The 54782-nt window shown below is 62.1% G+C and carries 53 protein-coding genes, 6 tRNA genes and 1 pseudogene (2 of these 60 only partly in view); 36 read left to right on the top strand and 24 right to left on the bottom strand.

The annotated features are described in order from the left end of the window. Positions 1-996: the 3' portion of an aldo/keto reductase gene (locus tag AACH87_RS14195; protein WP_338795111.1), read on the top strand. Its footprint begins 66 nt before the window's first position; only the last 996 of its 1062 coding nucleotides appear in the window; its start codon lies beyond the left edge, outside the window; the stop codon is at positions 994-996. Between the two features lie 100 nt (positions 997-1096). On the opposite strand, the gene AACH87_RS14190 is transcribed toward AACH87_RS14195, so the two are convergent. Together AACH87_RS14190 and AACH87_RS14185 are read right to left on the bottom strand one after the other, a co-directional pair. Continuing rightward, positions 1097-2515 (bottom strand): M20 family metallopeptidase, encoded by a 1419-nt coding sequence (locus AACH87_RS14190; RefSeq protein WP_338795109.1) that lies wholly within the window; start codon positions 2513-2515, stop codon positions 1097-1099. Positions 2516-2555: 40 nt separating this feature from the next. Continuing rightward, entirely contained in the window at positions 2556-3551 is a 996-nt protein-coding gene (locus AACH87_RS14185; protein WP_338795108.1) for a tripartite tricarboxylate transporter substrate binding protein, read from the bottom strand. 178 nt (positions 3552-3729) lie between these two features. Between AACH87_RS14185 and AACH87_RS14180 the strand changes: the two genes are divergently transcribed. From AACH87_RS14180 to plsY, 3 genes are all read left to right on the top strand, one after another. Continuing rightward, positions 3730-4668, top strand: coding sequence for a LysR family transcriptional regulator (locus AACH87_RS14180; RefSeq protein ID WP_338795106.1), 939 nt, complete (start codon positions 3730-3732; stop codon positions 4666-4668). A 98-nt stretch (positions 4669-4766) separates the two neighbouring features. Further along, positions 4767-5258: an aminoacyl-tRNA deacylase gene (locus tag AACH87_RS14175; RefSeq protein ID WP_338795105.1), complete on the top strand. Its 492-nt coding sequence runs from the start codon at positions 4767-4769 to the stop codon at positions 5256-5258. 67 nt (positions 5259-5325) lie between these two features. Next, positions 5326-5961 carry a glycerol-3-phosphate 1-O-acyltransferase PlsY gene (plsY, locus tag AACH87_RS14170; protein ID WP_338795104.1) on the top strand — a complete coding sequence of 212 codons (636 nt, stop codon included), beginning with the start codon at positions 5326-5328 and terminating at the stop codon, positions 5959-5961. 136 nt (positions 5962-6097) lie between these two features. Here plsY and AACH87_RS14165 read toward each other — a convergent pair whose 3' ends face one another. From AACH87_RS14165 to AACH87_RS14155, 3 genes are read right to left on the bottom strand one after another with little or no spacing between them, the layout of a single operon-like run. Beyond that, on the bottom strand, positions 6098-7129 hold the full coding sequence (locus AACH87_RS14165; RefSeq protein WP_338795103.1) for an HD domain-containing phosphohydrolase: 1032 nt from the start codon (positions 7127-7129) through the stop codon (positions 6098-6100). 7 nt (positions 7130-7136) lie between these two features. After that, entirely contained in the window at positions 7137-7784 is a 648-nt protein-coding gene (locus AACH87_RS14160) for a TIGR02281 family clan AA aspartic protease (protein ID WP_338795102.1), read from the bottom strand. Positions 7785-7820: 36 nt separating this feature from the next. Next, positions 7821-8306, bottom strand: coding sequence for a YajQ family cyclic di-GMP-binding protein (locus tag AACH87_RS14155; protein ID WP_338795101.1), 486 nt, complete (start codon positions 8304-8306; stop codon positions 7821-7823). Positions 8307-8374: 68 nt separating this feature from the next. Here AACH87_RS14155 and murB point away from each other — a divergent pair, with 68 nt between their 5' ends. Then, complete coding sequence (murB, locus tag AACH87_RS14150) at positions 8375-9448, top strand: UDP-N-acetylmuramate dehydrogenase (protein ID WP_338798964.1); 1074 nt, start codon at positions 8375-8377, stop codon at positions 9446-9448. Positions 9449-9476: 28 nt separating this feature from the next. On the opposite strand, the gene AACH87_RS14145 is transcribed toward murB, so the two are convergent. The 6 genes from AACH87_RS14145 to AACH87_RS14120 form a co-directional block, all read right to left on the bottom strand. Beyond that, entirely contained in the window at positions 9477-11831 is a 2355-nt protein-coding gene (locus tag AACH87_RS14145) for an ATP-binding protein (protein WP_338795100.1), read from the bottom strand. An 8-nt stretch (positions 11832-11839) separates the two neighbouring features. Continuing rightward, positions 11840-12355: a molybdopterin-dependent oxidoreductase gene (locus AACH87_RS14140; RefSeq protein WP_338795099.1), complete on the bottom strand. Its 516-nt coding sequence runs from the start codon at positions 12353-12355 to the stop codon at positions 11840-11842. Between the two features lie 119 nt (positions 12356-12474). Further along, complete coding sequence (gene argG, locus AACH87_RS14135; RefSeq protein ID WP_338795098.1) at positions 12475-13812, bottom strand: argininosuccinate synthase; 1338 nt, start codon at positions 13810-13812, stop codon at positions 12475-12477. 27 nt (positions 13813-13839) lie between these two features. Then, positions 13840-14157, bottom strand: coding sequence for a pyrimidine/purine nucleoside phosphorylase (locus AACH87_RS14130; protein ID WP_338795097.1), 318 nt, complete (start codon positions 14155-14157; stop codon positions 13840-13842). A 152-nt stretch (positions 14158-14309) separates the two neighbouring features. After that, the gene (locus tag AACH87_RS14125; RefSeq protein ID WP_338795096.1) at positions 14310-14942 is read right to left on the bottom strand and encodes a glycine zipper 2TM domain-containing protein; all 633 of its coding nucleotides are present in this window, start codon (positions 14940-14942) and stop codon (positions 14310-14312) included. A gap of 192 nt (positions 14943-15134) precedes the next feature. Beyond that, positions 15135-15506 carry an arsenate reductase gene (locus tag AACH87_RS14120; RefSeq protein ID WP_338795095.1) on the bottom strand — a complete coding sequence of 124 codons (372 nt, stop codon included), beginning with the start codon at positions 15504-15506 and terminating at the stop codon, positions 15135-15137. Between the two features lie 46 nt (positions 15507-15552). Here AACH87_RS14120 and folC point away from each other — a divergent pair, with 46 nt between their 5' ends. The 11 genes from folC to AACH87_RS14065 all read left to right on the top strand — a co-directional run bounded on the left by folC (position 15553) and on the right by AACH87_RS14065 (position 22032). Further along, the gene (folC, locus tag AACH87_RS14115; RefSeq protein WP_338795094.1) at positions 15553-16878 is read left to right on the top strand and encodes a bifunctional tetrahydrofolate synthase/dihydrofolate synthase; all 1326 of its coding nucleotides are present in this window, start codon (positions 15553-15555) and stop codon (positions 16876-16878) included. 24 nt (positions 16879-16902) lie between these two features. Then, entirely contained in the window at positions 16903-17703 is an 801-nt protein-coding gene (locus tag AACH87_RS14110; RefSeq protein ID WP_338795093.1) for an SPOR domain-containing protein, read from the top strand. Positions 17704-17727: 24 nt separating this feature from the next. Continuing rightward, on the top strand, positions 17728-18222 hold the full coding sequence (locus tag AACH87_RS14105) for a CvpA family protein (RefSeq protein WP_338795092.1): 495 nt from the start codon (positions 17728-17730) through the stop codon (positions 18220-18222). Positions 18223-18294: 72 nt separating this feature from the next. Then, positions 18295-19800, top strand: a complete 1506-nt coding sequence (purF, locus tag AACH87_RS14100; RefSeq protein ID WP_338795090.1) for an amidophosphoribosyltransferase — start codon at positions 18295-18297, stop codon at positions 19798-19800. Between the two features lie 98 nt (positions 19801-19898). Beyond that, positions 19899-21311: a glutamate--tRNA ligase gene (gene gltX, locus AACH87_RS14095; protein ID WP_338795089.1), complete on the top strand. Its 1413-nt coding sequence runs from the start codon at positions 19899-19901 to the stop codon at positions 21309-21311. 60 nt (positions 21312-21371) lie between these two features. Then, a tRNA-Ala gene (locus AACH87_RS14090) sits at positions 21372-21447 on the top strand. Between the two features lie 28 nt (positions 21448-21475). After that, positions 21476-21551: transfer RNA gene (locus tag AACH87_RS14085), tRNA-Glu, on the top strand. 50 nt (positions 21552-21601) lie between these two features. Then, positions 21602-21678 (top strand) — tRNA-Asp (locus AACH87_RS14080). Positions 21679-21725: 47 nt separating this feature from the next. Then, positions 21726-21801: transfer RNA gene (locus AACH87_RS14075), tRNA-Ala, on the top strand. A 28-nt stretch (positions 21802-21829) separates the two neighbouring features. Continuing rightward, positions 21830-21905: transfer RNA gene (locus AACH87_RS14070), tRNA-Glu, on the top strand. Positions 21906-21955: 50 nt separating this feature from the next. Then, positions 21956-22032: transfer RNA gene (locus tag AACH87_RS14065), tRNA-Asp, on the top strand. A gap of 275 nt (positions 22033-22307) precedes the next feature. On the opposite strand, the gene AACH87_RS14060 is transcribed toward AACH87_RS14065, so the two are convergent. The 5 genes from AACH87_RS14060 to AACH87_RS14040 all read right to left on the bottom strand — a co-directional run bounded on the left by AACH87_RS14060 (position 22308) and on the right by AACH87_RS14040 (position 26949). Then, positions 22308-23066, bottom strand: coding sequence for a 3-hydroxyacyl-CoA dehydrogenase (locus AACH87_RS14060; RefSeq protein WP_338795088.1), 759 nt, complete (start codon positions 23064-23066; stop codon positions 22308-22310). Positions 23067-23189: 123 nt separating this feature from the next. Further along, positions 23190-24242, bottom strand: coding sequence for an extracellular solute-binding protein (locus AACH87_RS14055; protein ID WP_338795087.1), 1053 nt, complete (start codon positions 24240-24242; stop codon positions 23190-23192). A gap of 138 nt (positions 24243-24380) precedes the next feature. Continuing rightward, positions 24381-24800 (bottom strand): RNA-binding S4 domain-containing protein, encoded by a 420-nt coding sequence (locus AACH87_RS14050; protein ID WP_338795086.1) that lies wholly within the window; start codon positions 24798-24800, stop codon positions 24381-24383. After that, complete coding sequence (locus AACH87_RS14045) at positions 24797-26254, bottom strand: sensor histidine kinase N-terminal domain-containing protein (RefSeq protein WP_338795085.1); 1458 nt, start codon at positions 26252-26254, stop codon at positions 24797-24799. Before AACH87_RS14045 ends, AACH87_RS14050 begins: the two co-directional genes overlap by 4 nt. Further along, positions 26251-26949: a response regulator transcription factor gene (locus AACH87_RS14040; RefSeq protein ID WP_338795084.1), complete on the bottom strand. Its 699-nt coding sequence runs from the start codon at positions 26947-26949 to the stop codon at positions 26251-26253. Before AACH87_RS14040 ends, AACH87_RS14045 begins: the two co-directional genes overlap by 4 nt. A 178-nt stretch (positions 26950-27127) precedes the next feature. On the opposite strand from AACH87_RS14040, the gene AACH87_RS14035 reads away from it, so the two are divergent. The 12 genes from AACH87_RS14035 to AACH87_RS13980 all read left to right on the top strand — a co-directional run bounded on the left by AACH87_RS14035 (position 27128) and on the right by AACH87_RS13980 (position 41412). Beyond that, positions 27128-28084, top strand: coding sequence for a tripartite tricarboxylate transporter substrate-binding protein (locus tag AACH87_RS14035; RefSeq protein WP_338795082.1), 957 nt, complete (start codon positions 27128-27130; stop codon positions 28082-28084). A gap of 139 nt (positions 28085-28223) precedes the next feature. Further along, a complete protein-coding gene (locus AACH87_RS14030) occupies positions 28224-28739 on the top strand; it encodes a tripartite tricarboxylate transporter TctB family protein (RefSeq protein WP_338795081.1) in 516 nt (171 codons plus the stop codon). Between the two features lie 12 nt (positions 28740-28751). Beyond that, a complete protein-coding gene (locus tag AACH87_RS14025) occupies positions 28752-30269 on the top strand; it encodes a tripartite tricarboxylate transporter permease (protein WP_338795080.1) in 1518 nt (505 codons plus the stop codon). A gap of 269 nt (positions 30270-30538) precedes the next feature. Beyond that, positions 30539-31294 (top strand): DUF2325 domain-containing protein, encoded by a 756-nt coding sequence (locus AACH87_RS14020; protein ID WP_338795079.1) that lies wholly within the window; start codon positions 30539-30541, stop codon positions 31292-31294. A 165-nt stretch (positions 31295-31459) separates the two neighbouring features. Further along, positions 31460-32992, top strand: coding sequence for a sigma 54-interacting transcriptional regulator (locus AACH87_RS14015; protein WP_338795078.1), 1533 nt, complete (start codon positions 31460-31462; stop codon positions 32990-32992). 186 nt (positions 32993-33178) lie between these two features. Further along, positions 33179-34381 (top strand): substrate-binding domain-containing protein, encoded by a 1203-nt coding sequence (locus AACH87_RS14010; RefSeq protein WP_338795077.1) that lies wholly within the window; start codon positions 33179-33181, stop codon positions 34379-34381. Between the two features lie 159 nt (positions 34382-34540). Continuing rightward, complete coding sequence (locus AACH87_RS14005) at positions 34541-35329, top strand: ABC transporter ATP-binding protein (protein WP_142081206.1); 789 nt, start codon at positions 34541-34543, stop codon at positions 35327-35329. Then, on the top strand, positions 35326-36057 hold the full coding sequence (locus tag AACH87_RS14000; RefSeq protein WP_338795076.1) for an ABC transporter ATP-binding protein: 732 nt from the start codon (positions 35326-35328) through the stop codon (positions 36055-36057). The genes AACH87_RS14005 and AACH87_RS14000 overlap by 4 nt, the downstream gene beginning before the upstream one ends. Before the next feature lie 103 nt (positions 36058-36160). Further along, the gene (locus AACH87_RS13995) at positions 36161-37144 is read left to right on the top strand and encodes a branched-chain amino acid ABC transporter permease (RefSeq protein WP_066788205.1); all 984 of its coding nucleotides are present in this window, start codon (positions 36161-36163) and stop codon (positions 37142-37144) included. A 12-nt stretch (positions 37145-37156) separates the two neighbouring features. Next, a complete protein-coding gene (locus tag AACH87_RS13990) occupies positions 37157-38230 on the top strand; it encodes a branched-chain amino acid ABC transporter permease (protein WP_338795074.1) in 1074 nt (357 codons plus the stop codon). Between the two features lie 85 nt (positions 38231-38315). Then, positions 38316-40451, top strand: coding sequence for a D-(-)-3-hydroxybutyrate oligomer hydrolase (locus AACH87_RS13985; RefSeq protein ID WP_338795073.1), 2136 nt, complete (start codon positions 38316-38318; stop codon positions 40449-40451). A gap of 73 nt (positions 40452-40524) precedes the next feature. Then, positions 40525-41412, top strand: coding sequence for an alpha/beta hydrolase (locus tag AACH87_RS13980; protein ID WP_338795072.1), 888 nt, complete (start codon positions 40525-40527; stop codon positions 41410-41412). Here AACH87_RS13980 and AACH87_RS13975 read toward each other — a convergent pair. The 7 genes from AACH87_RS13975 to AACH87_RS13945 form a co-directional block, all read right to left on the bottom strand. Beyond that, entirely contained in the window at positions 41409-41660 is a 252-nt protein-coding gene (locus AACH87_RS13975; protein ID WP_338795070.1) for a DUF2789 family protein, read from the bottom strand. The genes AACH87_RS13980 and AACH87_RS13975 overlap by 4 nt on opposite strands. Positions 41661-41770: 110 nt before the next feature. Continuing rightward, positions 41771-43417 (bottom strand): MFS transporter, encoded by a 1647-nt coding sequence (locus AACH87_RS13970; protein WP_338795069.1) that lies wholly within the window; start codon positions 43415-43417, stop codon positions 41771-41773. After that, the gene (locus AACH87_RS13965; protein WP_338798963.1) at positions 43404-43808 is read right to left on the bottom strand and encodes a DoxX family protein; all 405 of its coding nucleotides are present in this window, start codon (positions 43806-43808) and stop codon (positions 43404-43406) included. Before AACH87_RS13965 ends, AACH87_RS13970 begins: the two co-directional genes overlap by 14 nt. A 149-nt stretch (positions 43809-43957) precedes the next feature. Then, positions 43958-45856 (bottom strand): amidohydrolase, encoded by a 1899-nt coding sequence (locus AACH87_RS13960; protein ID WP_338798962.1) that lies wholly within the window; start codon positions 45854-45856, stop codon positions 43958-43960. A 180-nt stretch (positions 45857-46036) separates the two neighbouring features. Continuing rightward, positions 46037-46309, bottom strand: coding sequence for a DUF1427 family protein (locus tag AACH87_RS13955; protein WP_338795067.1), 273 nt, complete (start codon positions 46307-46309; stop codon positions 46037-46039). Between the two features lie 14 nt (positions 46310-46323). Beyond that, positions 46324-46977 carry a hydrolase gene (locus AACH87_RS13950; RefSeq protein ID WP_338795066.1) on the bottom strand — a complete coding sequence of 218 codons (654 nt, stop codon included), beginning with the start codon at positions 46975-46977 and terminating at the stop codon, positions 46324-46326. A 386-nt stretch (positions 46978-47363) separates the two neighbouring features. Beyond that, the gene (locus AACH87_RS13945) at positions 47364-48089 is read right to left on the bottom strand and encodes a pirin family protein (protein WP_338795065.1); all 726 of its coding nucleotides are present in this window, start codon (positions 48087-48089) and stop codon (positions 47364-47366) included. Between the two features lie 182 nt (positions 48090-48271). On the opposite strand from AACH87_RS13945, the gene AACH87_RS13940 reads away from it, so the two are divergent. Then, positions 48272-49186, top strand: coding sequence for a LysR family transcriptional regulator (locus AACH87_RS13940; protein WP_338795064.1), 915 nt, complete (start codon positions 48272-48274; stop codon positions 49184-49186). A gap of 18 nt (positions 49187-49204) precedes the next feature. Here the strand turns inward: AACH87_RS13940 and AACH87_RS13935 are convergent, their stop codons facing one another. Beyond that, positions 49205-49447, bottom strand: coding sequence for a glutaredoxin (locus AACH87_RS13935; protein WP_338795063.1), 243 nt, complete (start codon positions 49445-49447; stop codon positions 49205-49207). Between the two features lie 125 nt (positions 49448-49572). Here AACH87_RS13935 and AACH87_RS13930 point away from each other — a divergent pair, with 125 nt between their 5' ends. From AACH87_RS13930 to AACH87_RS13900, 7 genes and pseudogenes are all read left to right on the top strand, one after another. Continuing rightward, positions 49573-50139, top strand: coding sequence for a lipocalin family protein (locus AACH87_RS13930; protein WP_338795062.1), 567 nt, complete (start codon positions 49573-49575; stop codon positions 50137-50139). Further along, positions 50136-51170: an FAD-dependent oxidoreductase gene (locus AACH87_RS13925; protein WP_338795061.1), complete on the top strand. Its 1035-nt coding sequence runs from the start codon at positions 50136-50138 to the stop codon at positions 51168-51170. The genes AACH87_RS13930 and AACH87_RS13925 overlap by 4 nt, the downstream gene beginning before the upstream one ends. A 53-nt stretch (positions 51171-51223) precedes the next feature. Further along, entirely contained in the window at positions 51224-52795 is a 1572-nt protein-coding gene (locus AACH87_RS13920) for an FAD-binding domain-containing protein (protein WP_338795059.1), read from the top strand. After that, positions 52792-52872, top strand: a pseudogene (locus AACH87_RS13915) (hypothetical protein); the annotation flags it as partial. The gene AACH87_RS13920 and the pseudogene AACH87_RS13915, both read left to right, overlap by 4 nt. Next, entirely contained in the window at positions 52853-52972 is a 120-nt protein-coding gene (locus AACH87_RS13910) for a DUF2256 domain-containing protein (protein ID WP_338798961.1), read from the top strand. The pseudogene AACH87_RS13915 and the gene AACH87_RS13910, both read left to right, overlap by 20 nt. After that, on the top strand, positions 52969-54285 hold the full coding sequence (locus tag AACH87_RS13905; RefSeq protein WP_338795058.1) for a DASH family cryptochrome: 1317 nt from the start codon (positions 52969-52971) through the stop codon (positions 54283-54285). Before AACH87_RS13910 ends, AACH87_RS13905 begins: the two co-directional genes overlap by 4 nt. Continuing rightward, positions 54282-54782 carry the 5' end (the start) of a cryptochrome/photolyase family protein gene (locus AACH87_RS13900; protein ID WP_338795056.1) on the top strand. The gene runs 1062 nt beyond the window's last position, so only the first 501 of its 1563 coding nucleotides appear in the window; it begins with the start codon at positions 54282-54284; its stop codon lies beyond the right edge, outside the window. The genes AACH87_RS13905 and AACH87_RS13900 overlap by 4 nt, the downstream gene beginning before the upstream one ends.

The following is a 54782-nucleotide window of genomic DNA, read 5'->3' as shown; positions in this document are numbered from 1 at the left end:
TTTGGCGAGCAGGTCAGCGAGGCAGATTCCCACGCCATCCTCAGCCACTCGCTGGCGCGCGGCGTCAACTTCATCGACACGGCCGAGATGTATTCGGTGCCCGCACGGGCCGAGACTTTTGGCGCCACGGAAACCATCATCGGCAACTGGTTTGCAAAGAACCCCGGTGCCCGCCAGAAGCTGGTGCTGGCCACCAAGGTGGCGGGCCCTTCGCGCGGCATGCCCTGGGTGCGCGAAGGCAAGGGCATGACATCGGCGGACATCATCGCCTCGTGCGAAGGCAGCCTGCGCCGCCTGCAGACCGATGTGATCGACCTCTACCAGATCCACTGGCCTGAGCGCCATGTGCCCGCTTTTGGCACGCTGTACTACGACCCTTCCAAGGAAACCTCGCAAACGCCCATCCACGAGCAGCTGGAAACACTGGCCAAGCTGGTGAAGGCGGGCAAGGTGCGTTACATCGGCCTCTCGAACGAGACACCTTATGGCGTGCACGAATTTGTGCGCCTGGCCGAGCAACACGGCCTGCCGCGGGTGGCCACGGTGCAGAACCCGTACTGCCTCATCAACCGCACCTGGGAAAACGCGATGGACGAGACCTGCCATCGCCTGAATGTGTCACTGCTGGCCTATTCGCCCCTGGGCTTTGGCCTGCTCACGGGCAAGTACGACGAGCACGCACCCACCGACGCCGGTGCCCCCCAGGGCGCACGCATTGCCCGCTACGAATCGGTGCGCAAGCAGCGCTGGGGCCGCCCCGAGGCGCTGGCCGCCGCCCGCCGCTACAACCAGCTCGCGCGTGACAACGGTCTGACGCCCACGCAGATGGCGCTGGCGTTCTGCTACACCAAGTGGCAGGTGGCCAGCACCATCATCGGCGTCACATCGCTGGCGCAGCTGGACGAAGACCTGAACGCCTGGGGTACCACGCTGTCGCCCGAGGTGCTGCAAGCCATCGACGCGATCCGTTGGGACGTGCGCGACCCTGCACTGTGAAGCCCCCCTGAGTCGCTTCGCGCCATCCCCCCAGGGGGACGCCCCCAGCGCGGCGGGGCGGCCCTTGCGCGGGGGCATTGGCTGGGCCGCCGCGCCACTTTCAGGCGCTGGTCGTGCTCAGTGCGCCTTCTTTCCACGGCACGCCTGCGGGCTCGCCCAAATCCCAGAACAGCCCGGCCATCACGGCCAGCCCTTCGCGGGCGACGGAGCCCAGCAAATGCTCGTTGGGCGCATGCTGCGCACAGGCGGGGTAGGAGTGCGGAATCCACAGCGTGGGCAGGCCCAGCTGGTCGGCAAAGATGTCGTTGGGCAGCGAGCCCGCCAGGTTGGGCAGCAGCGTGGCGCTTTGGCCTGCGCTGCGTTCCATGCTGGCCAGCGTCCAGTCCACCCAGGGGTTGCCCAGATCCAGCCGCGTGGCGCCACACATCATGCCCATGGAGATGTCCACCTGCTCAAAGCCGTGGGCATCCAGGTGCTGGCGCAGCGTGGCCTGCACGTTCTTCCAGTCGGTTCCCACCACAAACCGCAGCTGGCAGTGCGCCACCGCTTGCGAGGGGATGGCATTGATGGGCCGCTGTGCATTGCCCGAGCCCAGGGCCAGCACTTCCAGCGTGTTCCAGCCCACCAGTTGCTCTGCGGGTGTGAGGCCCGGCTCGCCCCAGCCGGGGGTGAGGGCGGGGTCGTCCGCGCCGGTGCCGATGGCGACATCCTTGAGTGCGGTGCGCAGTTTGTCAGGCACGCTGGCGGGCAGCAGGCCGGGCACCAGCACGCGCCCATGCGCATCCACCATGCTGGCCAGCGCATGGCTGAGCACCGTGGCCGGGTTGGCCAGCACGCCGCCCCAGTTGCCTGAGTGGTAGGCCTTGTCGCGGCTGCGCACAGTGAGCGAGAAGTTGATGGCACCGCGCGAACCCAGGAACAGGGTAGGGCGCTCCACATTGATGCGTGGGCCGTCGCTGGCCACAAACAGATCGGCCCGCAAGGCTTCTGCATGGTCGGCGCAGACCTGGGCCAGGCCGGGGGAGCCGGCTTCTTCGCCCATCTCCAGCAGCAGCGTGACGTTGTAGCCCAGCTTGCCGCCGCGCGCGGCAATGGCGTGGGCCAGTGCGGTGAACACCACCGTGTGCTGCCCCTTGTTGTCGGCTGTGCCACGGCCATACCAGCGGTCGCCTTCCTGCGTCAGCACCCAGGGCGACAGACCTTCGCGCCAGCCGTTTTCCTGACCGTTGACCACGTCACCGTGGCCGTAGCTCAGCACGGTGGGCAGCGCGGGGTCTTCTACCCGGCGCGCCAGCAGCAGCGGGCCGCCCTGGGGCGAGGGGTTGTCGATGATGGTGCAGTCAAAACCCAGGGGCTGCAGCGTGGGCACCATTTCCTGGGTGAGGTACTCGCGCAGCGCAGGCGGCACGGTGCCGGTGTCGCTTTCGGTGCGCCAGGCCACGCGGCGGGCCAGGTCCTGGGCGAAGCGGCCCTGGTCAAAGTGCTGGTGTACGGCGGCAATCAGTTGGTCGCGGCTCATGGTGGTCTCGGAGGGATTGGACGTTGATAGGAACGGTGGCTCACTCCACCACGATCTGTGCGCGGTGGGCCAGGGCGCGGTAGCGGCCGATTTCGTCCTCCATGGCTGCTGCCATGGGTTTGGGGCCGATGAAGACGGGCTCCATGCCCTGGTTGCGCACCTGTTCCTGCATGCCGCTGTCGCGCATGACGGCATCCACTTCTTTTTGCAGCTTCGCCAGGATGGTGGCGTGTGTGCGCGCGGGGGCGGAAATGGCATACCAGCCGTCAAACGCCGCTTCGGGGAGCTTGAGCTCCTGCATGGTGGGCACTGTGGGCAGGGCTTTGGACCGGTCATTGCCCGCGATGGCCAAAGCGCGCAGCTTGCCTGCCTTGACGTGGGGCGCGGCGCTGGCCACGGTATCGATCGCCAGCTGGATTTCTCCGCCGATCAAGCCCATCATGGCCTGTGCGCTGCCGCGGTACGGCACATCCTGCAGGCGCACTCCGGTGGCCTGCTCCAGCAAGGCACCCACCAGATGGGGCGCAGAGCCCGAGCCGAAGGTGGCGTAGTTGATGGACTTGGGCTGCGCCTTGGCGGCAGCCAGCAGTGCGCCCAGGTCTTTGTAGGGGGAGCTGGCATTGACCACCAGCACCAGCGGCGCTTTGGCCACGATGGCAATGGGGGCCAGGTCCTTGAGCGGATCGTAAGGCAGCTTGGGCCGCAGGGCTGCATTGACGGTGTAGCTGGTGGAGCCGGAGACCAGCAGCGTGTAGCCGTCAGGCTCGGCCTTGACCACGCTGTCGGTGCCGATGATGGTGGAGGCCCCGGGTTTGTTGTCTACCAGCACGGGTTTGCCCAGGCGGGTGGCCAGCTTCTGCGCCAGGGCGCGGGCCACGGCATCCGTGCCGCCGCCGGGCGGGAAGGGCACGACCAGCTTGATCGCGCGCTGGGGCCAGTCTGCTTCGGCGCTGGTGTGTTGCTGGGCTTGCGCACCGCAGGCAAGCAGCGCAGTGAGCGTGGCGGCCACAAGGGCCAGGGCGCGGATAGGTTTCATGGTGGCTCCTGACAAGGGGTGTTCCCGCCGCAAAAGGGGCTGCAGCCCCGGTGCTTGCTGGGATGGGGTTCAACTCGGATTCGATTGGAGCCTGAAAACACGCAAGATGAGCGCCCGTTATGCGTTCTCATTCATAGAGAATAAGCAATCTTCCGTTGCTAAAAAGGCATGACTTTTCATGGGAACGCATTTTTCCCTCTTCAGCTTGCCGCTGCGTTACTTTCTGGAGGTGGCTCGCACCGGCTCTGTGAACCAGGCGGCCATGCGTCTGCATGTCGTGGCCTCTGCAGTGAGCCGCCAGCTTGCCAAGCTGGAGGACTCGGTAGGTGTTGCGCTGTTTGAGCGACAGCCGCGCGGCATGGCGTTGACGGCCGCAGGCAGCCGCCTGCTGGCGCACCTGAGCGCGCAGGAGGCACAGGCCCTGGGTTTGGTGCAGCAGTTGCAGGACTTGGCTGCCCAGCAGGCGCAGCAAGTGCGGGTGGCTTGCACAGAGGGGTTTGCCGCAAGCTTTCTGCCCCGCGTCATGTCGGCCTTTCGGCACGATCACCCCAGCGTGCAATTGCAGTTGCAGGTGGCAGAACCCCAGGATGTGTCTGCATTGCTGTTGCGTGGGGATGCGGATCTGGCTCTCAAGTACAGCGTGGCACCCGAGAAAGGGGTGCAGGTGCTGCATTCGGCGGTGGCCCCGGTGCATGCCGTGGTGGCGGCCCAGCATCCGCTGGCTGTGCAAAAGATGGTGCGTGTGGCGGATGTGGTGGCCTATCCGCTGTTGCTGGGGGGCTCCAGCACCACAGGGCGGCAGCTGTTTGACCTGAGTTGTGCGGTGCAGGGCTTGCGCTACGTGCCCGCCATGGAGAGCAATTTTTCGTCTGCGCTGCTGCCCCTGCTGGGAGAGCGTGACGTGGTGCTGGCCAGCTACCTCACTGCGGCGGAGGGGGTGGAGAGCGGACGTTTGAAAGCGTTGCCTTTTGAAGAAGCCCAACTGCAGCAGCGCCGTATCCAGGTGCTGGCGTTGGAAGGGCGCCAGCCCTCTGCCTTGGTGCAGCAATTTGCCCAGGCGCTGGTGAGCGCTATCGAACAGTACGGCAAACGCAAGGTGGTGCGCCGCAGGCGTTGATGGGATGGCAGAGGTTGATGGCTCAGGAGACGCCTGAGTCTCTGGCTACCATTGGCGCCCCGATCCAGTCGCCTTAACGCAGTCACACTTCCATCACCATGGCCAAGAAAGATCACGTTTCTGAAACGCCTGCCACCCAGATGCTCCGAAAGCACAAGGTAGATTTCACCGAGCACCCCTACGAATACCTTGAACACGGCGGTGCCCAACATAGCGCTGCTGTGCTGGGCCTGGAACCTTTTATGGTGGTCAAGACCTTGATCATGCAGGATCAGGATGCCAAGCCGCTGGTCGTGCTCATGCACGGCAATCGCAAGGTGTCTACCAAGAATCTGGCGCGCCAGATCGGGGCGAAATCGGTGGAGCCCTGTGCGCCGGAAGTCGCCAATCGCCACAGCGGCTACCTCGTGGGCGGGACTTCTCCGTTTGCCACACGCCGGAGCATGCCGGTTTACATCGAGCAGACCATTCTTGAACTGCCCCGCATTGCCATCAACGGAGGGCGACGCGGCTTTCTGGTCCAGATCGATCCCCAGGTGTGTGTGGCCCTGCTGGGTGCCCAACCTGTGCAGTGTGCGCTGGCAGAATAGAGCGCTTTGCCTGCTCCCGCCATCGCGCTGGCAGCAGGCCCTGCCAAAGAATGAGTGAGGAGTTGCCTTGACTGCCGTGTACCCCCTGATCGCCACCGTGGTGGCTTACCTGCTGGGCTCTTTGTCGTTTGCCGTGATCGTCACGCGCGTCATGGGCCTGAGTGACCCACGCACCTACGGCAGCAAGAACCCCGGTGCCACCAATGTGCTGCGCTCGGGCAGCAAGGCGGCCGCCATCGTCACCTTGCTGCTCGACGCCCTCAAGGGCTGGCTGCCGGTGGTGCTGGTGCGCTGGTTTGGCAAACCCTATGGTCTGGAAGAGGGCACAGTGGCCTTGGTGGGCTTGGCCGCTTTTCTGGGGCATCTGTGGCCTGTGTTTTTTCGCTTTCAGGGGGGTAAAGGCGTTGCCACTGCCTTGGGTGTATTGCTGGGTGTGAGTGGGTGGCTGGGGCTGATCACTGCGGTGACTTGGCTGCTGGTGGCTGTGTTTTTTCGCTACTCGTCTCTTGCCTCTTTGGTGGCTGCCGCGCTCGCCCCGGTCTTTTATCTGCTTGCAGATGGCCCCCTGTGGTATGCCGAGCAGAGTATTGCTGTCTCCATAGCCGTGATGGCGTTGCTGCTGTGGTGGCGGCACCGAGAGAACATCCAGCGCTTGCTGGAGGGCAAGGAGTCCAAGCTAGGCCAATCCAAGAACAAGAAGTGATGCCTGAAGGCCCGGTGAATGCCGGGCCTTCGTGCTTTTGGGCACTACGACTTGGCTCTGCCTGGGCGTACTGCCCGTGATGGCTTGGATGGCTGTGGTGAAGCCGCTCTCCGTGGCTCGCTTGCGTGAACCGTGCTTACTGCAGGCCCAGTGTGGCGGGGGTGGTCACCAGGCTGTGGATTTCGGTGTTGTGCTGGGCCGCCGCATACAGGCCGATGCGCACCATGATCTGGTGGTTCAGCTCCACCTTCACGGCAGAGCGCGCAAGCGCCGACTGGATGCGGGGTTTGCCCAGTGCCGTAGCGTGCAGGCTGGGCTGTGGCTTGTGGTTGCCTGTGCGGTCCAGCAGGCTGGCCACCAGCGGCATATTGGGCTTGTCGCTGCGGCGCAGAACAATGCCCGTCTCGCCGTTATCGAGTTTGACAAAGGTGCCGGGTGGGCACAGACCAATGGCGCGCACCAGCGTGTAACTCACCTCGTCGGTTTGTTCCACCTCCTGCCCCACGATGGCCCTCACGGAGTCGGTGGCACTGCGACCTGCGCGGGATTTGCGCGGACTGATCATGGCCGCGTAGCGATCTATGGTGCCGAGAATGCGGGTCAGTCGGTCAACCGGCGGTTGGCTGGCCAGCGGAACCTTGTCAGACACGTTGTCGTGGTGCTGACCCACCAGATCAAGCCATAGTGCATCAGATACAAACACCCTCTCCAGCAGGGCCTGGCTGTCCAGCGGATGGCTCTGGATGGCTTCCTTCTGCTGGGCGTTGGGCTTGTCGCGCTGCTCGGCCAGTTCGTTCTGCAGTGCTGTCATGCCAATGTTCATGGTCAGTGCTGCACGCACCAGGCTGTCGCGCTCATGGCGGGGCAGTTGAAATTCGCGGGCCATGATGTTGCACAGGGTCGCGCAGACCAGCGCGTGTGATGCGCTGTAACCCACGGTGGACGTGGCGGCAAGCTGGAACATCAAGTACAGAGCGGCATCAATGTCGTGCGCGACCAGATCCTGCAGCCAGCTGTCCAGTTGGCGAACCTTGGCCGAGAAGTCCTGAACCAGCAGGGGCTTGGACAGCAGCAAGGAGAGGGCTGATTCCAGATCGGCCCACAGGCTCAGCAAGTCTTCGTACTCACTGTCTTGCTGGTTTCTGCCCAGGTGCAAAGGGGTAGACATCGCAGAATCAGTTGCGCTTTTCCAGCACCATCTGGTCGTTGGCGCGCGTCATCTGAAACCCACTCAGAAAACTGTTGCCCAGCAAGACGAAGGGCATGGGTTCGGACGTGACCACGGCCTCTACGCCAGAGACCTGAATGTCTCCAATGGTCAGTGAGTCGAGCCGGATGCGCCATGCCTGCCCGACACCGTTGGCAGTGTTCATGCGAACGGGCTGGCCCTTGGTGTAGTCCAGACCCATGCGTTCTGCGTCGGTCCGGCCAATTGCTACAAAAGATGCCCCGGTGTCCACCATGTACACCATGCGCTTGCCGTTGATGAGCCCGTTGTTGACGAAATGGCCCTGCCGGTCGGCCATCAGCACCACCCGCCTGCTGCCGCCTCCCGATCCCACGCTGACGGGAGACTCTCCCAGCCGGATGGTCTGGCGTGCGCCATCGATTTCAATCGTTGCATCGTCTTTGCCGACTGCGATGACTTTGACACCTGCATGGGATTCACCTGCAGCCACCCCTTTGGGTGGCGTGCCGTTGACAACCAGAAGTGCCTTGCTGCCGAGTACACCGCTGAGCGCAACCGAAGGCCCCGCCGCATGAACGGTCGAGGCAAACACCGCCAGGGCGCCGGCCAAGGCGGTTTGTACAAAGGTCTTCATCGTGTGATGCAACTGATTTTGGTGACAGCTGCCAGATCAGTCGCGGAAGTTGTCGAATGACAGCGGCACGTCGGTAATGTCCTTGCGAATCAAGGCCATGGTCGCCTGGAGGTCGTCGCGTTTGGCTCCGGTGACGCGCACAGATTCGCCCTGAATGGCCGCCTGGACCTTGAGCTTGCTGTCCTTGACCAGCTTCTGAATCTTCTTGGCCAGTTCGCTCTCGATGCCGTTGCGCACCTTGATGACTTGCTTGACCTTATCGCCGCCCATTTTCTGCACGTCGCCCTTGTCCAGAAAACGCACATCGACATTGCGTTTTGTGAGCTTGTTTCTCAGGACGTCTTCAATCTGGGTCAGTTGGAACTCGGCATCGCCAATCAGGGTAATTTCCTTGTCCTTGATTTCAATGCTGGCCGATGTGCCCTTGAAATCGAAACGGGTAGAGATTTCCTTGACGGTGTTTTCCACGGCGTTCTTGACTTCTACGAGGTTGGCTTCACAAACGGTATCAAAAGAGGGCATAGCGAACTTTCTCAGGCTGTACGGTGAGGGCACGCAGCGCTTCACAGGCCGGTGCGACAATCTGGGCAATGGTAGTCGAGAAAAACGTCCCTTTACAGCCTTGGAATACCTTTGGAATCGCCGCCCGGGCGACGTCGCTGGTGCGTATCCATTCGGTGTCTGATTTGTTGCGTCTGCGGGAGCAGCCCGGGGTTTCGGGTGCGCCTTTTTTTGTGCTGGGCGGGGGCAGCAATATTGTGCTCACGGGAGATGTGAAGCCTTTGGTGCTCAAGATGGAAATCAAGGGGTTTCGGCTGGTGGAGGAAACGCCCAAGGCCTGGATTGTGGAGGCGGGGGCTGGAGAGCTCTGGCATGACTGCGTGGCTTGGACCTTGCGCCACGGATTTCCGGGGCTTGAGAATCTGGCGCTGATTCCCGGGACTGTGGGTGCCTCCCCCGTACAGAATATCGGCGCGTATGGCGTTGAGCTGCAGGACCGGTTTGATTCTCTGGATGCCGTGGACATGCAGACAGGGCAGACGTTTACTTTGAACGCCGGGCAGTGCGGCTTTGGATACCGGGACTCTGTGTTCAAGCACGGCGGGCCCTCGGTGTCTGTGGATGCAGGGGACTCCCGGAACATGGGCCTGGCAGGCCGTGCGGTGATTACCCACGTACGGTTTCGGCTGCCGCGGCCCTGGAAACCCGTGTTGGGTTATCTGGATTTGGCTCGCCGCCAGGAGGAGTCGGGTATCGCCGAGCCGGACGCCCTGCAGATATTTGATTGGGTGTGTGACATCCGTCGATCCAAGCTCCCTGATCCTGCTGTGGTGGGGAATGCTGGGAGCTTCTTCAAAAACCCGACGGTTTCCGAAGATCAGTGCCGGGACATCATTGCCCGTGAACCCCGTATCGTTCACTACCCCATGCCCGATGGCTCGGTGAAGCTGGCTGCCGGGTGGTTGATTGATGCGTGTGGCTGGAGAGGGAAGACCATCGGCAAGGCTGGTGTCTATGAGAAACAGGCCCTTGTGCTCGTCAACCGCGGCACGCCCGCTGACAGCGTGACCGGTGGCGAGGTCATGACGCTGGCAAAGGCAATTCAGACCAGCGTGTATGAGCGTTTTGGTATTCGCCTTGAGCCTGAGCCGGTGGTGGTTTAAGCGGGCCGGAAGCGCTCGCTGGCGCAGATCATTGAGGGCGGCTGGTTTCATCTGCTGAGAGCCGGTGCCTCTCTGCGATGGCTTCCACATCGGTCAGCCCCATGCGGACGCACAGCGCATGCGTCATCTCCCAAGACTGCAGCAGCCGGTCTCTGATCTCGTCGCGCGAACCTTCAGAATATTCCTGTTTCTCCAGCTGGAAGGCGAGGGCTGCGAGCCTGTGAAAACCCAGGTTGGCGGATGCGCCTTTGAATCCGTGCGCAGTGGCTCGCACCTCCTCCTGGTCAGCCCCCTTCAAGGCGGCCAGCATAGCGTCCAGACTGCCCGATTCATCGGTGAAATAACTTTGCAGCAGTGATCGATAGCCCTGCACGGTGACACCGACACACACCTCGCCCACCATGGGCATGTCGATGTGCGCAGCAACGTCTCCCGACTTGAAACGCCGGCGGGGCGTGCGCTTTGAAGGGGGCTGGCTGGGAGGCGCAGCGCTGGTGGGTGGGGGCGTGATGGCCGGGGTAGGTGGCGCTTCGGTTTTGTTGGGCGCTGGTTTGCTGAACAGGTCGCTCAGCAATGACTGGATGATGTCCACACTCACGGGTTTGCTCACAAACGCGTTCATGCCCGCCTGCGTGGCGCGCTCCTTTGTCTCTGCAAAAACGTCGGCTGTGAGTGCCACGATGGGAAGATCGATGAATTGCGGCCAGCGGCGAAGTTGCCGGGTAGCCTCAAACCCGTCCATCAGGGGCATGTGCAGATCCATGAGCACCAGGTCGGGGCGTTTCTTGTGGATCTCGGTACAGGCTTGTTCTCCTGTTTCGGCAAAACGAGGTGAGTGCCCCATGCTGCTGAGCAGGGCCCCCATGTACTTGCGGTTGACCATTTGGTCATCCGCCACCAAGATGTCCAGCCCGGCAGGTTCTGCGGTGCGAGAGCTGCTTTGCCGTTCGGTCGTCACAGGTGAAGAGGGCGGAGAAGCGATGGGAAGTGGCAGGGTGACCGTGAATGTGCTGCCCACCCCTTCGGTACTTTCAGCTTCGATATCGCCGCCCATGCGTCTTGCAAGATTGCGCGAGATCTCAAGGCCCAGCCCTGTCCCTCCGAAACGCCGGGAGGTGCTGGCATCTCCTTGTGAGAAGCGCTCAAAAAGTCGGTTGAGCGTGGTGGCATCCATCCCTATGCCCTGGTCTGTGACCTGAATTTGCAGGGGGTAGACGGACTCTGCAGGGGTATCGATGCCCACAGCTTTACCAATATGCACCGTGATGGCCCCGCGGTCACTGAACTTGATGGCGTTCGTGATCAGGTTCAGTGCAATTTGCTTGAGGCGGGTGCCGTCGGTTTCCACCCACGGGGGCACATCGCTATCCATCACCAGTGAGAAATCCAGCCCTTTTTGCACGGCCAGCGGTCGCATCAGCTTTTCAATGCTTTCGACAAGAGGCTGAAGCGGCGTAGGAATGGGGTGGATGCTCATCTTGCCTGCTTCCATTGCAGACACGTCGAGAATGTCGTTGAGTAGAGAAAGCAGGTGATCTGCGGAGTTGCGTGCTGTCTGCACGTATTCACGCTGCCCTGCATCCAGCGCTGTTCTGTCCAGCAGGGTCAGCATGCCAAGCACTCCGTTGAAAGGGGTGCGCAGTTCGTGGCTCATGTTGGCAAGAAACTGACTTTTGCCTCGGTTGGCTTCTTCTGCAGCCTCGTTCGCCGCTTGCAGGCGCTCGGTCAGTCGTTGCAGAGAGAGCCGCTCCTGCTCTTGGCGGTGTTGGCGCCATGCCAGGGCTCCTGCAGCCAGCAAAAGCATGACGAGCAAAGCGATGATGAGCATCACCACCTGCCTGCTTTGGGCGAGCATGGTTGACTCCTGCTCTTCCAGCAGGCCGGCGATATGGCTGTTGGCAGCCATGGTCAGATCCTGCACACCGGTGCCCAGGGCGCGGAAGGAGTTCAACAATTGCTGAAGCTCCTCGCGTTGAGGCGCGGGGGAACGCTGCAGTACGCGATCCACCTCAGCTACCAGAACTTCCAGCTTCGGCATGATTTCAGCGTACTCTGGCCGCTCCTGCAAAGCCGTGGTGCTGGGCGTGTCGTGCATCAGCTGAAAGCGGCTTGCGAAGATATCGCTTCGAAGCTTCAGCTCGTCCATAGGTACCGAGCCAGGATGGTGAGCGGTTAACTCCAGGGCGTGCCTTAACCGGGTGAACTCCCGCTCTAACTGGAAGGTCAGCGCCGTAATCGAGTCACTACGCAAGTCTCCGCTTTTGCGAATGGATTGTTGCTGGGTGAGCTGAAGCACCAGCAAAACCGCCATGGCAGCGGCCATGAGGATGGTTCCCAGTGCCAACCACAGCAGATATCGCTGGCTCGTACGGCGGTCAGGCATGGGCGGGTTCAATCGATTTTCAGAGACTTGAGTTGCCAGGCTGAGCGACCGTAGTACTTGGAAGACTTCAGTTCTGGCTTGGAGTCAAAAGGGTAGATGATGAACAGAGGCCCCTTGGTTCGCACAGAAATGGGCATGTCATCAATGCGATGGGCAATGATGACATCGAACAACTGTGCATCTTCCGCGGGGATGGTGGTCTTGTAATCGTTGAGTGCGTAGGCTGTCAGGGTTTTGCCTTCGGCTTTGACTGCATTCAAAACGTCACGCAACAGAGGACCTGTGAACTTGGTGGGGTTCTTGTCCCAGGGCGTTTTGGTCGTGAATGTTTGCTGCGGCAGCTTCTGAAGCATGTCCAAGTCGAAGACGGCTGTGGCGTCCCGGTTGACTTCCTTGATTTTTCCCGAAATGGTGAGGATGACATCACCACTGGCAGGAGGGAGCGCGAAGGCGAAGGCTGTGAAACACAGACAGGCACTTGCAATGCAGATGCGACGTACCAAGGAACGGGAGAAAAGAGTCATGGCCAAGCTCCAGAAGTGTGGAAGATGAACTTTTATTGGATTTTATGTTAAAAATGATTTAAATGATTATTTTGGGTAAAAAAAAGCCGCCAGAGGGATGGCGGCTTTGTTGAGGCTGTTTACTTTTGACCAGAGGTCATTGTCAGCAGATCGTTTTGTGAGCCAGGGAGCAGTAGCCCAGCGCGTGAGTAAACGCCCAGCTTGCCACGGGTATCCGAAATGTCCAGATTCCGCATGGTCAGTTGGCCGATACGGTCCAGGGGTGTGAACGGAGCGTCTTCCACTTTTTCCATGGACAAGCGCTCAGGCGCGTAGGTCAGGTTCGGGCTTTCTGTGTTGAGCAGCGAATAATCGTTGCCGCGCCGCAGTTCCAGCGTGACAGTGCCGGTGATGGCGCGCGCCACCCAGCGCTGCGCTGTTTCGCGCAACATGATGGCCTGCGGATCGAACCACCGGCCTTGATACAGCAGACGGCCCAGCTTCAGACCGTTCATGCGGTACTGCTCGATGGTGTCTTCGTTGTGAATGCCCGTGACCAGACGCTCGTAAGCGATGTGCAGCAAAGCCAAGCCGGGGGCTTCGTAAATGCCGCGGCTTTTGGCCTCGATGATACGGTTTTCAATCTGGTCACTCATGCCCAGACCATGGCGTCCACCGATGCGATTGGCTTCCAGGATCAACTCGACAGGGTCGTTGAATTCTTTGCCGTTCAGTGCAACGGGTTGACCCTCATTGAAGGTGACAGAGACTTCTTCAGCCTTGACCTCGACTTCCGGCTTCCAGAAAGCAACGCCCATGATGGGGTTGACGATGCGAATGCCGCTGTTCAGGAATTCCAGGTCTTTGGCTTCGTGCGTTGCCCCCAGCATGTTGCTGTCTGTGCTGTAGGCCTTTTCTGCACTCATCTTGTATCCGAAGCCGGCTTTGGTCATGAATGCAGACATTTCGGCACGGCCACCGAGTTCATCAATGAACAGCTGGTCGAGCCACGGCTTGTAGATTTTGAGTGATGGGTTTGTCAGCAGACCATAGCGATAGAACCGCTCAATATCATTGCCCTTGAAGGTGGAACCATCGCCCCAGATGTTGACATCATCTTCCTTCATGGCTGCCACCAGCATCGTGCCGGTAACGGCACGGCCCAGCGGAGTGGTGTTGAAGTAGGTCAAACCACCGGTGCTGATATGAAACGCACCTGCTTGCAATGCGGCAATGCCCTCGTGCGCCAGTTGCGTGCGGCAATCGACGAGGCGGGCTTTCTCGGCGCCGTATTCCATTGCCTTGCGTGGGATCGCATCGTAGTCAGGCTCGTCTGGCTGTCCCAGGTTGGCTGTGTAAGCGTAGGGAACGGCGCCCTTGAGTTTCATCCAGTGCAGGGCCGCGCTGGTATCGAGGCCGCCCGAAAATGCGATACCGACTTTTTGCCCTGTCGGCAGGTTTTGGAGGATCGTAGCCATTTGATTAGATGTTTGACGGTTGCAGGATCAGCCAAAGTGGCAGATGTAGTGATAGGCCTCGGTCACCCGGATATCAAATTTGGAATTGCCGGGAACAGAAAACTTTTCCCCAGCGATTGACTTCACCCACACGTCAGTTCCTTCCAAACGGTACTCGCAGGAACCTGCCACGCACTCCATGATCTCTGGGGCGCCAGTGTTGAAAGTCAACGTGGCGGGCAAAACCACCCCCACCGACTTTTTGGTGCCATCAGCCAGCGTGATGCCGTGGCTGACGCATTTCCCATCAAAGTACACATTGGCTTGGGTGTTGACGGTCACGCCGTCGATGGATTGGGTGGTCATGGTCGTTTGCAAAAGAAGATCAGATTTCGATTCTAGGGCAGCTTGCGAGAGTGTCCGGGGCGCGGTGCCGCGGAAACACTGGCATGGAGGAAGCGGGTGAACGAAAAAAGAGCCCCGAAGGGCTCTTGTTGAGGAGTGTGATCTGCCAAACGTTAACGCCAGTAGGGGTTGCCGTGGTGGTAATAAGGCCGGGGGCCATATTCAATGACCGTTACGGGTGGTGTCACATAAGTGGGATAAGTGGTGGTAACTACCCCAGGTTGCACATAGGTTGTGCCAGAGCCGTAACTGCTAAACCCATTGGGCTGTGTGGAGTAGCTTTGGCCAGATTGGGGCTGTACGCTGACGGGAATCCACGCACCTGGGTCTGTCTGCGTGCGAGTGGTGTACTGGCGCCCGGCGTATTCATAAACCACGTTGTAGCCTACGGTGCGGTTCTCGTAGTAGGTCTCTGTGGTGCAGCGTTGCACATTCTGATATTGCGGCTGGCTTCCCTCGATCTGGTTGCCCAGCAGCGCGCCTCCTATCACGCCAATTGCAGTGGCCGCTGCTCTGCCGTTACCTTTGCCGATAGCATTACCCGCAGCGCCCCCGGCAATGGCGCCCATCACAGCGCCTGCTCCTGAGTTGCGTGAGCCGCTGTATACGGTTTCGTTTCCGCAGACCTGTTGGGGGATGCCTACTTGCTGAACGATCGGTGTTGCCGACAGAACCCGCCCCTGTTCCTGGGCAAAAGCGGTGACTGCGCAGAAAGTCAGCAGCGTAGTGATTGCGATCTTCTTCATGGAGATACTCCTGTTTCTACAGGCACTTAACGCGCCAGGGTCTGAAAAAGTTTAGTCTCAGACCCCTGGTTCGATTCATCTCGTGTGTGAAGGTTCGTAAAAGTTAGTGCACTTTTGCACAAAAACGGTGGAGGCAGCCCTGTTTCTTCAATTTCAGGGCAGCGGTCTCTTCCAGTAGAGAACTTTCGCGATTCACTTCAATTGCTTTTCCCAATCGTCAGCATCGAAACCCACTGTGATTGCACTGCCTCGGATGGTCTTCCATTCCACTACCGGACGTTTGATCAGGCTGGGGTGCTCTTTCAGGAGTTCGATTGCGGACAGGAGTGACGCCGCTTTTTCCTGCTCAACGGGGGCGAGACCGCGCCAAGTGGTGCCTTTGCGGTTGAGTACTTTGTCGATTCCACAGGCCTCACACCACTGAAGAATGTGGTCCGCTTCAACTCCTTGCTTTTTGAAGTCGTGGAATGTGTATGGGATGTCGCGTGCTTCCAGCCAATTCCGTGCCTTGCGCACCGTGTCGCAATTCGGAATGCCAAAGAGTGTGATGTGAGGTTGTTGCATGGGCCGGATCATGCCTTGACTGCTCCTCGGCGACAATCGACAGGCTATGCACACTACCCCCCACACTTTGGAAGGCTGGCTCCGTCACTGCGAGCAGTTGCACCCTGTCGGTATTGAAATGGGCTTGGACCGTGTCCAGGAAGTGGCCCGCCGCATGTCATTGAAATTTACCTGTCCTGTGATCACCGTGGCGGGCACGAACGGTAAAGGTTCAACTTGCGCCATGCTTGAAGCAGTGGCGTTGCAGGCGGGGTACCGTCCAGGCGTTTACACGTCTCCCCATCTGGTGCATTTTCAGGAGCGATGCCGAATTCACGGAGACATCGTCGCTGCCGATGATCTGATTCCTCACTTTGAAGCCGTGGAGCAAGCGCGAACACAAGGTGGGGAAGAAGTCTCTCTGACCTATTTTGAATTCACGACCCTTGCCATTTTGCGATTGATGAGCCACTCACTGCTCGATGTTGCAATTCTGGAAGTTGGCTTGGGTGGCCGTTTGGATGCCACCAATGTTATTGATGCCGACTGCGCTGTCATTACTAGCATCGACATTGACCATGTGGAATTTTTGGGGCCAGATCGTGAGTCAATCGGGCGAGAGAAGGCTGGCATCATGCGCACCGGCCGTCCTGCCATCGTGAGCGATCCGATGGTTCCCCAAAGTGTGGTTGACCATGCCAGAGAAATTGGCGCGGATCTATGGCGTGTGGGGCATGACTTTAATGTCTCCGGAGATAAGCAGCAGTGGGCTTGGGCTGGCAGAGGTCGCAGGTATGCAGGCTTGGCTTACCCCGCGTTGCGCGGTGCGAACCAGCTTGTGAACGCTGCAGGCGTGCTTGCAGCTCTCGAAGCCTTGCGCGATCGTTTGCCTGTTACTGCGCAAGCGGTGCGCAACGGTATGGCAATGGTGGATTTACCCGGTCGTTTTCAGATCGTTCCTGGTCAGCCAACGCTTGTGCTGGACGTGGCACACAACCCCCATTCCGTTGCCGCGCTGTCGGCCAACCTTGATGCGATGGGATATTTCCCCTGCACCCATGCAGTTTTCGGAGCGATGGGAGACAAGGACTTAAGCACGATGCTGGCCAAGATCGGGCCGTTGATTGATCGCTGGTACTTCACCAGTTTGCCCACAACCAGAGCTTTGAGTGGCGGGGAATTGCAGCAGAAGTGGAATGCGATCCAGATGGTTTCCGGAGTGCGCAGGGATGTTTCCTCCACGGTGCATGCAGAGCCTTTGTTGGCGCTGCAAGCCGCATTTGATGCGGCAGACCCGGCTGATAGAATCGTGGTCTTTGGCTCGTTCTACACAGTAGGCGGTGTGCTGGTCAACGGCATTCCTCGCCTGAAGGCCAAGCATTTGGGCGCATAAACGTTCCCACGAGTCTTTCTCCCCATGGCATTTTTCAAGTTTCGGTGGCCGGGTCAAACCAATACAGCTGATGCCCCGGCCAAGCGCTCGCGTGCTCCTCAGGCGGAGAGTATTGAGGTGATGCGCCGTCGCGCCCGCCACCGCTTGATGGGTGCTGCGGTGCTTGTGCTGTTGGGGGTTGTGGGTTTTCCCATCCTGTTTGACACCCAGCCTCGTCCTATCCCGGTCGACGTACCGATTGAAATTCCTGACCGCAACAAGGTTGCACCACTTGTCGTGCCTGAGCGTCAGTCTGAGGCGGAATCGCCTAAGCCTCAGGGGAGCAGCACAAATGGGGGAGGCCGTTCTCCGGGTGAGCGGGTTGCTGCCAATGCCGCATTAGGCGATGGCGAGGAGTTGGTGCCTTCCTCGGGTAACAGTTCTCGTCCGACCCCGCGGACAGCGACGGCCCAGCCCACAGCCGCTCAGCACAAGCCTGACGCAAAGCCTGCTGCCTCGAGCAGCACGACTCAACCAAAACCAGCAAAGCCTGACGAGTCTCCGCGTACAAAACCGGCTTCTGAGCCTCGTCCTGCGACTGCTGATCGTGCGGACGAAGAGCGCTTCATTGTGCAGGTGGGGGCATTTGCGGATGCAGAAAAAGCCAAAGAAGTGCGAGCCAAGTTGGAGCGTGCTGGGCTGAAAACATATACGCAGGTGGTGGATTCCAAGGACGGGAAGAGAACCCGGGTGCGGGTGGGGCCGTATCCAACACGTGCTGACGCAGACAAGGCCGCAGCCAGAATCAAGACGCTTGAGCTGTCCGCTTCTGTCTTGACTCTCTAGGACTGCGTCCCAACTTGATTTGCTGTGCAAGCTTTTGACTGGTTTCTGCTGGTGGTCCTGGGACTTTCGTCGCTGCTTGGGGCCTGGAGAGGCCTGATTTTTGAACTGATTTCGGTGCTTAGCTGGGTTGCTGCGTTTTTTGCTGCGCAGTGGTTTGCCAGCGACGCAGGTCGGCATCTGCCATGGGTGGGAGACGACTCTGCCTTGAGCTATGCGGCGGGCTTCGCGGTGGTATTTATCGCAGTGGTCTTTCTGTGCGGTTTGGTGGCCCGTATTTGCCAGAAGATGCTGGAAGCTATGGGTTTGAGACCAGCGGATCGAGCGCTAGGGGGAATGTTTGGCTTGCTGCGTGGGGTGGTATTGCTACTCGCACTGGCCGTGCTCGTAGGGCTGACGCCTTTGCACCAAGAGATGTGGTGGAGATCTTCTGCACTTGCTCCATTCCTGGTGCGCGGACTGGATGTGTTGAAGCCTATCTTGCCTGAGGAGTTTGGGCGCCTTCTTCCTCTTTGGGAATAAGCAGCTGTGTATTACGCAGCGCCATTCTGAATTGCTAATTGCGGCGGAGCCGCTATCGAACGGGACGAAACTATGTGTGGAATCGTGGGTGTTGTCAGTACTGCACCGGTCAATCAGCTAATTTATGACGCATTGCTGTTGCTGCAGCACCGTGGGCAAGATGCTGCAGGAATCGTGACCCAGCAAGGCCGGAAATTTTTCATGCACAAGGCAAAGGGCATGGTGCGTGATGTGTTTCGCACCCGAAACATGCGAGCGCTGCCTGGCAACGTGGGACTCGGTCAGGTCCGCTACCCCACGGCCGGAAACGCCTACAGCGAGGAGGAAGCGCAACCTTTCTACGTCAATGCTCCCTTCGGGATCGTCCTGGTCCATAACGGAAACCTCACCAACGCTCAGGCGTTGCGAACAGAGTTGTTCCAGATGGATCACCGCCACACGAACACGGAAAGCGATTCTGAGGTGCTGCTGAACGTGTTCGCTCACGAGTTGGAGCGCGCGACCAGAGGTGTACCGCTGCAGCCAGAGGATGTTTTTACCGCTGTGCGTGCAGTCCACAAGCGCATCAAGGGCTCATATGCCGTGATTGCGTTGATTGCGGGTCACGGCCTCTTGGCATTCCGCGATCCCCATGGCATTCGACCCCTGGCGATGGGGCGAAGCCAGGACGGAACGGTGATGGTGGGCAGTGAATCCGTGGCATTGGAGGGAACGTCCCACGTTTTTGAGCGGAATATTGAACCTGGTGAAGCGGTGTTCATTACATTGGACGGTACGGTTCACTCCCGCCAATGTGCTGATGCTCCCCAGCTCAACCCTTGCATCTTCGAATTTGTTTACCTTGCGCGCCCCGATTCGGTTCTCGACGGGATCTCGGTGTATCAAGCACGTCTGAATCTGGGTGAAGCCCTTGCCAAGCGGGTCGTGTCTACGGTACCGCCAAGCGAGATTGACGTCATCATTCCCATCCCAGAATCCAGCCGTCCCAGCGCAACTCAACTGGCCCATTTGCTCGGTATCCCCTACCGTGAAGGCTTCGTCAAAAACCGTTATGTGGGCCGGACGTTCATCATGCCAGGGCAAGGGGTGCGCAAGAAATCTGTTCGCCAGAAGCTCAATGTGATTGGCAGCGAATTCAAGGGGCGTAATGTTCTGCTGGTAGACGACTCTATCGTTCGCGGCACAACGTCTCGGGAGATCGTACAGATGGCGCGCGATGCAGGTGCGCGTAAGGTATATCTTGCAAGCGCAGCTCCTCCGGTTCGTTACCCCAACGTGTATGGCATTGACATGCCTACGAGCAAAGAGCTTGTTGCGCACGGCCGGACTGTAGAAGAGGTGCGGCAAGCCATCGGCTGTGATGCGTTGATCTACCAAGATGTAGATGCGATGAAGCGTGCAGTTGGTGCCCTGAATGGCGGCATCACCGGGTTTGACGCGTCTTGTTTTGACGGTGTTTATGTCACAGGCGACGTGACTGCAGAGGATATCGTGCGATTGAACGAAGGTCGTGTGGGAGTCGAGGAGCAGGAGGAGGACACTTCTCGTCTGGCTCTGCCCAACGCGCAGGAAGCCTGATTCATCGTTTTCTTTCCTTTGCTGGATGGGTGTATTTGTTTCGCCTGTCCTCCGTTTTTTGATCTTTTTCCCCGGCCTTGGGTCTCGGGGCTGTGCTCATGACAGAAACTACAACTACGCGAATTCGCACGCGTTTCGCTCCATCGCCTACAGGGTTTATTCATCTGGGCAATATCCGTTCCGCGCTGTACCCATGGGCGTTCGCAAGAGCCACTGGGGGAGATTTCATCCTTCGCATTGAGGACACTGATGTCGAGCGCTCCAGTCAAGCTGCTGTGGATGTCATCCTCGAGGGAATGCGCTGGCTCGGAATGAATCCGGACGAGGGTCCCTTCTACCAGATGCAACGCATGGATCGCTACAAGGAAGTGCTTGCGCAAATGCTCGAGCGTGGCCTGGTGTATCCCTGCTACATGAGCGTGGAAGAGCTGGATGCCTTGCGCGAGCGGCAGATGGCAGCCAAGGAGAAGCCCCGTTATGACGGAACCTGGCGTCCCGAAGAGGGCAAGGTATTGCCGCAGGTGCCCGAAGGGGTAAAGCCTGTGCTGCGGTTCCGCAACCCGAAAGACGGAGTTGTTGTCTGGGAAGACAAGGTCAAGGGGCGGATTGAAATCCGTAACGATGAGCTGGATGATCTGGTGATCGCGCGTCCTGATGGGACACCCACCTATAACTTCTGCGTGGTGGTTGATGACATCGACATGCGCATCACCCATGTGATCCGTGGGGACGATCACGTAAACAACACACCTCGTCAGATCAACATCTTCCGTGCACTCGGGTTCGAACCCCCTGTTTATGCCCACTTGCCCACCGTGTTGAACGAGCAGGGTGAAAAGATGAGCAAGCGCAACGGCGCCAAGCCTGTGACTCAATATCGGGACGAGGGCTATTTGCCGGAAGCCATGATCAACTATCTGGCCCGTTTGGGCTGGAGTCATGGCGACGATGAAATCTTCAGTCGCGAACAATTTCTGCAATGGTTCAATCTGGACCACTTAGGGCGCAGCGCTGCACAGTTTGACGAAGCCAAACTGAAATGGGTGAACGCTCAACACATCAAGGCAACGGCGGATGATGTGCTTGCGGGGCTGGTTGCTGACCTCCTGGTTCTTCGTGGTGTAGACCGCGCCGAATTCAGCGATAGCCGATTGCCGAAAATCTGCGCTCTTTTCAAGGATCGCTGCGATACGACGGTTGCTTTGGCAAACTGGGCCAACGTTTTCTACGCTGATGTCCAGCCTCACGAGGAGGAGCGTGCTCAGCACCTCACCCCCGCTATTTTTCCGGCCATCGACTCCCTGGTGGAGAAGCTGTCCACATGCGACTGGGACAAAGCATCCATCAGTGCTGCCTTCAAAGCAGTACTTGCAGAACACGGTCTCAAGATGCCGCAATTGGCGATGCCTGTGCGTGTTCTCACAGTAGGGACAGCACATACACCTTCTGTAGATGCCGTGCTGGAACTTGTTGGACGTGAAAAAGTTCTGAATCGTTTGCGGAGTCGCTAAAAATCTGTATATAATTCAAGGCTGTGATGACAACGACACTGAAAAATGTTGAAGTCAATTGGGGGTATAGCTCAGCTGGGAGAGCGCTTGCATGGCATGCAAGAGGTCAGCAGTTCGATCCTGCTTACCTCCACCAATAAGCAGAACGGAAGTTCTTAGGTTTTGACCCTATCGTCTAGAGGCCTAGGACATCACCCTTTCACGGTGAGTACCGGGGTTCGAATCCCCGTAGGGTCGCCAAGTTGTAGCGCTTGGCTTGTGTCACAGATGCAAGTGAAAGCTATCTACCAGGAGTGGTAGTTCAGTTGGTTAGAATACCGGCCTGTCACGCCGGGGGTCGCGGGTTCGAGTCCCGTCCACTCCGCCAAATCCAGGGCCTAATTTTTTAGGCTCGTTTCAGGAATGAAACGCTGTGGGGGTATAGCTCAGCTGGGAGAGCGCTTGCATGGCATGCAAGAGGTCAGCAGTTCGATCCTGCTTACCTCCACCAATAAGCAGAACGGAAGTTCTTAGGTTTTGACCCTATCGTCTAGAGGCCTAGGACATCACCCTTTCACGGTGAGTACCGGGGTTCGAATCCCCGTAGGGTCGCCAAGTTGTAGCGCTTGGCTTGTGTCACAGATGCAAGCGAAAGCTATCTACCAGGAGTGGTAGTTCAGTTGGTTAGAATACCGGCCTGTCACGCCGGGGGTCGCGGGTTCGAGTCCCGTCCACTCCGCCAAACTAAAAAGCCGCAGTAGTTTTACTACTGCGGCTTTTTTCTTTTTGCATTTTTTAATCGTCAGATGGGTGGACAAATGCCGTTGGCCTTCTCTGTGTAAAGGGATGCGAAAGTGCGCTCTCGGTGGCGATGGCTCGGCAATTCTGCTGTTTTGTGAACGGCCCACGCCTTGTGCTCGCAGCTTCCTTAGATTGTTTGCGTCAAACACCAGTTCAGACTTGGGTGGCTGCTGTACGCAAGAGGGGACACAACCCCTCTGCCAGATCGACCCAGTATCAGCGTGGAGCCAAGCGGATGGCGCCATCCAGGCGAATGACTTCACCGTTCAGCATGTCATTTTCAAAAATGTGCAGAGCAAGCTTTGCATAGTCTTCAGGAGTGCCCAGTCGGCTAGGGAAGGGCACCCCGGCAGCCAAAGCGTCCTGCACTTCCTTAGGCATTCCAAACAGCATGGGGGTGCCAAAAATGCCGGGGGCAATGGTCATGTTGCGGATGCCGTTGCGCGCGAGGTCTCGCGCTATCGGGAGTGTCATCCCCACGATTCCTCCCTTGGAGGCAGAATAAGCCGCTTGTCCGATCTGGCCATCGTATGCAGCGACACTGGCAGTGGAGATCAGGACACCGCGCTCCCCAGTCACTTCTGGAGTGTTCTTGGACATAGCCTCTGCAGCCAGGCGGATCATGTTGAAGCTGCCGATCAGATTCACACTGATGGTCTTTTGGAACAGGGCCAGAGCGTGCGCGCCATTCTTGCCTACTGTTTTCTCCGCAGGCGCAATGCCTGCGCAATTGACCAAGCCCATCAGCTTGCCCATGGAGACTGCTTTGTCGACAGCAGCCTGTGCATCGGCTTCATTGCTCACATCGCACCGGACAAACGCTCCACCAATATCCTTTGCTACGGCTTCACCTTTTTCTGCTTGCATATCGGCGATCACTACCGTGCCGCCCCGCAGTGCCAGCATGCGCGCAGTTCCCTCGCCCAGGCCTGATGCTCCGCCAGTCACGATGAAAACCTTGCCTTGTATTTCCATGGTCAGTCTCCTCTGAAGTTACGTTAACGTAAACGTCAATTATCTTGTACGGCCAGGCATGCTCGAACGGTTGGCGCATAAAAAAACCCGGCAGAGCCGGGTTTTAAGCAGCAAGAGGAGGACTTACTGGAAGCCTACCCTGTCCAGCATTTGCTGAACTTTGGTGGCATTAGCGCCCACGGCGCTGATCGGAATGGTTTCGCTCTTGAAAGGCGCCCCACCTGTCATGGCCTTGAGTGCAGGGTTTTCCAAGGTGACGCCCTTGACCGCAGGCCATTCGTTGTTGCCATTGGCAAAATAGTTCTGGGCTTCAGGGCTGGCCAAGTATTCCAGGAACTTGATAGCGTTGGCCTTGTTCTTGGAATACTTTGCGACGGCACCGCCAGCAATGTTCAGATGTGTGCCCCAGGAAGCCTGGTTAGGGAACACCACACCGACCTTGTTGACGACTGCTACGTCTTCAGGGTTGTTGGAGCGCATCATGCGGGCCAGATAGTAGCTATTGGTCACGCCGATTTCGCACTCGCCTGAGGCTACAGCCTTGATCTGATCGGTATCCCCGCCTTTGGGAGGACGGGCCAGGTTGGCGACCATGCCCTTGAGCCACTCTTCTGCCTTCTGCTCGCCCAGGTGCTCAGTCACTGCGCCGAACAGGCTCAGGTTGTAGGGATGGGAGCCAGAACGAATGCACAGCTTGCCCTTGTTCCTCGGATCGCCCAGCTTCTCATAAGTGTCTACGTCAGACTTCTGAACGCGCACCTTGTTGTACACGATGATCCGCGCGCGGGTGGACAGACCAAACCACGAAATGCCTCCGTCGGCTGCTGGATTACTGCGCAGGTTTGCAGGGATGGCATCGTTCAGCACCTTGGACTGGATGGGCTGGAACAAGCCATCCACCTCGCCCTTGTAGAGACGGGCTGCATCCACCAGCAGGATGACGTCGGCTGGAGAGGCAGTGCCTTCGGCTTTCAGGCGGGCCAGAATACCTGCATCGTCGGCGTCCACACGGTTGATTTTGATGCCGGTGGCTTTGGTGAAGCCTGTGTACAGGGCTTCATCGGTGGAGTAGTGGCGGGCAGAGTACAGGTTTACCACTTGCTCTTGAGCGAGCGCTGCACCCGCTGTGGCGGCCAGTGCGCAGGCTGTCAGCAGGGCTTTCACGGTCTTCGACATGGAATGCGTCTTTCGGGGTTGTAACCGCCTGATGATAAAACAAACGCGAATTATTCTTAATAAAACCGTTAGCCGCAGAGGAATACGTGTATTCGGCGATCCAGGCGAGGGGCGACAGTCAGAGGCACTCGGCCCTCGTCATTCATCTATGGATGCGCTCCAGCGCGTACCCCAGTCCTGAGCGCGCTCGATGTGACGGCGATCCCGCTTGGTCGGCCGTCCTTCCTGCAGGGACGCTGCCGGCTCTGGTGCAAGGCGTCGTAACTCGGCCGCGCGTTCTCTGGCCGCAATGCTCTCTGCTGTTTCCTCGTAGAGCAGTTGGGCGACGGGCGCTGGCCCGCGAGCACCGCTCAGCGCCCTGACAAGCACTGTGCGTGCTATGGCGCCCTGGCGCAATGCAACGGTGTCGCCACAGCGCAATTCGCGAGCGGGTTTTGCAGGAGAGCCGTTGACGGTCACCCGACCCTTGCCGATCTCTTCGGTGGCGAGGCTGCGGGTCTTGTAGAAACGGGCGCACCAGAGCCATTTGTCCAAGCGCATCGATTCGGTCAGATTCATGGCGCGTATTGTGCCGGGTCCCCTTGGTTGACAGCTTGTTGTGGTGAAGCAAGCGGCAGCCGCACAATGGCGTCCAGCCCCAGCACACGACCGCCTTGCTCCCGGTTACTCAGCGTGATGCTTCCGCCCAGGGCCTGCACGATTTCCTGGCAGATGGCCAGGCCCAGTCCACTTCCACTGCGCACATCTCCTGCGGAGAAGGGCTGAAAAAGCCTGGTCGCCAGCTCCGCATCAATGCCTGGGCCGTGGTCGCTGATGGTCAGGGCCGTGTGGTGTGCGTCGCTGCGCAGTTCTACGCTCAGCTCGCTGCCAGCTGGGGCGTGGCGGACAGCGTTGTGCAGCAGGTTGCGGGTCAGTTCCCTCAGCATCCATTCGTGTGCCCTCACGGGGGCGGCCTCTGTGTGAATCCCGAAGTCGAGGTCTCTCTGTGCGATGAGAGGCGAGATTTCCAAAGCCACGGTTCGCAGGATGTCGTCCAGCCGGGTGACAGGTGGCTCGCTTTGCTGGCGCAGTTGCTCTACCTTGGCCAAGGCCAGCATCTGGTTGGCCAATTGCGTGGCCCGGTCCACGGTGTCGCTGATTTCATGCAGCGCCTGCTCCGCTGGCATATCACCACGCATGGCCGACTGCACCTGCGTCTTCAACACTGCCAGCGGAGTTCGAAGCTGATGGGATGCATCGCGCACAAAGCGCTTTTGGTGTCGCAGCAAATGGCGCAAACGCTTCATCACCTGGTTGGTGGCAGCAATCAAGGGTTGAAGCTCTCTGGGGGCTTCGGGTGCGGCGATGGGGCTCAGGTCTCCTTCGCCCCGTGCCTGCAACTGTTGGCTCAGGTGTCGCACAGGTCGGGTTGCGCGCTGCACCACCCACAGCACGGTAAACGCAATCACCGCGATGAGCAGGGCCTGCCGCCACAGCGTGTTCTTCAGGATTTGCAGGGCCAGGGTTTCCCTCACTTCCAGTGTTTCTGCCACCTGGATCACCGCCATGCTGCGACCGACCGCGCTGGCCACGGGCTGCAACAGCACGGCCACACGCACGGGCTGACCACGGAAGGTGTCATCGTAGAAATCCACCAGTGCCGCGTAGGGGGGCTTGAGCGGGATGGTTCCCGTCCAGAAGGGGAGTTCCGAGAATCCGGAAATCAGTTCACCCCCTTCCGTCGACACCCGGTAGAACATGTGGCTCTGGTTGTCGGCTTCAAACGCCTCCAGGGCAGAGTAGGGCACGATCGCGCGTATCTTGGCCTCGTCGTCATAGCCCTGCACATCCAGTTGTTCACTGATGCTTTTGGCCGAGGCCAGCAGTGTCCTGTCATACGCGGTGTTGAGGGACCCCAGCGTCTGGTGGTAAAGGCTGTAGGTATTGAAACTGATGAATGCAATCACCGGCAGCAGAATGCCCACCAGCAAGGTCCTGCGCAGCGAATGCGTGGTGTGTGTCGGCCCCTTCATGCGTCGGTACGCAGCAGATAACCCAGCCCACGCAGCGTCATGAGCGTCAGGCCTGTGCCCACCAGTTTTTTGCGCAGCCGGTAGACCACCACTTCAATGGCCTCGTACTGCACATCAAGCTGGCCCGGAAAAACCAGTTCATACAGCCGTTCCTTGGTCACCGCGTGACCGGGCTGCGCCAGTAGCGCGTGCATCAGCGCCAGCTCGCGGGGCGTCAGCTCCATGACTTCGCCGTTCAGGTAGAGCGCCCCGCTGTCCTTGTCGTAGCGTATTGCTCCAATTTGTGTGATGTTGCTGCCCACCGGTGTTGCAGTTGAGGGGTCAGCGCTGCGTCGCACCAGAGCGCGCAGCCGTGCCTCCAGCTCATCCAGATCGAAGGGCTTGGGCAGGTAATCATCGGCACCTGCGTTCAGACCCATCACCCGGTCTCCCACCGTGCCGCGTGCGGTCAGGATCAGGACCGGTGTACGCAGGCCCAGGGCCCGTGCGCGCTGCAGCACCTGCAGGCCGTCCAGGCCAGGCAGGGTCAAGTCCAGGATGACCGCGTCCGGGGTCCGTCCTACCCACTGAGTCAATGCCGATTTGCCATCACCCACGGCTGCCACTTCCATGCCGCGGCGCGTCAGTGCCCGTTGCAAGGTGGTTTGCATGGTGGGATCGTCTTCTACGAGGAGCAATTGCATGCGCGGCACCATAGCATTGAGTGAATAGGGTCGCTACAGATTTTTGGCGCTGGCGCTCGTGTGCCAGGGGTGATCACTTCGGCCACTCTGGGGCTCGATATGGGTGTTTTCCCTGAGATCTCCGACAGCCTTTTGACAGGCAGGCAGCGCATCATCGGACGATTCGCTTTTCGATCAAGAGGAGACACCGATGCGTCGCGATACCTTTATCAAGTCCCTGGCTGCTTTGGCTGCCATGGGCAGTCTTCCAGTCTCTGCCCAGTCGGCAGCGCTGAAGATGATGATTCCTGCCAACCCCGGCGGCGGATGGGACACCACGGGCCGTGCTCTGGGCAAGGCCATGCAGGAAGCGGGCGCAGCCTCATCGGTGGCTTACGACAACAAGGGTGGCGCGGCAGGGGCCATTGGCCTGGCGCAGTTCGTCAACGCCAGCAAGGGCGACCCTAATGCACTGATGGTGATGGGCGCAGTGATGCTGGGCGGCATCATCACCGGCAAGCCTCCCGTGGGCCTGGACAAGGTCACCCCGCTGGCCCGCCTGACCAGCGAATACAACGTGTTTGTGCTGCCCTCCAATTCGCCCTTCAAGACCATGAAGGATGTGGTCGAGCAGCTCAAGAAAGACCCCGGCAGCGTCAAGTGGGGCGGCGGGTCGCGTGGCTCTACTGAGCACATTGCCGCCGCCATGATTGCCCGAGAAGTGGGCGTGGACCCCGCCAAGATCAACTACGTGGCCTTCCGTGGGGGTGGCGAGGCCACTGCCGCCATCCTCGGCGGCAACGTGACCATCGGCGGCAGCGGCTACAGCGAGTTTTCTGAATACATCTCTGCAGGCAAGATGCGCGCCGTGGGCGTCACGTCGGGCACCCGCCTCAAGGGCGTTAATGTGCCTACGCTCAAGGAGCAGGGCATCAATGTCGAGATTGGCAACTGGCGTGGCGTTTACGGTGCGCCCGGCATCAGCGCCGAGCAGCGCAAGACGCTGATCGACGCACTCGCCAAGACCTTCAAGCACAAGTCCTGGCAAGACGCCATGGACAAGAACGGCTGGACGCCTGCATGGTTGGCTGGCGATGAGTTCTCCAACTTTGTGGATGCCGAGTTCGCCAGCCTGCGCGCCACAATGGCCAAGTCCGGAATGATCTGACCAGAAGGGTCTGACCAGATCTGAGGCAGGCACTGCACCTGTAGCGCTGCAACTGCCTGTGAACAGGGCGGTTGCAGCGCCGCTGTGGCCCTGAGCAGGTTTTCAGTGCCCTCATGCGGGCGTTTGCGAAGGAAAAAACATGACACAACACTCATCGCGCTCCAAGCCACTGCAAACGCTGATTGGCGTGGGCATCGTGGTGCTGGCCGGGCTTCTGGCCTGGGGAGCCAGCTCTGTCAGCTCCGAAGCCGGTTACGGCGGCGTGGGCCCCAATTTTCTGCCCTGGGTGGTTTCTGCCGTTTTGCTGATCTGCGGCATTCTGTGCGTGGTGCACGCGCTCACCGGCGGGTTCCGTGACCTCGAAGAAGGCTCGGGCGACGAACGCGCCCACTGGAAGGGCTTTGTCTGGGTCTCCGCCGGGCTGCTGCTCAACGCCCTGCTGATCACCACCCTCGGTTTCATCCTGAGCTGTGCGCTGTGCTTTGTGCTGTCGGTGCGCGGCTTCAAAAGCTCTGAAGGGGAACTGGACCTGCGGCTGAATGCCTGGATCAAGGATTCCGCCATCGGCATTGCAGTGGCTGCGCCGGTGTACTGGATGTTTACGCAACTGCTGGCCATCAACCTGCCTGGCCTCACCAACACAGGGTGGCTGTAAAGCCTGCACGCCATGGATACGCTCAATCTTCTGCTGCAGGGGTTCATCACCGCTGCAACCCCCATCAACCTGCTGTGGGCCTTTGTGGGCTGCATGATTGGTACCGCCGTTGGCGTGTTGCCCGGTATCGGCCCCGCTGTGGCCGTTGCCATGTTGCTGCCGATCACCGTGAAGGTCGAAGCCACTGCCTCCATGATCTTCTTTGGCGGCATCTACTACGGCGCGATGTATGGTGGCTCCACCACCTCCATCCTGCTGAACACGCCTGGAGAGGCGGGCTCCATGGTGACCGCCATGGAAGGCAACAAGATGGCCAAGAATGGCCGAGCCGGTGCGGCACTGGCCACCGCGGCGATTGGCTCCTTTGTGGCCGGAACGATTGCCACGGTGCTCGTGACCTTCTTTGCCCCCCTGGTAGCCGAGTACGCCGTGCGCCTGGGCCCACCGGAATACTTCATGCTCATGGTGCTGGCCTTCACCACGGTGAGTGCTGTGCTGGGTAAGAGCACCCTGCGTGGCATGGTGGCCCTGTTTGTGGGGCTGGCCATGGGCCTCATCGGCATTGACCAGATCACGGGTCAGGCCCGCTACACCGCTGGTGTGCCTGAATTGATGGACGGCATCGAAGTGGTGCTGATCGCCGTGGGCCTGTTTGCCGTGGGCGAGGCGCTCTACAACGTGATGTACGAAGGCCGGGTGGATGAAACCCAGAACCGCCTGACCAGCACGCACATGACCAAGGAAGAGTGGAAGCGCTCCTGGCCCGCCTGGCTTCGCGCCACGTTCATCGGTTTTCCCTTTGGCACCGTGCCTGCGGGGGGCAGCGAGATCCCGACTTTCCTGAGCTACGCCGCTGAAAAGAAGCTGAGCAAGCACAAGGAAGAGTTTGGCACCACCGGCGCCATCGAAGGCGTGGCAGGCCCAGAGGCCGCCAACAACGCAGCCATCACGGCCACGTTGATTCCGCTGCTGACATTGGGTATCCCTACCTCCAACACCACGGCCATTTTGCTGGGCGCGTTCCAGAACTACGGCATCCAGCCCGGCCCGCAGCTGTTTGACACCAACGGCGCACTGGTGTGGGCCCTGATCGCGTCCATGTACATCGGTAACGTGATGCTGCTGATCCTGAACCTGCCCCTGGTGGGCCTGTGGGTGAAGCTGCTGAACATTCCCAAGTCGTACCTGTACGCGGGCATTCTGGTCTTCTCCACGCTGGGCGTGTACGGCATGCGCCAAAGCGCGTTCGATCTGGTGCTGCTGTACGCGATCGGCTTGCTGGGTGTGGTCATGCGTCGCTTTGACTTCCCCGCCGCGCCTGTCGTGGTCGGCATGATCCTGGGCCCCCTTGCCGAAGCGCAGATGCGCAACGCGGTGTCGATCGGAGAGGGCAAGTGGAGCATCTTCTTCGAGCGCCCAGGATCGCTCACCCTGATGGTGATCGTGGTGGCTGTGCTGATCATTCCCCGCGTGCTGCGCCGCTGGGCGGCCCGCAAGGCGGCTGCAGAGGCTGGAACCGCACCGGCCTGATCCGTACCACGGTGCGCGGCAGCGGTTGCCGCAAAAAGAAAAGGTGTGCAGGCCCGGCTTGCACACCTTTTTTTGTGGGTGAATCGGACCTTGAATCAGAGGGGCGTGAGCCGAGGCAGGCCAGGAATGCAGAAGCCTGCCACCCAATATCGCGTCGCAAGCAGGCATCGGGGGAGTTGTGCCCCCCGATGCCCTCCCACCAGGTACTTGCTCTCGCGGGCTGCATTGTATCCTAAAATGCGAATCGTTCTTATTTGCAAGGATGGCGCATGCACACACTTTCGCAAGAGTTTCTGGCCCTGTGCCGCCAGTTGGGCGAGGCGCAAAGCCGCTGCAGCGAAATCATGGCGGCGCAAGCCGCTGAGCTGGAGGTGCTGCGCAGCGAAGTGATGCGCTTGCGGGCCGCAGTGATCGTGCGTGACACCCGCTTGGCGTTGGCCCAGGAAGCTCTGGAAGACGCCCGCCAGGCCCAGCCAGCCGGTTTGCCACGGCGCAAGGAAATGGCTCGCCACATCCGCATGCTGGCAGAGCGGGTCACAGCCCTGTCGCGCGAAAGCCTGCGCTGGCGGCTGCAGGCCACCAGCTCCACGCCGCAAAATGACGTGCCATCCCTTGCGGCGCCTTCACCGGTTGCCGCTGCATCGGCGAGCCAAAGCCCCGCACAAGGGCGGCTGCCCGCGCAGGGAGCATCTGCACAGGGCGCGGTAGCCCGTGCGGAGCAGGCCCAGCTGTCCACCCACGCTCTGGATGAAAGCCTGGCCGCTGCCGATCTGGTGATCTGCCAGACCGGCTGCATCAGCCACGACGAGTACTGGCGCGTGCAAGATCACTGCCGCCGCACCGGCAAACCCTGCATTCTGGTGGACCACGCCTGTGCCTCTGCGGCAGGCGCAGTGTTGAGCCAGCCTGTCATGCTGTTGCGCATGGCTGGTGGGTTGCGGGCAGGTCTGTCTGGCGATGCGCCCAGCACCTTGCAGCACGGCCCTTCTTTCACCCATGCATTGCAAGATTCAGAGGCTGAATAGCGGCTGACGCTTGTCAATAAAGCGCAGGCAGCTATGTTTTTGATAGCGTTGTGAATTTGCGGACCATGCTCCAGCCCGAGCAGTAAGGCGCTGCAGAGCACCGCCTGCAGTCAACCCGACCGCAAAGCGGGAGGAAGGCCGGACAGCGGCGCTACCATCGCAGCCATGCCCGCGCTTCCTGACGACACCCCCGCACTGCCGCTCGATGCCCAAGGCATTCTGGAGCTGGCGGCGCGCTCCATGTTCCAGCTGTTTTCCAGCGTCAGCCAGGGCATGTTCCTGGTGGACCGCACTGGCCGCATCGTGTGGGTGAATGAGGGCTACCAGCGCTTCTTGCCGGACCTCGGCTTCTCGTCGGTCGACCAGTTTGTGGGCCGCACGGTGGAAGAGGTCATTCCCAACACCCAGATGCGCCGCGTGCTGGAGACCGGGCAGCCTGTGCTGATCGATCTGCTCACCAACAAGGCGGGCACCTTTGTGGTCAGCCGCATCCCGTTGCGCGACGAGACCGACCGCGTGATTGGCGCCATCGGCATCGTGCTGTTTGACCACCCCGAGACCACGCTGCAGCCCCTCATCAGCAAGTTTGCGCTGCTGCAGCGCGACCTGGACGATGCCCGGCGCGAACTGGCCAGCCAGCGCAGCCGCACGCTGGTGGGGGCTGGTCTGGGCGATGGGCAGCGCCGGGCCAAATACACGTTTGCCAGCTTCGTCGGCTCCAGCCCGGCGGCTGCCGAGGTCAAACGCCAGGCGCGGCGCGCAGCGCAGTCGAGCAGCCCGGTGCTGCTGCTGGGCGAGACGGGCACGGGCAAAGAGCTGCTGGCCCACGCCATCCACGCCGCGTCCAGCCGCGCCAGTGGCCCCTTTGTCAGCGTCAACATCGCAGCCGTGCCCGACACGCTGCTCGAAGCCGAATTCTTCGGCGTGGCCCCCGGCGCCTACACCGGTGCCGACCGTAAGGGGCGCGACGGCAAGTTCAAGCTGGCCGATGGTGGCACGCTCTTCCTCGACGAGATTGGCGACATGCCCCAAAGCCTGCAGGCCAAGCTGCTGCGGGCGCTGCAAGAAGGCGAGATCGAGCCGCTGGGCAGCAACAAGCTGGTGCCGTTTGATGTGCGCATCATTGCCGCCACCTCACGCGACCTGGCCGCGCTGGTGCGCGAGGGCCAATTCCGTGAAGACCTGTTTTACCGCCTGCATGTGCTGCCTGTGCGCGTGCCCCCGCTGCGCGCCCGGCGCAGCGACATCCCCGCGCTGGTCGAGTCGCTGGGCGAAGACCTGGCCCTGCGCAACAGCATTGCGCCCCCCGAGCTGTTGCCCGACGCCATGGCCTTGCTGGCTGGGCAGCCCTGGCGCGGCAACATCCGCGAGCTGCGCAATGTGCTGGAACAGGCTGCCATGCGCAGCGACTCCAGCACCATCGACGCCGCCCAACTGGCCCGCGTGCTGCGCGAGGCGGGCGTGGAGCCTGCAGCCCCTGCACCCGTGGAGGGCGCGGGCTCTGGCGCCTTGCTGGGCGACGACGCGGGCGAGGACGACGCGCGCTACCTGCGCCCGCTGGCCCAGCAGGTGGCCGAGCTGGAGCGCAAAGCCATCGCGGCAGCCCTCAAGGCCCATGGCGGCAACAAGCTGGCCACGGCGCGGCAACTGGGCATTTCGCGCGCTACCCTGTACGAACGTCTGGAAAACCCTGAATAAAAATCAGACATTTGTCTGAATTTCAGACAAATCAATTGTCTTAAAAATAGTCAATGAAGTGGCTCAATCGTTACCTGTTGGGCCGTACTTCCAATCAAATCAAACACTTAGGCTGCGTGGTGAACCTGTGACGCCGCTGGCACGGCATGTGCACTACAGCGTGCATAACCACAGGAGACAACCGCCATGCAACGCCGCACCCTGGTCACTGCCGCCGCTACCGTTACCGTTCTCGCTGCCAGCCTGGCAGCCCCCGCCTGGGCTCAGTCTGGCGAAATCCGCATTGCCCACATCTACAGCAAGACGGGCCCGCTGGAAGCCTATGGCAAGCAGACCCAGACCGGCCTGATGATGGGGCTGGACTACGCCACCGGCGGCACCATGCAGGTGGCGGGCAAGAAGCTGGTGGTGATCGAGAAAGATGACCAAGGCAAGCCTGACTTGGGCAAGAGCCTGCTGGCCTCTGCCTACTCGGACGACAAGGCCGACATTGCCGTGGGCCCCACCTCCAGCGGCGTGGCGCTGGCGCTGCTGCCTGTGGCTGAGGAATACAAAAAGATCTTGCTGGTAGAGCCCGCCGTGGCCGACGCCATTACGGGCGACAAGTGGAACAAGTACATCTTCCGCACCGGCCGCAACAGCAGCCAGGACGCCATCAGCAACGCCGTGGCGGTGGACAAGGCGGGCACCACCATCGTCACCCTGGCGCAAGACTATGCCTTTGGCCGCGACGGGGTGAAGGCCTTCAAGGAAGCCATCAAGAACGCCAAGCTGGTGCACGAGGAGTACCTGCCGCAAAACACCACCGACTTCACTGCAGGCATCCAGCGCGTGGTCGATAAGCTCAAGGACCAGAGCGGCCGCAAGGTGGTGATGGTGATCTGGGCTGGCGGCACGCCACCTTATGCCGCGCTGGCTGCGCAAGAGCTGTCCAAGCGCTTTGGCATTGATGTGGCCACGGGTGGCAACATCCTGCCCGCCATGGCCAGCTACAAGGCCTTCCCGGGCATGGAAGGGGCCACGTACTACTACTTCGGCATTCCCAAGAACCCCGTGAACGAGGCATTGGTGTCTGCCCACTACAAGCAGTTCAAGGCCCCACCAGACTTCTTCACCGCCGGGGGCTTCACCTCGGCCATGGCGCTGGTCACCGCCCTCAAGGCCACCAATGGTGAGACCAGCACCAACAAGCTCATCAAGACCATGGAAGGCATGAGCTTTGACACGCCCAAAGGCAAGATGACCTTCCGCAAGGAAGACCACCAGGCCCTGCAGAGCATGTACCACTTCAAGATCAAGGTGGACCCGGCCTTTGCCTGGGGCGTGCCCGAGCTGGTGCGCGAGATCAAACCCGAAGAGATGAACGTTCCGATCCGGAACAAGCGCTGATTGCGCTGAAACAGCGGCTGCGTGGGGCGCGATGGCCCCGCGCAGTTTTCCACTCACTTTTTGATAGCTGCTTGCGCTTGATGGATAAGCGCTAGGAGCTGTTTTGATCCTGATCTTTGTGCCGGCCTGCCGTTTGCCTCCCCACCACCTGCTGCCCCCATGCTTGCAACCCACAACCTGACCATCCGCTTTGGCGGCCACGTGGCGGTCAACGGCGTAACCTGTGCCTTTGCGCCGGGCACGCTCACCGCCATCGTGGGCCCCAATGGCGCGGGCAAGACGACGTACTTCAACCTCATCTCGGGCCAGCTCAAGGCCAGTGCGGGCAGCGTGCAATTGGGTGGGCAAGACCTGACGGCGCTCAGCCCCTCGGCGCGCACCCGTGCGGGGCTGGGCCGGGCGTTTCAGCTTACCAACCTGTTCCCCAACCTGAGCGTGCTGGAGAACGTGCGCCTGGCCGTGCAGGCCACGCAGGGCGGGGCGCACCGCCGGGGGCTCAACCTGTGGAGTATCTGGAGCGACCACCGCCACCTCACCGAGCGTGCCGAATCCATCCTGCGCAGCGTGGCCCTGTTTGAGCGACGAGACACCCCCGTGGCCAGCCTGCCGCATGGCGACCAGCGCAAGCTGGAAGTGGCCTTGCTGATGGCGCTGGAGCCACAGGTCTACATGTTTGACGAGCCCACCGCAGGCATGAGCCACGACGAGGCCCCGGTGATCCTGAACCTGATCCGTGAGCTCAAAAAAGACAAGACCAAGATCATCCTGCTGGTGGAGCACAAGATGGACGTGGTGCGCGAGCTGGCCGACCGGATCATCGTGCTGACCAATGGCACGCTGGTGGCCGACGGCGCACCGGCCGAGGTGATCGCATCGCCGGTGGTGCAGGAGGCGTACCTGGGCATCAGCAAGGACGCTGACAAGGACGCAGAGAAGGAGGCCGCATGAGCAGCACTGCCAACCTTCTGGAACTCAAAGGCGTGCACACGCACATCGGGGCCTACCACATCCTGCACGGCGTGGACCTTGCCATCCCCAAAGGCCAGCTCACCATGCTGCTGGGCCGCAACGGCGCGGGCAAGACGACCACGCTGCGCACCATCATGGGCCTGTGGCAGGCCTCGCAGGGCAGCATCCACTTCAACGGGCGCGACATCACGCGCCTGCACACACCGCAGATTGCGGGTCTCAACATTGCCTACGTGCCCGAAAACATGGGCATCTTTGCCGACCTGACGGTGAAGGAAAACCTGCTGCTGGCCGCACGCAAGGCCAGCAACGCAGCGCAAATGGACGCGGCGCGGCTGCAATGGATCTTCCGGCTGTTCCCGGCCGTGGAGAAGTTCTGGAACCACCCCGCAGGCAAGCTCAGCGGCGGACAAAAGCAGATGGTGGCCGTGGCCCGCGCCATCATCGAGCCGCGCGACCTGCTCATCGTGGACGAGCCCAGCAAGGGCCTGGCCCCCGCCATCATCAACAACATGATCGAGGCGTTCGACCAGCTCAAGAAGAGCGGCGTGACCATTCTGCTGGTCGAGCAGAACATCCACTTCGCCAAACGCCTGGGCGACAACGTTGCCGTGATGGACAACGGCCGCGTGGTGCACGCGGGCAGCATGGCCGCGCTGGCGGCAGACGAGGCAATGCAGCAGTCGCTGCTGGGGCTGTCGCTATGAATCTCAAACCAAATCGCCCTCTAGCGCTTATGGAGAAAGCGCAAGCAGCTATCAAAAAAATAGTGAAGCAAACCCGACCCGGAGGCCAAGCATGACCGCCCGCATGACTGCCAGCGATTTCGACTGGAAGCCCCTGGCGCTGGTGCCGCTGCTCGCGCTCGTCACGCTGCCGCTGGTGGGCTCGCCCAGCACCTGGCTCACGCTCACGGTGGCGGGGCTGGCCATGGGCATGATCATCTTCATCATCGCCTCGGGCCTCACGCTGGTGTTTGGGCTGATGGACGTGCTCAACTTTGGCCACGGCGTGTTCATTGCGCTGGGCGCTTTTGTGGCCACCAGCGTGCTGGGTGCGATGGGCGACTGGACGGGCTCGGCCGAGCTGTGGCGCAACATGGTGGCCGTGCTGCCCGCCATGCTGGTGGCCATGGCCGTGGCGGGCGCGCTGGGCCTGGCGTTTGAGCGCTTCATCGTGCGGCCCGTGTACGGCCAGCACCTCAAGCAGATCCTCATCACCATGGGCGGCATGATCATTGGCGAGGAACTCATCAAGGTCATCTGGGGCCCGCAGCAAATCCCGCTGCCGCTGCCCGAAGGCATGCGTGGCTCGCTGCTGCTGGGCGATGCCGCCATCGAAAAGTACCGCCTCGTCGCCGTGGCCGTAGGCCTGGTGGTGTTTGGCGTGCTGGCGTGGACGCTTTCGCGCACCAAGGTCGGCCTGCTCATCCGCGCCGGGGTGCAAGACCGCGAGATGGTCGAAAGCCTGGGCTACCGCATCCGCCGCCTGTTTGTGGCTGTGTTTGTGGTGGGCTCGGCCCTGGCGGGTCTGGGCGGGGTGATGTGGGGCCTGTACCAGCAAAACGTGGTGCCGCAGATGGGCGCGCAGGTCAACGTGCTGATCTTCATCGTCATCATCATCGGCGGGCTGGGCAGCACGGGCGGGGCGCTTATTGGCGCGCTGCTGGTGGGGCTCATGGCCAACTACACCGGCTTTCTGGCCCCCAAGGTGGCGCTGTTTTCCAACATCGCGCTCATGGTCGCCATCCTGCTGTGGCGCCCGCAGGGTGTGTATCCCGTCACGAACCGTTGAGGAGCCGCAAGCATGTTGAACCGACTTCTCTCTGGCGACTATCCGCGCAGCAAGGTGCTGGCGGTCATCTTGCTGGCCGTGCTGCTGGGCCTGGCGTTGGCGCCGTTTCTGTTTCCGGGTGTCAAGGCGCTGAACGTGGCGGCCAAGGTGCTGGTGTTTGTGGTGCTGGTGGCCAGCTTTGACTTGCTGCTGGGTTACACCGGCATCGTCAGCTTTGCGCACACCATGTTCTTTGGCATCGGGGCCTATGGCATTGCCGTGGCCACCACGCGCATGGGGCCTACGTGGTCGGCCCTGCTGGTGGGCGTGGGCGGGGCGCTGCTGTTGTCGCTGCTCCTGTCGCTGGCGGTGGGGCTGTTCTCGCTGCGGGTGCGGGCCATCTTCTTCGCCATGATCACGCTGGCCGTGGCGGCGGCGTTCCAGACACTGGCCTCGCAGCTGTCGGACATCACCGGGGGCGAAGACGGCCTCACCTTCAAGGTGCCAGAGGTGCTGTCGCCGAGCTTTGAGCCGTTTGACGATCCGTTTTTGGGCGTGACGGTGGATGGGCGACTGATCTGCTACTACCTGCTTTTCGTGGCGGCGGTGGTGCTGGTGCTGGCGCTGCTGCGCATCGTCAATTCGCCCTTTGGCCGGGTGCTGCAGGCCATCCGCGAAAACGAGTTCCGTGCCGAGGCCATTGGCTACCGCGTGGTGGTGTACCGCACCACGTCCAGCGTGCTGTCAGCCCTGTTTGCCACGCTGGCGGGCTGCATGCTGGCGCTCTGGCTGCGCTACAACGGGCCAGACACCTCGCTCAGTTTTGAAATCATGATGGACTGCCTGCTCATCGTCGTGATCGGCGGCATGGGCACGCTCTACGGCTCGGTCATTGGTGCCCTGCTGTTTCTGGTGGCGCAAAGCTATCTACAAGACCTGCTGCGCCTGGGCAGCGAGGCCGCTGCGGGCTGGCCCTGGCTGGCCGCCTTGCTCTCGCCAGACCGCTGGCTGCTGTGGCTGGGCGTGCTGTTTGTGCTGTCGGTCTATTACTTCCCCACCGGCGTGGTGGGGCGCTTGCGCGCTGCGGCAGCGCACAGGCCGGGATGAGAGGCAGGCCGCGCCGTGGCGCGGCCTCAACGTTGTGAATCGGTGTGATGGTCGTGCAACAAAAACCAACCCTGGAGACAAGCGCATGAAAACCTGTGTTCGCCCGTTCCTTCCTGCGGCCGTGGCCGCGGCTGTCCTTGCTGCCTGTGGCGGTGGTGGGGGAGGCGGTGGCAGCAATGCCAACCTCAACACCAAGCCCGCGTATCTGGGCACCATCAAGGCCACCACCTACGACGGCACTGCCGACGACCTGCTCACCGCAGGCCTAGGCAAAACCGGACTGGAAGCCGCTGCGCCCCCGGCTTATGCCGACCCGCTCAAGCCCACAGCGGCGGAGCTGCGGCGCGCAGCCATCCACACCAACTACCGCGCCATGCTCGACATGACTGCCGCAGGCGGCTACGGCAGCCTGTATGGCCCCAACGTGGACGCCCAGGGCAATGTGACTGCCAGCGAGGGCAAGATTGCGGGCACCGAATACATCGCCTTTGCCGATGATGGCGGCGGCAGCCAGAACGTGACGCTGATGGTGCAGGTGCCCGCCAGCTTCAACCCGCAAAAGCCCTGCGTCATCACCGCCACGGCCTCGGGCTCGCGCGGGGTGTATGGCGGCATCAGCACGGGCGAGTGGGGCCTCAAGCGCGGCTGCGCCGTGGCCTACTCGGACAAGGGCACCGGCGCTGCCCCGCACGACCTGCAAAACGACACCGTGCCGCTGATCGACGGCACCCGTGCCACGGCCGCAGCGGCGGGCAAGGCCGCCGCGTTCAATGCGGGCCTGTCGGCCAGCGAGCTGACGGCCTTCAACGCCGCCACGCCCAACCGCTTTGCCTTCAAGCATGCCCACTCAGGCCAGAACCCCGAGAAAGACTGGGGCCGCAGCACGCTGCAGGCGGTGGAGTTTGCCTACTACGTGCTCAACGAGCGCTTTGGCGCGCTGGACAACGGCCAGCGCCTCAAGACGCTCAATCCCTCCAACACCATCGTCATCGCATCCAGCATCTCCAATGGCGGTGGCGCCGCCATTGCGGCGGCAGAGCAAGACACCCAGGGCCTCATCAGCGGCGTGGCCGTGTCAGAGCCCGCTGTGGAGCTGCCCGCCAACCCCGGCGTGACGGTGCAGCGCGGCAGCACCGCCGTGGCCGTGACGGGCAAGACCCTGGTGGACTTCACCACCTATGCCAACCTCTACCAGTCTTGCGCGGCGCTGGCGCCTTCCATCAGCAGCTCGCCTTACGCTGCGGCCTTTGGCGCAGGCTTTGCCGCCAGCGCCTTGCCCATTGCACCCAACCGCTGCTCGGCCCTGGTGGCAGCGGGCTTGCTCACGGGCAGCACCCCCGCGGCGCAGGCCGAGCAGGCCCTGCAAAAGCTGCGCGACTACGGATGGGAGCCCGAGTCGAACGACCTGCACGCATCCCTGGCGGCGTTTGAAGTAGCCCCTGCCGTGGCAGTCACCTTTGCCAACGCACTCTCGCGCGCCAGCGTGAAGGACCACCTCTGCGGCTACAGCTATGCCGCCACCACATCCACCGGCGCAGTGGGGCCGCTGGCGCCTGCAGCGCTGGCGGGCATGTTTGCCACCGGCAATGGCGTGCCGCCTTCCAGCGGCGTGCAGCTCATCAACAACAACGGCAAGCTGGGGGCAGGGCGCGACTTTTTGTCGGTGTCTGCCAGCGGCCTGGCCGACTGGAACACTGCGGGCGCGCTGTGTTTGCGCAACCTGGTCACCGGCAGCGATGCCGCAGCCAGGAAGCTGCAGGCAGGCCTGGACGAAACCCGCCGCAATGGCAACCTGCGTGGCAAGCCCGCCATCATCGTGCACGGCCGCGCCGATGCGCTGCTGCCCGTCAGCCACACGTCGCGGCCCTACGCAGCCCTCAACCGCAAGGTGGAAGGCAATGCCAGCAAGCTGCGCTATGTGGAGGTGACCAACGCCCAGCACTTCGACAGCTTCATTGGCCTGCCCACCGTGCTGCCCGGCTACGACACACGCTATGTGCCGCTGCATGTGTATCTGAACCGTGCTTTAGATGCCATGTACGACCATCTCTCCAGCGGCAAAGCGCTGCCCGCCAGCCAGGTGGTGCGCACGGTGCCGCGCGGCGGCACGCCTGGCAGTGCGCCTGCCATCAGCGCTGCCAATTTGCCCCCTCTGGCTGCTACACCGGTCGCAGGCAATGCCATCAGCATCACTGAGGGTGCCATTGCCATTCCCGACTGATCGATAGCGCCGTGCGCGGGGCAGGTTGCCCCGCGCACGGCCTCAGCTTTTTGCCTTTTTTCAGGTTCTTTCCATGTCTCCCATCTCACGCTACGCCACCTGTGCTGGTTATGAAATCCACTACACCGAATGGGGCGCGCCCGACGCGCCGGTGGTGATCGCGTGGCACGGCCTGGCGCGCACCGGGCGTGACATGGACGACCTGGCCGAACACCTGGCAGACCGCTACCGGGTCATCTGCCCCGACACTTTGGGCCGTGGATTGAGCCAGTGGAGCCGCCAGCCCGCGCAGGACTACCGGCTGGCTTTTTATGCGCGCATTGCTGCTGAGCTGTTCGACCAGCTGGGCATTGACCGTGCCCACTGGGTGGGCACCTCCATGGGGGGCGCCATCGGCACTGTGTGCGCGGCGGGGGTGTTTGAACCTGGCTTGCGCGGGCGCATCGGCAGCCTGCTGCTCAACGACAACGCTCCCCGCTTGGCCGATGCCGCACTGGAGCGCATCAAGGCCTATGCCGGGCAGCCCCCCGCGTTTGACACGGTGGCCGAGCTGGAGACCTTCTTCCGGCAGGTCTACAAGCCCTACGGCTGGCTCAGCGATGCGCAGTGGCGCCGGTTGACCGAGACATCCACCCGCCGCCTGCTCGATGGGCGCGTGACGCCGCACTACGACCCTGCCATGGTCCAGCAGTTCACTCACCACGAAAACGATTACCTGATCTGGCACCACTACGACAGGCTGAACATTCCTGTGCTGTGCCTGCGCGGCGTCGATTCAGACTTGGTGCTGCCCGACACCATTGAAGAAATGCACCGCCGTGGCCCCGGCGCCAAGGGCCTGCTGCAGGTGGTGGAAGTACCCGGCTGCGGCCACGCCCCAGCGCTGAATGTGCCCGAGCACTACGCGCTGGTGGATGACTTTTTGGCGCGGGCAGAAGCTGTGAAGTCGCCGCTTCTTTAACCTCGGGGCCCTGGGCCACAGCCCAGCGCCTGGCTCAGTTGCTCTGCGGGAATCGCCCAGTCTGCATCAGCGGCAATGGCTTCGCGCAGAAACTTGGCCTGCGCGGGTGTCCACACTGCAATGTCTGGCAAGGTGAAATTGACGGCTGTTGCGCGGTGCGTGGCGATAAAGGTCGTCATCGATGCCTCGTCCGAGGGCAGGCCCAGTTGGTCAAACAGGTCGGACATGGTGTGAATTCCGGTTTCCATCCGTTGAATCCTTGAAAGAGATTTTGAAAAAGTGGCGCAGCCCAGTGGGCTCGCCTGCGAATTACTGTGCCGTATTGCAGCACGCCTTGGGCGATCTGCTTGTAGGACGGTCACGAACCTGAAGGGCTGGTGGGGTGAAGTGCCAGGTAATGGTGCACTGCAGGACGCCCCGGCCCTTGGTGAAAGCGCTGTGCCGCAGCCTGCAGGTCGGCATCTGCCTGCGACACCCTGGCGTGCTGGCGCATGTGCTCTGCCCACGACTCCACCAGAAACCATTCCATCACCCGGCCAGGTTCGCCGGTTTGTTCTGCGATCCCCCAGGCGTACGCTCCGTCCCGGCGGCGTTCCTCGCCCACGGCCTGCATGGCTTGGGTGAATGCAGCTTTCTCATGGGGGGCAATCTGGTACTCGATCTGCACCATGACCGGGCCGCGGTCATGCGGCACAGGTTCTGCCACCAGCGGCTCCGGCCAGTGGTTGGAGGGTTGCAGGTCGGCTTCGCCCTGTGGCAATCGCATCCGGTGCGCCAGGAGGGCCGCGCCCACCAAGCCCGCCGCGCCCAGCCACAAGGCAGGGGCCAGCCCCAGGCTTGCGGCCACCAGGCCCCAGCCCAGGCTGCCAGCTGCCATGGCACCGTTGAACACCATCAGGTAGATGGCCAGGCCCCGCCCCCGGACCCAGTTGGGCAGAACCGACTGAGCCACGCCGTTGAGCGTTGTGAGAGCAACAATCCAGCCCATGCCCAGCAACAGCATGAGCAAGGCGGCAGCCCACTGCGGCGGCGCCAGCGACAGCACCGTCATCACCCCCGCCGCGCTCATCGACGCGCCCAGCACCAGCTGGTCCGCCCCCCAGCGCTGGCGAAGGCGCGGCAGGCATACCGCACCCGCGATGGCGCCAGCACCCACGGCACCCAGCAACACGCCATAAAAGCCCGCCCCGCCACCCAGCATGCGGCGGGCCACCAGCGGAAGCAGCGCCCACACCGCGCTGGAGAATGCAAAGAACACCGCAGCACGCAGCAGCACCACATGCAGTGCCCGGCTGGCACGCGCAAAGCGCATTCCTGCGCGCAGTGCACCCCCAAAGTGTTCGTCCAGCCCGCTGCGGGTGGAGGGCGCGCGCCGCCACCACCACAGTGCGCCAATCACAAAGGCATAGCTCAGCAGATCCAGCCCGTAGGCCGTAGCGGCCCCAAAGCTGGCCAGCAGGAGACCACCGGCCGCCGGGCCCACCGACCGTGCAATGTTGACGCCCAGCGAGTTCAGCGCCACGGCGCCCTTGAGTTCGCTGCGTGGAACCAGCTCTGGCACGATGGACTGCCAGCTGGGCCCCATGAGGGCTGCGCCCACACCGCCCAGGAAGGTCAGCGCCACCAGCCACTCCACCGTCAGCGCATGGGTGGCTGCCAGCACCAGCAGCGCACCACTGACGCATGCCAGCAGCACCTGCACGCCGATGAGGAAGCGCCGCCGGTCCAGAATGTCTGACAGCACGCCCGCAGGAATGGCCAGCAGAAACACCGGCAGTGTGGCCGCGGTCTGGATCAGAGCCACGGCCGTGGGGCTTGATGAAAGCTCTGTCACCATCCAGGCGCTGGCCACATCGCGCATGAAGGTGCCAATGTTGCCGAGCACGGTGGCGGTCCACAGCACGGCAAACACCGGGAACCGGAGTGCCGCAAAGGCGCTGCCGGGTTTTGGCTGCGCTGCTGCGCCTGCGTGGGGTGGCGGCTTGTGCGAATCATTGGGCGGCATGGTCACCTCGCAGGTCGTGCCAGGCCACCAGCACAAAGCCGCCGACCAGACCCAGATGTTCAAAAAATGAATTGGTTGTCATGAAGCGCTCGGGGCCCAGGGGCAGCTCCCAGAAGCGCAGGGCCAGCATCGTGGCCAGCAAGGTGAAGCAGCCCAGGGCTAGCGCACCCAGCCAGCGCCAGCGGCCCACCAGAATCAGCACCGAGGCGCCCAGCTCCAGAACGATCACCAGCACCGCGAACAGCGGTGCAGGCACCAACCCGAAGTGCTGCATCTCAGCCATGGCCCCGGAAAAAGAGGTGAGCTTGGTCAGGCCCCCCTGCAGATAGGCCGCGCACAGGCCCAGATAGCCCACAAAGCGCATGGCAGCGCTACCGAAAACGGGGCGCATCACGCTGGTCAGGCGCTCCTGAACGCCGTAGGTTGAGGTAGTCAACGCATTTCTCCTCGGTGTCTTGTGCGGTCATGCGCGGCTCTGCGTGCCCCTCTCAAAGAGCGTGAGGGGAACGCCGAACCGCGGCTCAGGAAGGACCTTTTGCTTTAGGCCATCCAGCAAGAGCAACCCAGTGCCCCAAAGAAGCTCTTCGGATCAGAGGACGGCACGTTGGACGCCCATGCGTCGGCATGGTTGTGGCCATGCATCCCGCAGCTTGTGCCGCAGCCGCAGGCGGCAGCCATGTTGCGATAGCGCACCGGATGGAGCGAGTTCTTGCCCGCACCTTCCGGGTCACCCCATCCGGCATAACCGCCGAACAGCCGGGTCGGCGACCAGTCGGGCATGGCCGGGGGCAGCGGGTTGTCGTCATGCCGGGCAAAATCGCCCTCGCCGTAAACCACTCGACCGCCAACCACCGTGAGGTGTGAGGTCAGGAACGAGATCTCGTCCTCGGGCACCTTGAAGAAATCCTTGCTGGGCACGATGAAGTCGGCCAGCTGGCCCACGGCAATGCGGCCACGCTTGCCCTCTTCATTGCTGAACCAGGCCACGTTTTCGGTCCACATGCGCAAGGCCGTCTCGCGGTCCAGCAGGTTGCGTTGCGGGTACAGCTGTGTGCCGCCCAGCGTCTTGCCGGTAATCATCCATGACAGAGAGACCCAGGGGTTGTACGAGGCCACGCGCGTGGCATCGGTACCAGCCGAAACCTTGACACCTTTTTCCAGAATGCGCTTGACCGGAGGTGTGGCCTCTGCCGCCCGGGCACCGTAGCGCTCGATGAAGTATTCGCCCTGGTAGGCCATCCGGTGCTGGACGGCTATGCCGCCTCCCAGCGCCGCAATACGGTCTATCGATTTGTCGGAGATGGTCTCTGCATGGTCGAAAAACCAGTGGATGCCGGTGAGTGGCGTATCACGGTGCACCTTCTCGAATACATCCAGCGCGCGCGAGATGGTCTCGTCATACGTGGCATGCAGGCGCCAAGGCCAACGGTTCTGGACCAGCACGCGCACGACCTCTTCCAGCTCGCTCTCCATCTGCGGCGGCATGTCGGGGCGTTCCACACGGAAGTCCTCAAAGTCGGCTGCCGAATACACCAGCATCTCGCCCGCGCCGTTGTGGCGGAAATAGTCGTCACCCTGCTTGTACTTGACCGATGACGTCCACTTGAGAAAGTCCTCTTTCTCCTGCTTGGGCTTTTGCGTGAACAGGTTGTAGGCCAGGCGCACGGTGATCTGGTCGGCATCAGCCAGCTTCTGGATCACCTCGTAATCCTCGGGGTAGTTCTGGAAGCCGCCGCCCGCGTCAATCACGCCCGTCACGCCCAGGCGGTTGAGTTCACGCATGAAGTGGCGTGTGGAATTGATTTGGTAGTCAAGCGGCAGCTTGGGCCCCTTGGCAAGGGTGGCGTAGAGGATGGTGGCATTGGGCTTGGCCAGCAACAGGCCGGTGGGGTTGCCGCTTGCGTCACGCACAATCTCGCCGCCAGGGGGCGCCTGCGTGTCCTTGGTGTAGCCCACAGCGCGCAGCGCCGCGCCGTTGAGCAGTGCGCGGTCATACAGGTGCAGCAGGAACACGGGTGTATCCGGTGCGATGGCATTGATCTCCTGCAGCGTGGGCAGGCGCTTTTCGACGAATTGATGCTCGGTAAACCCGCCCACCACGCGCACCCACTGCGGCGCGGGGGTAATGGCCACTTGCCGCTTGAGCATGTCCAGCGCATCGGCCAGCGAGCGCACACCGTCCCAGCGCAGCTCCATGTTGTAGTTGAGCCCGCCGCGCACCACATGGGTGTGGTTGTCGAACAGCCCTGGCAGCACGCTTTTGCGCTGGAGGTCGATGCGCCGGGTGCGGTCTCCTGCCAGTGCCAGAATTTCGTGGTCATCGCCCACGGCCACGAAGCGGCCCGCCTTGACGGCGACGGCGCTGGCCGTGGGTTTGCTGCGGTCCAGCGTGGTGATTTGGCCGTTGAAGAATATGGCGTCGGGATGCGAATCGGACATGGTGGCTCCTTGGTGTTCGGCTGCAGAGGCACTGTGCCCCAACAGGCTACCCAGTGCCACGGTCGTCGCGGCGTTCAGGATGTTTCGACGGGATGTCATGGGTATTCTTTCAGGAAATGCCGGTGCGGTGCCGCCCCTACGGCAGCGCCCGCTCGGCATGGCGTATGGACCACCAGGCGGTCAGGCCTGCTTGTCCTGGGCGGGGGCGTCTGGCGCTTGTCGGCCTGGCAAGTGGCCCAGCACGGAAGCCGTGGCCTTGGTCTCATGGCATGCGGTGCTGAAGGTGCTGCCGCCCAGCAACTTCTTGCCTACCGGAATCACCTGCTCACCCACCAGCATTCCCAGCAGCCCCAGCAGAGCGATGAGTGGTGGAGCAGGCGAGCGCACGTTCAAGAGGCTGTAGATGACGCCGACCAGCAGGCCGGCAGCGGCAGACAGGAGGTATGTCTTCACGGCCGGCCCTCTCATCAGCCTTCGTGGGCGTTGAACATGGTCTTGGCGTAGTTGATGCCAATGCCGTATGCACCACCTACCTTCTTCGCAATGCCTGTGGTCAGGTCGTAGGTTTCGCCACGTGCCCAGTCACGCTGCAGCTCCAGCAGGTATTGCAGCGATGTCATGGGTTGCGCACCGGCTTGCACCATGCGCTCCACTGCGCGGTTGTGGGCTTCTGCAGACACGTCTCCGCAAGCGTCGGTGATCACGTACACCTCAAAGCCCTGGTCCAGCGCCGACAGGGCGGGGCCGACGATGCACACGCTGGTCCACAGACCTGCCAGCACGATGCGTGGCTTGCCGATGCGGTTGACTTCTGCGATCACTGCTGCGTCTTCCCAGGTGTTCATGGAGGTGCGGTCCAGCATCTGCTGGCCGGGGAAGGGGGCTGTCACCTCGTCAAACATCGGGCCGGAGAAGCTCTTTTCCGCCACCGTGGTCAGGATGGTCGATACGCCAAACCCTGCTGCAGCCTGGGCCACCAAGGATGCATTGGTACGCAGGTTGACGGCATCGATGGAGTGCGTTGCGAATGCCATTTGCGACTGGAAGTCGATCAGGATCAACGTGTGATCCTTGGGGTTGAGCAGACGTGCGCCGGGGGTTGCTTTTGCGGTAATGGTCATGATGAACTCCTGAAAAAGTGGAAGGGATGGGAGGGGGTATCGACAGGCGCAGCGCTGGTGCTGTGCTCCGTAGATTCAGAGTGGGCTCAACGCGCCGGCCAGAGCGGCCGCACCGGCCCCGGAAGCGGGCAGTGCTCGCTGCCTTAAAGCTGCAAAAAAGGAACAGGTGCTTTGTGTTGGCATGGTTGTCTTTCGGCGCTGGGGCGAGGCCGTGCATGTGCTTCGTGGGGGCGAGCAATGTCCTGCCGGCTTTGGCGTCCTTTTCAAAAAATGGGGGGTGATGGGTGAGCCGGGGGCTGGCAATACGCCGCCGGGGCTCACTTCATCGGTCTGAACCGGCGCAGTGCTGCGTAGTGCCTCGCTGCGCCTGTCCAAAGCTTGCGGGGTTACCGGGGCATGGCTGGCAGCTCTTGTGGCCGCAGGTCAAACACCAGCACTTCTGCGTCTTGCCCCTTGGCAAACTGCAGTGCGCCTGCGTTGCGGATGCGGGCGCCGTCGCCTTCCTCCAGCCGTTCGCCGTTCACTTCCAAGCTGCCGCGAGCCACATGCACATACACATGGCGGTCAGGGCCTACATCCAGGCTGGCAGTTTCTTCGCCATGCAGCAGTGCGGCATACACCCTGGCATCCTGGTGCACGGCCAGAGAGCCCTGGTCACCCTCGGGCGAGATGATCAGGCGCAGCTTGCCGCGCTTTTCTTCGTCGCTGAAGTGCACCTGCTGGTAGCGGGGGGCCACGCCAGCCTTGCCGGGCACGATCCAGATTTGCAGGAAGTGCACGCCTTCCTCATGCGAGTGGTTGAACTCGCTGTGGCGCACACCGGTGCCCGCGCTCATCATCTGCACGTCGCCAGGGCGGATGACAGAGCCTGTGCCCATCGAGTCCTTGTGCTCCAGCGCACCCTCCAGCACATACGAGAAAATTTCCATATCGCGGTGGGGGTGGGTGCCAAAGCCCTGGCCGGGGGCTACACGGTCATCGTTGATGACGAGCAGATCGGAAAAGCCCTGCTGCTGCGCATCGTGGTAATGCCCGAACGAAAACGTGTGACGCGAGCGGAGCCAGCCGTGGTTTGCATTGCCGCGTTGGTGGGATCTGCGGATGTCTAGCATGGTGAAATTCCTTTCCTTGGGTTCGATGAAATTCACACTGCGTTACCTGGCGGCTTCTCGCCGTTTCAGCGTGTATTTCGTGTTGCGATGGAGAAAGTATCTGGGTTTTGACTGCGGTCAAGGTTGAAACGTTTGGCGGTTCATCATCGATAATTTCGATGATTCAAATCAAGGAAAAAACCATGCTGAAACTGACGCTGGAAGCCATCGAGCTGGTCGATGCCATTGCACGGTTTGGCTCCTTTGCGGGCGCGTCGGAGCACCTGCACAAGGTGCCGTCCACCATTTCTTACAGCGTGAGCAAGCTGGAGGAGCAACTGGGGCTGGCGCTGTTCGTGCGCAATGGCCCCAGGGTCACGCTCACGGCGGCGGGGCAAGAAATGCTGAAAGAGGGCCGCTGGCTGCTGGTGTCTGCAAGGCAGCTTGAATCACGCATGCGGCAAATTGCCACGGGGTTTGAATCGGAGGTGCGGCTGGTGCACGATTCGCTGATCCCCACCAGCGCCTTCAACCAGGACATTTGCGCGTTTGAAGATCTGAACTGCGGCACCCGGCTGCGCATTGGTTGCGAAGCCCTGACCGGCACCTGGGAGGCACTCCGTGACGGACGTGCAGACCTGATTCTGGCGGCAGGCGAGGGCCCTGCGGGCGGCGGCTACAAGGCCGTGGATGTGGGGTCGCTGGAGTTCGTGTTCTGCGTGGCACCCACCCACCCGCTCGCCCGCCTGGGCCGTCCAGACCGCCCGCTGCGCCGCAGTGATCTGCTGGAGCACACGGCGGTGGTGGTGGGGGATGGGGCCCGGTCGCTGACCGATCGTACGGTGGGGCTGCTGTCAGGCCAGCGGCGCATCACGGTGCCTTCCATGCAGGCCAAGATTGCCTGCCAGGTGGCGGGGCTGGGCCATGGATTTGTGCCCAAGGCCTGTGTAGGGGCCGAACTGGAGGAGGGAAGACTGGTGGAGGTGCCGGTGGAGGAACCCAGGGCCGAAGAGACCTTCTGGCTGGCGTGGAAGTCTGGCACCACCGGCGAGGCGTTCAAGTGGTGGTGCCAGCGCCTGAGCCGCCCGCTGCTGCCCGGCATTCTGCAGCGCGGCTAGCAGGCATGTTCCCAGGCTTTACAGGCCCAGTTGCTTGAGCGCTGCCTGCAGGCCCGTCAGCCCGCCCACGCGCTGGTCGTTGATGAAAACCTGAGGCATTTGCCGCACTGCGGGGCCGCACTTGGCGTAGAAGGCCAGGCGCTCGGCTTCGTCGTCAATCTTGATTTCTTCGTAGGGCAACGAGCGCGCTTTGAGCAGGCTTTTGGCCGATTCGCACTGGGGGCAGGCGGATTTGGAATAGACGGTGATCTTGAGGGTCATGCGCCCCATTTTAGGTGCTGACCTGCGCGGGTGCTCGGCGCGCTGGCAGCGCCTGTTGGCCCTTTGGGGGCAACTGCGGTGGTTTGGGTTTACCATTCGGTTTGTTTTGTGACTGATTGGTTTCTATGCCTTCATCCCACCCCATTCATCGCCGGTCTGTTCTGGTTGCCGCCTTGGGCGCTGCGGCCTTGCTGGCCGGTTGCTCGTCCACGCAGCCGCCCCAGGGCATCACCCCGGTCACACCGTTTGACCTGACCCGTTACGAAGGCAAGTGGTACGAGGCAGCGCGGCTCGACCATTCTTTTGAGCGGGGCATGACCGATGTGTCTGCCACCTACCAGCGCCAGGGCGACGGCAGCGTCCGTGTGCTCAACCGGGGTTTTGACACGGGCAAGAACGACTGGCGCCAGGCCGAAGGTAAGGCCAAGTTCACCGGCGATACCAACACCGCGTCACTCAAGGTCTCGTTCTTTGGCCCGTTCTACGGCGGCTACCACGTGGCCGCGCTCGATGCCGACTACCAATGGGCGCTGGTGGTGGGGCCAGACCGCAGTTACTGCTGGATTCTGTCGCGCACCAAGCAACTGGCCCCCGCTGTGCGCGAGCAGCTCATCGCCCGCGCCCAGGCACTGGGCATCGACACGCAGGCCCTCATCTGGGTGACCCACGACCGCACCGATCCGCAGCCATGAGCGCACCCATTCCCAAACTTCCCATCGCCGTCATCGGCGCAGGCCTGGCGGGCCTGTCGTGCGCACAGGCCCTGCTGCAGGCGGGGCACACCGTGCATGTGTTCGACAAAAGCCGGGGCCCGTCTGGCCGCATGAGCACGCGCCGCGCCGAAGACGCGGCTGGCCCCTGGCAGTGCGACCACGGCGCGCAGTACTTCACTGCACGCGATCCGCAGTTCCGCGCTGAAGTCGCCCGCTGGCAGCAGGCCGGTGTGGCCGCACTGTGGGACGCACGCCTTGCCAGCTTTGACGGCACCGCGTGGACCACGCCCGCCACCCCGCTGGAGCGCTTTGTGGGCACCCCCCGCATGACATCGCCTGCGGGCTGGCTGGTGCAGGGCCTGCAGCAGGCGGGCAATAGGGCGCTGGCGCAGTGGCAAACCACGGTAAAAAAGCTGGAGCGTCATGCCGATGGCTGGGCCATCACCTCGGCCGAACACGGCCTGCACGCGCAGCGCTACAGCGCCGTGCTGCTGGCCGTGCCCGCCCCGCAAGCCGTGCCCCTGCTGCAACCTGTGGCCGCCACGGGCGCTGCGGTGGCCGCCAGCGCACGCATGCGCGGCAGCTGGGCGGTGATGGTGCGGTGTGCTGCGCCCGTGGCCTTGGCGTGGGACGGTGCCTTTATCAACACCGGCCCGCTGCGCTGGGTGGCGCGCGACAGCAGCAAGCCCGGCCGCACGGCCCCCGCCGGCACTGAGACCTGGTTGTTGCACGCCAGCCCCGAGTGGAGCGATGCCCACATTGAAGACACCGCCGACAGCGTGACCCCCACCTTGCTCGCCGCCTTCCAGGCGCTGGGCGGCCCCGCACCCACGCAGGTGCAAGCCACCGCGCACCGCTGGCGCTATGCCGACACCGAGCCCGCCCTCACGCTGGGCTACTGGTGGGATGCTGACGCGCAACTGGGCATGTGCGGCGACTGGATCAGCGGCGGCAAGGTCGAGGGCGCATGGCTCAGCGGCCAATCCCTGGCCCGCGCCGTGGTGGGCTGATGGCGGGCTGACGGGGCCAGAGCGGCGCAGGGCAGGGCAGGGCAGGGCAGGGCATGAGCTACACCGTCGTCTGGTTCAAACGCGACTTGCGCGTGCACGACCACGCGCCGCTGCACCATGCTGCCGCCAGTGGCCCGGTGTTGTGCCTGTATGTCGTCGAGCCCAGCCTGTGGGCGCAGCCCGATGCGGCCCTGCAGCACTACCACTTTGTGCAAGAAAGCCTGCACGACCTGGCCCAAGCTCTGCAGCGGCGCGGTGCCACGCTGCAGGTGGCCGTGGGCGAGGTGGTGGACGTGCTGGCCCGCCTGCACGCGCTGGCCCCCTTCCACACACTGGTGGCACACGAAGAAACGGGCAACGCCCATACCTATGCCCGCGACCTGGCCGTGGGCCGCTGGTGCCGCACGCAGGGCGTGGCTTGGCGCGAATGGCCGCAGCACGGCGTGGTGCGCCGCCTGCGCTCGCGTGGTGACTGGCACCAGCACTGGCAGGCCTTCATGCATACGCCCGTGGTGCCCGCCCCCGCGCCAGAGGCCGTGCAAAGCCGCACACTGCCGTGGCCCGCACAGCCCTGGCCCAGCGGGGCCGCGCTGGGCTTGGCTGCGCACGACCCACCCCAGCGCCAGCGAGGTGGCCGCAAAGAAGGTCTGCGCGTGCTGCAAGAATTTTTGGCAGAGCGCAGCCAGGGCTATAGGGGCGGCATCTCATCGCCGCTGACCGCGCCCAGTGCCTGCTCGCGCCTGTCTCCCTACCTGGCTCTGGGTTGCCTGGGCATGCGCGAGGTGGTGCAGGCCACCCAGCGCCGCCAGCAACAGCTCAAAGGCAGCACCGAGCCTGGAGCCGCCTGGCAGCGCAAGGGGCTCGCCGCCTTCATGAGCCGTCTGCACTGGCACTGCCATTTCATCCAAAAGCTCGAATCCGAGCCCGCGCTGGAGCACCACAACCTGCACCGTGGCTACAACGGCCTGCGCGAAGGCGAATGGAACCCCGCTCACTTCGATGCCCTGGTCGCCGGGCGTACCGGCTGGCCCATGGTGGACGCTTGTGTGGCCATGCTGCGCGAGACGGGTTGGATCAACTTCCGCATGCGGGCCATGCTGGTGTCGGTGGCCTCGTACCCGCTGTGGCTGCACTGGCGGCCCGTGGGCGAGTGGCTGGCCCGCCAGTTTCTGGACTACGAGCCCGGCATCCACTGGAGCCAGATGCAAATGCAGGCGGGCACCACCGGCATCAACACCACCCGCGTCTACAACCCCATCAAGCAGGCGCAAGACCATGATCCCCACGGCCACTTTGTGCGCCAGTGGCTGCCCGCCTTGCGCCGCGTGCCCGATGCCTGGCTGCTAGAGCCCTGGCGCATGCCGCCCGATGTGCAGGCCCGCTGCGGCGTGCGCGTGGGCCACGACATTGCCGTGCCGCTGGTAGACCTGGACACCGCCACCCGCACCGCCAAGGCCCGTGTGCACGGCCTGCGCGCCCAGCCCGCTGTGCGCGCCGCCCAGGCTGCGATTGTGGAAAAGCACGGCTCCCGCCAGTTTCGCGATGGCGGCAGCGCACGGGCGCGTGCCCAGGCCCGCGCGCGCAACGCCGTCCAGCACCCCCAGCAGCAAACCCTGGACTTTTGAACCATGCGCATGCGCAAAAAATCCGACCTTCCGCAAAAGACCTGCCAACACTGCGGCCTGCCCTTTACCTGGCGCAAGAAGTGGGAAAAGGTGTGGGACGAGGTGAAGTACTGCTCTGACCGCTGCCGCACCGAACGCAAGCGCAGCGAGAAGTCCGCAGGGGAGGGCGCCGCATGAGCACCGTGCTGTTCTGGTTCCGCAACGACCTGCGCCTGCACGACCAACCCGCGCTGCGTGCAGCCCTCACCAGTGGTGCCACGCACCTGCTGCCTGTGGTGTGCCTGCCTGCGCCTGATGAATCCACGCCCTGGGGCTTTGCCCGTGTGTGCGCGCACCGCCGCGCCTTCACCGCCGCCGCACTGCGCGGTCTGCAAGGGCAGATGAGCGCACTGGGCAACCCACTGCTCATCTGCCAAGCCCCTCCCGCCACCGCCTTGCCGCAGCTGGCAAAGGCCGTGGGTGCCACCACCGTGGTGTGCGAAGACATTGCCGCCCCCTACGAACAGGCCGAGGTGGCTGCACTGCGCGCCGCTGGCCTGCAGGTGCGCGCCGTGTGGCACAGCAGCCTGCTGCCCCCGGCACGCATGCCATGGCCGGTAGACCAGTTGCCCGGCGTGTTCACCACCTTCCGCCAAAAGGTAGAGCGCGCAGGCATCACCCCCGCTGTGCCATTGCCTGCACCCGCCCGGCTGCTGCCGCAACCTGACGTGCCCGCACCCGTGTTGCAGGCGGTGGGTGCAGAGCAGGGCGCCGCAGCCATCCTGCAACCCGCACCACCGCAGGGCAGCGATGTCCGTTCATCCTTCCCGTACGGAACGCCCGCTTGCGACGGCAGCGAGTCCGCTGCGCTGGCCCACCTGGCGCAGTACCTGGCCCGCAAGCTGCCCCACAGCTACAAGGACACACGCAACGGGCTCACGGGGCTGGACTACTCCAGCAAGTTCTCGCCCTGGTTGGCTACCGGCGCGCTGTCTCCGCGCCAGATTGATGCCGATCTGAAAACCTTTGAGCGTGACCACGGTGCCAACGATGGCACCTACTGGCTGTGGTTTGAGCTGCTGTGGCGCGACTACTTTCGGTTGCTGCACCTGCAATACGGCGCGGCGCTGTACCGGGCGCGCGGCTTGTCAGAGCTGCCACCCGCCCCACACAACCCACGCGGTTTTGAGCGCTGGTGCCGGGGCGATACCGGCCAGCCCCTGGTCGATGCCGCCATGCGCGAGCTGGCCGCCACAGGCTACCTCAGCAACCGCCTGCGTCAGGTGGTGGCCAGCTACCTCATTTATGACCTGCGGGGCGACTTGCGCGCAGGCGCTGCATGGTTTGAATCGCAACTGGTGGACTACGACGTGTACAGCAACCAGGCCAACTGGCTCTACATCGCCGGGCGCGGCACCGACCCGCGCGGGGGGCGCCGCTTCAACCCCATCAAGCAGGCGCAAGACCACGACGCCGACGGCAGCTACCGCCGCATGTGGGGCACAGCATGACCACGCCGCAACCCTCCACCCCACAGCGTGCCCACACGCTGCGCCTGCTGCTGGGCGACCAGCTCAACCCCGAGCATTCATGGTTTGCCACGCAGGACGACGGCGTTGTCTACGTGTTGATGGAAGTGCGGCAAGAGACCGACTACGTGCTGCACCACGCGCAAAAAATCCTCGCCATCTTCGCCGCCATGCGCGACCTGGCCCGCCACCTTCGCGAAGCCGGTCACCGCGTGCGCTACGTGGCGATTGACGACCCCAGCAACCGCCAGTCCATCCCCGACAACCTGGCTGCCCTGATGGCCCACTATGGCGCGCAGACGCTGCAATACCAGCACCCCGACGAATGGCGGCTGGACGAGCAACTGCGCACCTGGGGTGCAGAGCAACCCTTTGCCGTGCAAGCCGTCAGCAGCGAGCACTTCTACACCACCCGCACTGAGATGGCCGAAGTGTTCAAGGGTCGCAAGCAGTGGCTCATGGAGCACTTCTACCGCCGC

This window comes from Acidovorax sp. DW039 (assembly GCF_037101375.1).
Taxonomy (GTDB): Bacteria; Pseudomonadota; Gammaproteobacteria; order Burkholderiales; family Burkholderiaceae_C; genus Acidovorax.
Note: the sequence above shows the minus strand (reverse complement) of the source record. Positions and strands in the feature narration are given on the sequence as shown.

What these genes read in the sequence shown, in the direction of transcription:
- gltX (WP_338795089.1), top strand. Translation starts at nt 19,899, where the DNA reads ATGACAGAAACTACAACTACGCGAATTCGCACGCGTTTCGCTCCATCG.
- AACH87_RS13925 (WP_338795061.1), top strand. Translation starts at nt 50,136, where the DNA reads ATGAGCGCACCCATTCCCAAACTTCCCATCGCCGTCATCGGCGCAGGC.
- AACH87_RS14050 (WP_338795086.1), bottom strand. Translation starts at nt 24,800, where the DNA reads ATGAATCTGACCGAATCGATGCGCTTGGACAAATGGCTCTGGTGCGCC.
- AACH87_RS14130 (WP_338795097.1), bottom strand. Translation starts at nt 14,157, where the DNA reads ATGACCACCCAATCCATCGACGGCGTGACCGTCAACACCCAAGCCAAT.
- AACH87_RS13935 (WP_338795063.1), bottom strand. Translation starts at nt 49,447, where the DNA reads ATGACCCTCAAGATCACCGTCTATTCCAAATCCGCCTGCCCCCAGTGC.
- AACH87_RS14025 (WP_338795080.1), top strand. Translation starts at nt 28,752, where the DNA reads ATGGATACGCTCAATCTTCTGCTGCAGGGGTTCATCACCGCTGCAACC.
- AACH87_RS13980 (WP_338795072.1), top strand. Translation starts at nt 40,525, where the DNA reads ATGTCTCCCATCTCACGCTACGCCACCTGTGCTGGTTATGAAATCCAC.
- AACH87_RS13920 (WP_338795059.1), top strand. Translation starts at nt 51,224, where the DNA reads ATGAGCTACACCGTCGTCTGGTTCAAACGCGACTTGCGCGTGCACGAC.
- AACH87_RS14060 (WP_338795088.1), bottom strand. Translation starts at nt 23,066, where the DNA reads ATGGAAATACAAGGCAAGGTTTTCATCGTGACTGGCGGAGCATCAGGC.
- AACH87_RS13965 (WP_338798963.1), bottom strand. Translation starts at nt 43,808, where the DNA reads ATGCGCCCCGTTTTCGGTAGCGCTGCCATGCGCTTTGTGGGCTATCTG.
- murB (WP_338798964.1), top strand. Translation starts at nt 8,375, where the DNA reads ATGGTAGTCGAGAAAAACGTCCCTTTACAGCCTTGGAATACCTTTGGA.
- AACH87_RS14020 (WP_338795079.1), top strand. Translation starts at nt 30,539, where the DNA reads ATGCACACACTTTCGCAAGAGTTTCTGGCCCTGTGCCGCCAGTTGGGC.
- AACH87_RS13995 (WP_066788205.1), top strand. Translation starts at nt 36,161, where the DNA reads ATGACTGCCAGCGATTTCGACTGGAAGCCCCTGGCGCTGGTGCCGCTG.
- AACH87_RS13990 (WP_338795074.1), top strand. Translation starts at nt 37,157, where the DNA reads ATGTTGAACCGACTTCTCTCTGGCGACTATCCGCGCAGCAAGGTGCTG.
- AACH87_RS14030 (WP_338795081.1), top strand. Translation starts at nt 28,224, where the DNA reads ATGACACAACACTCATCGCGCTCCAAGCCACTGCAAACGCTGATTGGC.
- AACH87_RS14000 (WP_338795076.1), top strand. Translation starts at nt 35,326, where the DNA reads ATGAGCAGCACTGCCAACCTTCTGGAACTCAAAGGCGTGCACACGCAC.
- AACH87_RS14145 (WP_338795100.1), bottom strand. Translation starts at nt 11,831, where the DNA reads ATGCCTGACCGCCGTACGAGCCAGCGATATCTGCTGTGGTTGGCACTG.
- AACH87_RS14015 (WP_338795078.1), top strand. Translation starts at nt 31,460, where the DNA reads ATGCCCGCGCTTCCTGACGACACCCCCGCACTGCCGCTCGATGCCCAA.
- AACH87_RS14110 (WP_338795093.1), top strand. Translation starts at nt 16,903, where the DNA reads ATGGCATTTTTCAAGTTTCGGTGGCCGGGTCAAACCAATACAGCTGAT.
- AACH87_RS14005 (WP_142081206.1), top strand. Translation starts at nt 34,541, where the DNA reads ATGCTTGCAACCCACAACCTGACCATCCGCTTTGGCGGCCACGTGGCG.
- AACH87_RS14185 (WP_338795108.1), bottom strand. Translation starts at nt 3,551, where the DNA reads ATGAAACCTATCCGCGCCCTGGCCCTTGTGGCCGCCACGCTCACTGCG.
- AACH87_RS13960 (WP_338798962.1), bottom strand. Translation starts at nt 45,856, where the DNA reads ATGTCCGATTCGCATCCCGACGCCATATTCTTCAACGGCCAAATCACC.
- AACH87_RS14010 (WP_338795077.1), top strand. Translation starts at nt 33,179, where the DNA reads ATGCAACGCCGCACCCTGGTCACTGCCGCCGCTACCGTTACCGTTCTC.
- AACH87_RS14055 (WP_338795087.1), bottom strand. Translation starts at nt 24,242, where the DNA reads ATGTCGAAGACCGTGAAAGCCCTGCTGACAGCCTGCGCACTGGCCGCC.
- AACH87_RS14165 (WP_338795103.1), bottom strand. Translation starts at nt 7,129, where the DNA reads ATGTCTACCCCTTTGCACCTGGGCAGAAACCAGCAAGACAGTGAGTAC.
- AACH87_RS13945 (WP_338795065.1), bottom strand. Translation starts at nt 48,089, where the DNA reads ATGCTAGACATCCGCAGATCCCACCAACGCGGCAATGCAAACCACGGC.
- AACH87_RS13905 (WP_338795058.1), top strand. Translation starts at nt 52,969, where the DNA reads ATGAGCACCGTGCTGTTCTGGTTCCGCAACGACCTGCGCCTGCACGAC.
- AACH87_RS14120 (WP_338795095.1), bottom strand. Translation starts at nt 15,506, where the DNA reads ATGCAACAACCTCACATCACACTCTTTGGCATTCCGAATTGCGACACG.
- AACH87_RS13970 (WP_338795069.1), bottom strand. Translation starts at nt 43,417, where the DNA reads ATGCCGCCCAATGATTCGCACAAGCCGCCACCCCACGCAGGCGCAGCA.
- AACH87_RS13930 (WP_338795062.1), top strand. Translation starts at nt 49,573, where the DNA reads ATGCCTTCATCCCACCCCATTCATCGCCGGTCTGTTCTGGTTGCCGCC.
- AACH87_RS14035 (WP_338795082.1), top strand. Translation starts at nt 27,128, where the DNA reads ATGCGTCGCGATACCTTTATCAAGTCCCTGGCTGCTTTGGCTGCCATG.
- AACH87_RS13985 (WP_338795073.1), top strand. Translation starts at nt 38,316, where the DNA reads ATGAAAACCTGTGTTCGCCCGTTCCTTCCTGCGGCCGTGGCCGCGGCT.
- AACH87_RS14045 (WP_338795085.1), bottom strand. Translation starts at nt 26,254, where the DNA reads ATGAAGGGGCCGACACACACCACGCATTCGCTGCGCAGGACCTTGCTG.
- purF (WP_338795090.1), top strand. Translation starts at nt 18,295, where the DNA reads ATGTGTGGAATCGTGGGTGTTGTCAGTACTGCACCGGTCAATCAGCTA.
- AACH87_RS13975 (WP_338795070.1), bottom strand. Translation starts at nt 41,660, where the DNA reads ATGGAAACCGGAATTCACACCATGTCCGACCTGTTTGACCAACTGGGC.
- AACH87_RS14160 (WP_338795102.1), bottom strand. Translation starts at nt 7,784, where the DNA reads ATGAAGACCTTTGTACAAACCGCCTTGGCCGGCGCCCTGGCGGTGTTT.
- AACH87_RS14125 (WP_338795096.1), bottom strand. Translation starts at nt 14,942, where the DNA reads ATGAAGAAGATCGCAATCACTACGCTGCTGACTTTCTGCGCAGTCACC.
- AACH87_RS14180 (WP_338795106.1), top strand. Translation starts at nt 3,730, where the DNA reads ATGGGAACGCATTTTTCCCTCTTCAGCTTGCCGCTGCGTTACTTTCTG.
- folC (WP_338795094.1), top strand. Translation starts at nt 15,553, where the DNA reads ATGCACACTACCCCCCACACTTTGGAAGGCTGGCTCCGTCACTGCGAG.
- AACH87_RS14040 (WP_338795084.1), bottom strand. Translation starts at nt 26,949, where the DNA reads ATGGTGCCGCGCATGCAATTGCTCCTCGTAGAAGACGATCCCACCATG.
- AACH87_RS14175 (WP_338795105.1), top strand. Translation starts at nt 4,767, where the DNA reads ATGGCCAAGAAAGATCACGTTTCTGAAACGCCTGCCACCCAGATGCTC.
- AACH87_RS14190 (WP_338795109.1), bottom strand. Translation starts at nt 2,515, where the DNA reads ATGAGCCGCGACCAACTGATTGCCGCCGTACACCAGCACTTTGACCAG.
- AACH87_RS13940 (WP_338795064.1), top strand. Translation starts at nt 48,272, where the DNA reads ATGCTGAAACTGACGCTGGAAGCCATCGAGCTGGTCGATGCCATTGCA.
- argG (WP_338795098.1), bottom strand. Translation starts at nt 13,812, where the DNA reads ATGGCTACGATCCTCCAAAACCTGCCGACAGGGCAAAAAGTCGGTATC.
- AACH87_RS13950 (WP_338795066.1), bottom strand. Translation starts at nt 46,977, where the DNA reads ATGACCATTACCGCAAAAGCAACCCCCGGCGCACGTCTGCTCAACCCC.
- AACH87_RS14140 (WP_338795099.1), bottom strand. Translation starts at nt 12,355, where the DNA reads ATGACTCTTTTCTCCCGTTCCTTGGTACGTCGCATCTGCATTGCAAGT.
- AACH87_RS14155 (WP_338795101.1), bottom strand. Translation starts at nt 8,306, where the DNA reads ATGCCCTCTTTTGATACCGTTTGTGAAGCCAACCTCGTAGAAGTCAAG.